This window comes from Streptomyces sp. NPDC051051 (assembly GCF_040682975.1).
Lineage (GTDB): Bacteria > Actinomycetota > Actinomycetes > Streptomycetales > Streptomycetaceae > Streptomyces.
The window spans coordinates 1-56,884 of the sequence record NZ_JBFBCB010000008.1; the positions used below are offsets into that span (position 1 = coordinate 1).

A 56,884-nucleotide genomic window follows, 5' to 3' on the forward strand; every position below is an offset into this window, starting at 1 on the left:
TGCCCGGTCGGCCGGCCCCCCCGGGCCCCCCCCGCTCGCGGGGTGGGGGGGGACCCCCCGATACGCCCTGTATCGGGGCGACCCTCCGCCTTGCGATCGCACGCACCAGACGCCGCCGGGCCTGCCCTTCGGGCAGACGACGCTACTTTCGAAACATCCCCTGGGCGTCCGCCGCGCCGGCCTGTTCGTATGCTCGGGGCATGACCGACATCAACGCGCTTGGTCCCGAGGACCGCAAGATCGTCACCCTGGCCCGTTCGGCGCGGGCCCGCAACGGTGTGGCCGAGGGGGCCGCCGTACGGGACGAGACGGGACGCACCTACGTCGCCGGGACGGTGGACCTGCCGTCGCTGAAGCTGAGCGCGGTGCAGACGGCGGTGGCGATGGCGGTGGCGTCGGGGGCCGAGTCGCTGGAGGCGGCGGCGGTGGTGACGTCCGCGGAGGGCGCCGCCGAGGCGGACCTGGCCGCGGTGGGGGACCTGGGCGGACCGGGGACGCCGTTGCTGGTGGCCGCGCCCGACGGGACGGTGCGACTCAGCGTCTCCGCCGGCTGAGGCACACGTCCGCGGCGGTTCCGGGCCGCCGCCCGGATGCCGCGTCCGGCTCGCCGGCCCCCGGCGGGCGCACCCCGACCGGACCGGGGCCGGTCAGAGCGCGTCGGGGCCGCGCTCGCCGGTCCGGACCCGGACGACCGTCTCGACCGGCACGGCCCACACCTTTCCGTCGCCGATCTTCCCCGTCTGCGCGGCCCTGACGATCGCGTCGATGACGGCCTCGGAGTCCGCGTCCTCGACGACGACCTCGATCCGGACCTTCGGGACGAGGTCGACCTGGTACTCGGCCCCGCGGTACACCTCGGTGTGGCCGCGCTGCCGGCCGTAGCCGCTCGCCTCGGTGACGGTCAGACCGTGCACGCCCAGTTCCTGGAGGGCGGTCTTGACCTCGTCGAGGCGGTACGGCTTCACGATCGCGGTGATGAGCTTCATGCCTGGGGCTTGACCTTCTGAGCGGAGGGGACGGAGGACGCGCCGACCGGGGCGCCGTGGCCGAGGACGCCGTGATCGTATGCGGTCTCGGCGTGCACCGTAAGGTCCAGGCCGGTGTGCTCGTGCTCCTCGTCGGCCCGCAGCCCCAGCGTCCCGTGGAGCACCCGGGCGATGCCGTACGTCACGAGGAAGGCGTACCCGCCGACGGCGAGGACGGCCACGAGCTGCTTGCCGAGCTGGGCGAGGCCGCCGCCGTAGAGCAGGCCCTGGGTGCCGCCGGTCATCGACTCGACGGCGAAGACGCCGATGAGGAGGGTGCCGATGACCCCGCCGACCAGGTGGACGCCGACCACGTCGAGGGAGTCGTCGTAGTCGAACCGGAACTTCCAGCTCACGGCGTAGGAGCAGACGACGCCGGCGGCGAGGCCGACGGCCAGGGCGCCGAGCAGGGAGACCGAGCCGCAGGACGGCGTGATGGCGACCAGGCCCGCGACGGCGCCGGAGGCCGCGCCGAGGGTCGTGGGGTGCCCGTCGCGCTTCTGCTCGACGAAGAGCCAGCCCAGCAGGCCGGTGCAGCCGGCGGTCAGGGTGTTGAGGAAGGCGGCGGCCGCGAGGCCGTTCGCGCCGAGGGCCGAGCCCGCGTTGAAGCCGAACCAGCCGAACCAGAGCAGGCCCGCGCCCAGGACGACCATGGGGAGGTTGTGCGGACGCATGGCGTCCTTCTTGAAGCCGAGGCGCGGGCCGAGGACCAGGCACAGGGCCAGACCGGAGGCGCCCGAGGTGATCTCCACGGGGAGGCCGCCGGCGAAGTCGAGCGCTCCGAGACCGTTCAGGATCCAGCCGTCCGGGCCCCACACCCAGTGCGCGACGGGAACGTATACGAGGAGTGCCCAGAGGGGTACGAAGACCAGCCAGGCCCCGAACTTCGCGCGGTCCGCGATCGCACCGCTGATCAGGGCCGCCGTGATGATCGCGAACGTGAGCTGGAAGGTGGCGAACAGCAGGGTCGGCACGGTGCCCTGCACGCTGTCCGGGCCGAGACCGGCCATCCCGGCGTGCTCCAGGGTGCCGATGAGGCCGCCGCCGGCGTCGGGGCCGAAGGCGAGGGAGTATCCGACGGCCAGCCACACCACGGTGACCAGCGCGATCGACACGAAGCTCATCATCAGCATGTTGAGGACGCTCTTCGTGCGGACCATGCCGCCGTAGAACAGGGCGAGGCCCGGTGTCATCAGCAGGACGAGGGCGGTGGCGGCGAGCAGCCAGGCGGTGTCGCCGGTGTCGATCCGGGCGGCGGCTAGGGTCACGGTCGTCTCCAACGGTGCGGGGGCTCGTCAGAGGGTCACGGGCACGCGTTTCCGGGCGCGTACGGGTGTGTTTCCGCGAGGTTTCATTGCCTGCGGGTTTCCGGACGCTCACGTCCGGGGGCGCTCTCGGGCGGTTGTACGGCAGGGCTTCGTGGATCAGGGAGAATGGGCGGCATGAGCGTTCGTACCCAGTCATCCGAACAGCCGGCCGAGGCCGCCCACCGGGCCGGTTTCGCCTGTTTCGTCGGCCGCCCCAACGCGGGCAAGTCCACCCTCACGAACGCTCTGGTCGGGAAGAAGGTGGCGATCACCTCGAACCGTCCGCAGACCACCCGGCACACGGTGCGGGGCATCGTGCACCGGCCGGACGCGCAGCTGATCCTCGTGGACACCCCGGGGCTCCACAAGCCGCGCACCCTGCTGGGCGAGCGGCTCAACGACGTCGTGCGCACCACCTGGGCCGAGGTCGACGTCATCGGCTTCTGCCTGCCGGCCAACGAGAAGCTGGGCCCCGGCGACCGGTTCATCGCCAAGGAGCTGGCCGGGATCAAGCGGACGCCGAAGGTCGCGGTCGTGACGAAGACCGACCTCGTCGACTCCAAGGCGCTCGCCGAACAGCTGATCGCGATCGACCAGCTCGGCAGGGAACTGGGCATCGAGTGGGCCGAGATCGTGCCCGTCTCCGCCGTCGGCGACCAGCAGGTCGAGCTGCTCGCCGACCTGCTGATCCCGATGATGCCCGAGAGCCCGCCGCTCTACCCCGAGGGCGACCTGACGGACGAGCCCGAGCAGGTGATGGTCGCCGAGCTGATCCGCGAGGCGGCCCTGGAGGGCGTCCGCGACGAGCTGCCGCACTCCATCGCGGTGGTCGTGGAGGAGATGCTCCCGCGCGAGGACCGCCCCGCGGACAAGCCGCTCCTCGACATCCACGCGAACATCTACATCGAGCGCCCCAGCCAGAAGGGCATCATCATCGGCCCGAAGGGCAAGCGCCTGAAGGACGTCGGCATCAAGTCCCGCAAGCAGATCGAGGCGCTCCTCGGGACGGCCGTCTTCCTGGACCTGCACGTGAAGGTCGCCAAGGACTGGCAGCGGGATCCGAAGCAGCTGCGGAAGCTGGGGTTCTAGGGGTTCCGGGGCGTCCGGGGCGTCCGGGGCTTCCGGGACGTTCGGGCGCCGCCGGGGCGGACCCCCGTCACCGCTGGGCCCGCAGGACGTCCCGCAGCCAGTGGTAGGAGGCCTTGGGGGTGCGCTTCAGCGCGCCGGAGTCGGAGAAGTCCACGTGGACCAGGCCGAAGCGGCGTTCGTAGCCCTGTGCCCACTCGAAGTTGTCCAGCAGCGACCACACGAAGTAGCCGCGCACGTCCACGCCCGCCGCCATCGCCCGGTGCAGGGCGCGCAGGTGACCGTCGAGGTAGGCGATGCGGTCCTGGTCGTCGATGCCGGGGCAACTGCACCCGTTCTCGGTGATGACGACCGGCGGGAGGCGGTCGCCGTAGCGTTCGGCGAAGCCGGTCAGGAGTTCGGTCAGGCCCTCGGGCACCACGGGCCAGCCGAAGTCGGTGACCGGGACACCCTCGATCTGCCGCACGGTGAAGGGGAGTTCGGCCGGGATGCGGACGCCGCCGAACTCGATCTCGGCGCCCTGCGGGGCGCCGACGCGGGTGGGGGCGTAGTAGTTGACGCCGTAGAAGTCGAGGGGTTCGGCGATGACCTTCAGGTCGGCCGCCACGTCACCCGGCATCGACTCGCCCAGCCCCTCGGGGTATTCGCCGAGCAGGAGGGGGTCCGCGAAGAGCCGGTTCAGCAGGACGTCGTAGAAGGCGGCGGCCTCCTGGTCGGCGGGTTCCCGGGAGGCGGGCCACGTGGGGCCGTGGGAGTTGGCGATGCCGACGTCCCGGGCGCCCGCCGCCCGCAGTGCCCGGACGGCCAGGCCGTGGGCGAGGAGCTGGTGGTGGGCGACCGGCAGCGCGTCGAACATCAGCTGCCGGCCGGGGGCGTGGGTGCCCAGGGCATGGCCCAGCAGGGTGTGTTCGGCGGGCTCGTTGAGGGTGATCCACCGGTGCACGCGGTCACCGAGGCGGTCCGCGACCACGGAGACGTACGCGGCGAACCGGTGCGCGGTGTCCCGTTCCAGCCAGTCCAGCCGGGCCGGCAGGTCCCAGTGGAAGAGGGTCGGCACCGGGCGCACGCCGGCCGCCAGCAGTTCGTCCACCAGCCGGTCGTAGAAGTCGAGGCCGCCGGGGGAGTTCACCCGCGGCCAGGAGATCGAGAAGCGGTACGCGTTCACGCCCAGGCCGGACAGGAGCGCCACGTCCTCGGTGTGGCGGTGGTAGTGGTCGCAGGCCACCGCGGCCGTGGAGCCGTCCGCGACCCGTCCCGGTCCGGCCGTGAAGACGTCCCACACGGACGCCTCGCGCGTGTTTGCCGCGCCCTCGATCTGGTGGGCGGAGGTCGAGACACCCCACAGGAAGCCGGCCGGGAACCGGGGTATCGGGTTCGTCGTCCCGTGCGCGTCGGTCGCCATGGGCGCGATCATCCGTACCGTCGGTGACGGAAGTCAACGCCCGCGCGTGAAACGGCTGTCACGCACCTTCCTTCAGCACGCGCGAGATCAGCTCGCGCTGCTCCGGGGTGAGCCGGGGGTCGGCCGCGTACACCGTCGCGCCGTCCACCGTGATCTCGTAGCCGAACCCGTCGGGGACCCCGGCCGGGCGGGACCGGTGGCCGTCCGCCAGCGCCTGCCCGGCCAGGGCCTCCCAGGCGCGGGCGTCGGGCCGTCCCGAGGTGTCCACCTCGGCGGCGCGCTCGATGCCCGCGAAGCCGCCCGTGCGTCGTACGTGAATCCGCATGGGACGTGTCTAGTACGGATCTACAGGATCCGCACCCCCACCCGCTCCCACGCCTTCTCCACGGCCTGGAACTCCTCGCCGCCGTCGCCGAAGCGCTCACGCGCGGCCTTCACGGTGAGCTTCGCGAAGTCGGTGAAGAACGCCCTCTCCGCCAGCTCGCCGCCGGTGAGCACGTCGTACCAGATCTGGCCGGCCTTCTCCCAGGCGAAGCCGCCGAGGGCGGTGGCGGCCAGGTAGAACGCGTGGTTGGGGATGCCCGAGTTGATGTGGACGCCGCCGTTGTCCCGGCCGGTGCGCACGTAGTCGTCCATGGTCGCGGGCTGCGGGTCCTTGCCGAGCACGTCGTCGTCGTACGCGGTGCCGGGCGCCTTCATGGAGCGCAGGGCCTGACCGCTCACGTTCGGGGCGAGCAGCTCGGCGCCGATCAGCCAGTCGGCCTCGGCGGCGGTCTGGCCCAGCGCGTACTGCTTGACGAGCACGCCGAAGACGTCGGACATCGACTCGTTGAGGGCGCCCGGCTGGCCGTAGTAGGTGAGGTTCGCCGTGTACTGGGTGACGCCGTGGGTGAGTTCGTGGCCGATCACGTCGAGGGAGCCGGTGAAGTCGACGAAGATCTCGCCGTCGCCGTCGCCGAACACCATCTGCTCGCCGTTCCAGAAGGCGTTGTTGTAGTCCTCGTCGTAGTGGACGGTGGCGTCCAGGGGCAGGCCGTCGCCGTCGATCGAGTGGCGGCCGTACACCGTGAGGAAGTGCTCGAAGGTGGCGCCGAGACCGGCGTAGGCGCGGTTCACCGTGGCGTCCCGGCCCGGTTCCTCGCCCTCGCCGCGGACCTTGGTGCCGGGCAGCGCGGTGCCGTGCCCGGCGTCGTAGACCGTACGCAGCGGCTGGTCCGAGGGTGCCTTGGCGGCCGGGGCGGTCGCGAGGCGGAACTCGCTGGTCACGCGGCGCCGCGAGCGCAGTTCGCTGTCGCGCAGCAGGGTGCGCCGCGCGGGTCCGGACCGTGCCGGGTCGTCGCTGCGCGCCAGGCGGTCGAGGACGTGGGGCGGTACGACGGTGCAGAAGACGGGCTCGAAGCCCCCGTGAGTCGTCATGTCCGGCACCTTCGCACCGGGTGACCGGGCTGTCACCACCTGCAACCATGATTGGTGAAATACGGTGACAAACGACCTCGATCCGCTCCCGTAAGTGGTATACGGCACTTTTTGCCCGATTGGTCCGCCCGGTCCCGCATACTGGAACGGCCCCACGCGTCCCGTGAGGCTCGGCTAAAGTGCGGAGCACTATGCGTTTCGGGCTGCTTCTCCTTAGCTGCCGCGGCGAGGGCCTGTAGTCGAGGCCGACTCCCTCCCCGCGGAGCTTCGCGTTGCGTCGTCGGCCGTCCTTCCGGACATCCTGAGGAGCCCCGCAGAGATGGCGAACCGCCAGCAGCCCAGCACCATGCCGATCCACAAGTACGGACAGTACGAGCAGGTCGACATCCCCGACCGCACCTGGCCCGACCAGCGGATCACCGTCGCCCCCCGCTGGCTCTCCACGGACCTGCGCGACGGCAACCAGGCCCTGATCGACCCGATGTCGCCCGAACGCAAGCGCCGGATGTTCGACCAGCTGGTCAAGATGGGCTACAAGGAGATCGAGGTCGGCTTCCCCGCCTCCGGCCAGACCGACTTCGACTTCGTGCGCTCGATCATCGAGGAAGAGGGCGCGATCCCGGACGACGTCACGATCTCCGTGCTGACCCAGGCCCGCGAGGACCTGATCGAGCGGACCGTGGAGTCCCTGAAGGGCGCCCGGCGCGCCACCGTCCACCTGTACAACGCGACCGCGCCGGTCTTCCGGCGGGTGGTGTTCCGCGGCTCCAAGGACGACATCAAGCAGATCGCCGTCGACGGCACCCGCCTGGTGATGGAGTACGCGGAGAAACTGCTGGGCCCCGAGACCGAGTTCGGGTACCAGTACAGCCCCGAGATCTTCACCGACACCGAGCTGGACTTCGCGCTGGAGGTCTGCGAGGCGGTGATGGACGTCTACCAGCCCGGCCCCGGCCGCGAGATCATCCTCAACCTGCCCGCCACCGTGGAGCGTTCGACCCCCTCCACGCACGCGGACCGCTTCGAGTGGATGAGCCGCAACATCTCCCGCCGCGAGCACGTCTGCATCTCGGTCCACCCGCACAACGACCGCGGCACCGCCGTCGCCGCCGCCGAGCTGGCGCTGATGGCCGGCGCCGACCGCGTCGAGGGCTGCCTGTTCGGCCAGGGCGAGCGCACCGGCAACGTCGACCTGGTCACCCTGGGCATGAACCTGTTCTCGCAGGGCGTCGACCCGCAGATCGACTTCTCCGACATCGACGAGATCCGTCGTACGTGGGAGTACTGCAACCAGATGGAGGTCCACCCGCGCCACCCGTACGTGGGCGACCTGGTCTACACGTCCTTCTCCGGCTCCCACCAGGACGCCATCAAGAAGGGCTTCGACGCCATGGAGGCCGACGCGGCCGCCAAGGGCGTCACCGTGGACGACATCGAGTGGGCGGTCCCGTACCTGCCGATCGACCCGAAGGACGTCGGCCGCTCCTACGAGGCCGTCATCCGCGTCAACTCGCAGTCCGGCAAGGGCGGCATCGCCTACGTCCTGAAGAACGACCACAAGCTGGACCTGCCGCGCCGGATGCAGATCGAGTTCTCGAAGATCATCCAGGCCAAGACGGACGCCGAGGGCGGCGAGGTCACCGGCGGCGACATCTGGGCCACCTTCCAGGACGAGTACCTGCCCAACCCCGAGAACCCGTGGGGCCGCATCCAGGTGCGCAACGGCCAGTCGACCACCGACACCGACGGCGTGGACACCCTCACCGTGGACGCGGTCGTCGACGGCGAGGAGACCGTCCTGTCCGGCTCGGGCAACGGTCCGATCTCGGCCTTCTTCGACGCCCTGGAATCCATCGGCGTCGACGTACGCCTGCTGGACTACCAGGAGCACACGATGAGCGAGGGCGCCTCCGCACAGGCCGCCTCGTACATCGAGTGCGCGATCGGCGACAAGGTCCTGTGGGGCATCGGCATCGACGCCAACACCACGCGTGCCTCGCTGAAGGCGGTCGTCTCCGCCGTCAACCGCGCGACGCGCTGATCATCCGGACGGGGAGTTCCGCGGCCCCGGCCGCCGGAAACGGCGGCCGGGGCCGCGTCGCATATCGGCCATCCGCCCGTGGAGGTCACGGAAAGGTCTCGTCCTGGGTGCTGACTCCGCCTCGACGATGTGGCTAACATCACGAAAGCGCGTGGCGATGTTGCCACGCGGTTACGGAGGTGCGACGTGCTGCCAGAACGGGGACGAGACGGCCGTGCCACCGGGTTTGCCCGCGTGCTGGGCCATCGCACCGCCTGGACCCCCGTCGGGGACGGCGAGTTCTTCTGCCCCGGCTGCGGCGGCGACCGCAACTACCGGCGGCTCACCGGCCGGCGTCGCTTCACCCTGCTGGGCGTACCGGTGCTGCCGCGCGGCGCGACCGGCCCCGTCGTCGAATGCGCCGCCTGCCGCCGCCACTTCGGCACCGACACCCTCGACCACCCCACCACCACCCGCTTCTCCGCGATGCTCCGCGACGCCGTCCACACCGTCGCCCTCGCGGTCCTCTCGGCCGGCGGCCCCTGCGCCCGTACGTCCCTGGAGACGGCGGCGGTCGCGGTGCGCGCGGCCGGCTTCCCGGACTGCACCCGCGAGCAGCTCGCCGCCCTCGTCGACGCCCTCGCCGCCGACACCGGCCGCGTCCACGGCGAACCCTGCACCCCCGGCCTGGCCATAGAGCTCCACGAGGCCCTCGACCCGCTCACCCCGCACCTCGCCCCCGTCGGCCGTGAGTCCCTCCTGCTCCAGGGCGCCCGCATCGCCCTCGCCGACGGCCCCTACACCCCCGCCGAACGCGAGGTCCTCGCCACCGTCGGCACGGCTCTCGCCCTCCGCGCGGACGACGTCACCCGGCTGCTGGCGGCGGCCCGGACGCCGTCCTGACGCTCCCGCGGGAGTGACGCGGCCCCGTCTGCCGCCCGCCCGGCGCGCCGGGCGGCCTCCGACGCACCACGCCGGGTGACCCGGCGCCACTCGACACCATGGCGTACGGGTCGGCGCCGGTGACGCGGGGCGACCACGAGCCGGACCGGTTGCCCGACCGGCGGGAGCCGGGTTCGAATGGGGCCGTGGAGACGCGACAGGAGCCCTGGCCCGCGGGGCTGCCCGGGGTGCTCCGGCTGCCGTCCGGCCGGTTGGTGCGCGGCCGCGGACTGCGCCGCCCCCTCGACCCGGCGGCGCCGGTCCCGACGTACGGCCTCTATCTGCTCGGCGGCGCGCCGCCGGCGGTGCCGTGGGAGGCGCGCTGGATCCGCTGGCCCGACTTCCGGCTGCCCGCCGACCGTGCCGACGCCCGTACGGCGCTCACCGAGGCGTGGCGGCGGGCGACCGACGGGAGGCTGGAGGTCGCCTGCGGCGGCGGGCGCGGCCGCACGGGGACGGCGCTGGCCTGTCTGGCGGTGCTGGACGGCGTACCGGCCGCCGGAGCGGTGGAGTTCGTGCGCCGGCACTACGACCGGCGCGCCGTGGAGACGCCCTGGCAGCGTCGCTACGTGCGGCGGTTCGAAGGGCTCGAAGGGCTCGAAGGGCTCACAGGGCGAGCGTCATGAGGAGTCGGTCCTCGCCGGGGCCGAAGTAGTCCGCTCGGGGTCCGCCGGGGTCCGGGGCGAAGCCCAGGGACCGGTACAGCGCGATCGCCGTGTCGTTGCGCGGCTCCACCGAGAGCGTGACGCCGTGCACGCCCCGGGTGCGGAGATGACCGAGGATCTGCGTCATCAACTGCCGTCCGAGGCCCTGGCGTTGCAGTGGCGGGGAGATGCCGAGGCTGAGGATCCAGCTCCGCGCCGCGTCCGGCGGCGTCGACAGCACGTATCCGCCCAGGTCCTCGCCCATGTCCACGACGAACACGAAGTCCGGGAACGAGGCCAGCAGCTGGCGCAGCACGAAGTAGGGGTACGGGGCGGTCGGGAAGGCCTCCTCGTCGAGCCGGACGATACGGGGGAGATCCTCCTCCGTGGCCGCTCTGATCCGTAGGCGCCTTTCCCGGGACGCCTGGCTCACTGTCGAACCGGCGACCGACCGAGAACGATCTCGGGGAACACGGGGAAGAGGAGTCATGCAGTCCCCTTGTGAAGGATCGACGAAATGAATGGCGCACGTGCTCGCTCTTGTCCGATATGCATACCCGGCCGTCCATCATTGCCTGATGCATGCACTCCTTCAAGAGCGCGTCGTCCTGCTAGGCTGAACCAATGACCTCGGGACCGTCCACCGCCACCGAAAAGCTGAATGCCGATGTGCCCTGGGACGCCTTCGATCCCAACGAGTACATCAAGCGCAATTACCTGGAGATCCAGCCCGTGGACAGGGCGATCCTCACCCGGGTCCGAGATCACTTCACTGATCACTTCGAGAAGCACGGCGGCCGCGGCGGCGCCGGTATCGACGTGGGTGCGGGGCCCAATCTCTATCCGGCCCTGGCGATGCTCCCCTGGTGTGGCCGGATCACGCTCCTCGAGCGGTCCGAGCGGAACCTCGACTACCTCCGCGGCCAGCTCTCCGGCTACGACGCCAACTGGGACCAGTTCTGGGAGGTCCTCACGAGCGGCGCGCACGGCGAGGGCGCGGCCTATGCGGGCCTCGGCGCCGACCCCAGGGCGCGCTTCGGGAAAGCGGTCCGCGCCCCCAGGCCCGGCAGTCTCTTCGACCTCTGCGGCGAAAAACCCGCCTGGGACATCGGCACCATGTTCTTCGTCGCGGAATCCATCACCACCTCGCTCGAAGAATTCCGGCGGGGCGTGGGATGTTTCATGAAGTCCCTGAAACCCGGCGCGCCTTTCGCCGCCGCTTTCATGGAGCATTCCGAGGGGTATCGCGTGGGCGCGCAAGAATTTCCCGCCCGCGATATCGACGAGGTGGAGGTGCGCACCGTTCTCGCCCCGTTCGCCGAAGCGGACATGAAGATCTTCTGCCTGGACAACCCGAAGCAACTGGTGCGCCACGGATACACCGGAATGATTCTGGCCTGCGGCCGGCGAAGGAAAAAGTGACGTCCCGCGGTTCCACGACGGGGTGGATATGTGGATCGTGTGGTGACGGGCCTGTGCGAGGGGAATGGGCATGCAGATCAAGCCGAGACAGAACCTGCTCGAGGTGTGGCAGGCCGTCGCCCGCCACTCCTTCGACGACGGTGAGTGGGAGTGGGGGGAGTCGGGCGGCCTGAGCAGCGTCGCCGACGCCGAGCGGCTGCTCTGCCTGCTGTACCCGGCCACCGAGATCACCGCCTTCCGCCTCGACGACCCCGACACCACCCAGCGGGACGTGGAGCGGTCGCTGAGGACCGCGGGCGACTCCAGCGAGATCCCCGGGAACCTGGTCAAGGTCCTCGCCGACTTCATGGAGAAGCACCGCGGCGAGGAGAGCCCCACCTTCTCCGGCGGCCACTACTTCGCCGCCGAGGACCCGCAGCAGGAACTCACCAAGGAACAGCGGGCCCTGGGGGTGGTCGACAGCTACTCCATGTCCGTCACCCTCTGCCTCGCCACCCTCGGCTTCCTCAAGGTCTACCGGGGCAAGACCCAGCGGGCGAGCACCCTGAAGCAGATCGACCGGCTCTGGGACGCCACCAGCGCCCGGCTCACCGCCGCCATGGTGAGCCTGCTGCGCTCCTTCACCGTCAACGTCGTCGACGTCGCCTCCGACCAGGGGCAGTCCCTGACCCGCCTCCTCGGCCAGGGCCGGCTCTCCGAACGGCAGGTTCTCCAGCGCTTCCAGGAGCGCTTCAAGGCCCTGCGCGCCGTCATCAGCGAGAGCGTCACCCTCGGTCTCGACTCCGACGTCACCGACGCGCTGCGCAACGAGAACCGCCTCTTCGAGTGCGGCTGGGCATGGAGCCTGGTGAAGGGCGCGCCCGACGTCGAGGTGGAACCGGCGACCGCCGAGGCGATCGGCAAACAGCCCGCCGGCGTCGCCCACCCCACGCCCTACCTGTACTTCACCGTCGTCGCCCTCGACGGCATCCCCGACCTGTTCTCCGAGCGCACCCTCGTCCTCGGTCTGCTCACCGCCGAACAGCAGAAACTCGCCGACGCGCTGCGACTGCGCTGGGAGATCACCCAGCAGTACTGGTCGGCCATCGCCCGCTTCGGCGACGGCACCTGGCCGCTGGAGCAGATCCCCTGGCGCACCACGCTCCAGCAACTGGAGTCGGAGTACTTCTCCCTCTCCGTCGCCTCCATCCTCGTCCACGACCTGGTACGCCGCCGCGCCACCGACGACGACCTCACCCGCACCGTCGCCGTCATGGAACGCCTCGCCGAACGCGGCCGGATCACCAGCGGCATGACCCGCGACGACCCCGCGGTCGGCCTGCACAACCCCGGCGTCACCCTGCCCCTGCTGGGCAGCGGGGCCGTCGGCCCGCCCATGAAGTGGACGATGACCGACTTCTCCGCCCAGTTGCTCAAACGGACCGTCCAGCTCTGCTCGCTGTCCCGCAACATCGCCTCCCAGGACCGCCTGCTGCGGCTCGCCGAGGACATCCTCGACCACCTCTGGCAGCGCCGCATCAGCGAGGGGCGGGGCGTCGGCCTCTGGGACAACGTGCACGCCGTCTACCCGGAGTCCCCCGAACGCCAGGGCCCGGTGTCCTGGAGCATGACCGAGCGGGTCACCGAGTGCATGGTCGCCGCGCACGGCCTCTACGACCAGCCGCCCATCCGCAGCGCCGAACTGTCCCTGCTGGCGAGGGCGTTGATCAGCGAGTCGGCGCATCTCTTCGGCAAGGAGCAGATGCAGCAGCCCGCGCCCGCGCCCAAGAGCCCCCAGGGCGAGGAGATCAAGGGCATCGAGGCCGACCTGCGCCGGGCCCGTCTGCTCGTCGACGAACAGCCCGGCACCGCCTACGCGCTGGCCCTCGGCGTCCTCGGCCGGCTGGACACCCTCTCCCGGGCCCGCGGCGACTCCGGCCACCAGGGGGTGTGAGCGTGCTCGTGTTCGCCGCCTCCGACAAGGGGGGCACCGGCCGGTCCGTGACCAGCGCCAACCTCGCCTACCACCGCGCGCTGGACGGGGACGACGTCTGCTACCTGGACTTCGACTTCGGCTCGCCCACCGCGGCCGCCGTGTTCGACCTGCCCGACGTCCTCTCCGAGGCCGAGGACCGCGGCCTGCACTCCTACCTCAAGGGCAAGACCGCCGAACCCCTGCGCGTCGACGTCTGGTCGCGCACCGAGCACCCCGTGCTGCGCAGCCGGCCCGGCGGCTCGGGACGGCTCGTCCTGCTGCCCGGCGACCGCACCGGCGGCGAATTCGTCACCGACGAGGAGAACCTGCACCGCTGCGTCGATCTCGTCCTGCGGCTGAAACGCGAATTCGACGTCATCATCGTGGACTTGAGCGCCGGACGCAGTTATGCGATGGACCTCGCTCTCGCCGCCACCTCACCCCGCGGCGGACTCGGCCGCCTGAAAACGCGCTGGCTCGTCTATCACCGCTGGACCCGCCAGCACGTCATGGCCGCCGCCGAACTCGTGTACGGAAAACAGGGCATTGTGAAGGCCGGCGTCGCCATGGGCCACGACACCGACGCGCTTTCCGCCTCGATCCGCTTCGTCCGCGCCGCCGTACCCGATCTCGACTCGCCGATGTGGTCGCAGGCCTCGCCCGCGCAGTACGCGTGGATGCGGCAGTGCGACACCCAACTGGAGGAAACCGCGGCCGGTCTCGGTATCGGCAGGACCCGCGTCCTGTCGTCCATTCCGCTGGAACCCGTCCTTCAGTGGCAGGAGCGGCTCATCACCGACGAGGACGTGCACGACCGGCGCATCGCCAACGTGGAGACCTGGCAGAAGATGGGCGAACTCGCCCAGCGCCTGACCGAGGACAAGCACTGGGGGCAACTGTGACCGGACCGGGAACCGTCTTCCGGGAGACCAGCGCACAGCCGCGCACCGAATCCGTGCCGTTCTCCCACCTCTCCCTCGAACTCGGCCACCTGTACATGGAGGACTTCGCCGAGGGCCCCGCCCGGCTGCGCCGCCACTTCGCCGCCGTACGGCCCTGGGTGGACGCCGCCCGCGCCTGCATCGGCCCCCTGCCGGCCGGCGCACGGCCGCGGATCAGCACCTGCTTCCTCATCGACGACTACTTCAGCCGGCTGTCCACCCCCGCCGAACTCGTACCGCCCCTGCTGGCGGCCGCCGCCGAGGCCGGCCTGAGCATCGACTACCTGGCCCGCGAGTCCGGCTGCGCCGCCGCCGAACCCGGCCACCGCGACCGCGCCGGACTCGCCGAGTCCGTCCTGCACCGGCTGGTGGAGTCCCCGCCGCCCGGCAGCAACGGCTTCCGTCCGCCGGTCAGCCGCTCCGGCTGGCTCACCAACGGCCGGCGCACCCCCTCGCACCGCACCTCCGCCGCCCTCGACGCCACCGGCACCGTCTGGGAGCCGCCAAGCGAGACCGGTGCCCGCGGCCACTCCGTCTTCGTCGACGTCGAACTGTGGAGCGGACCCGAGGACGAACGCCTCTGGTCCTGCGCCTTCCTCGCCTCTGTCTGGCAACTCGTCCGGCTCGGCCTGCTGCGCCACGACGGCCGGGCCGTGCTGACCCCCGAGCTCTGGGACGACAAGGAGTTCCCCGCCGACTGGGACGCCCTGCCGCCGGTGGTACGCCTCAACCCCCGGGCCGCGCCCTTCACCGCCTACGCCACCTGCAGCATCCTCCCGGCCCGCTTCCTGCCAGTCGAACACGCCGTCCGCGTCGTCCTCGACCAGGTCCACGTCGAGTCCGAGGCGTTACGGCAGGTCGCCGAGCGGTCCGCCGCGGAGGGCCGGCCCGTCCCGGCGGGCATAGTGGACCGCACCTCCTACGTCTTCCCGCCGGGGCTGTGACATGAGCGGCCCGCAGGAGTCCACGGAGCCGGTCCTCGCCTGCGGGGAGGTCCGCACCTGTCTGCTGCCCACCCGGGACGCGGTCGACGAGCAGGCCGCCGAACAACTGCTGCGGCTGCGCGCCGACGAACGCGTCCGGCTCTCCCGCCGCCCCAACCGGCACGCCGTCTCCCCGGACGTCCTCACCGGCGTCGACTGCCGGCTGCCCACCGCCGGCGGCGCCAGGGTCCGGGCCGTCGGCACGGTGACCGCCCGAGCCGCCCTCGTCGAGGGCCGCGTCCTCCAGGCCACCGCCCACTTCTGCGTCCCGGCCGGCGGCCCCGACCGGCGGCAGCCCTGGGGCTACTACCTGGTCCGCCCCGGCGTCCTCGTACCCGTCGGCAAGCTCTCCGCGCCGGCCGTGGTCAAGGGCTTCCTGACCGGACACCAGCAGGACGAACCGGACGTCGGCTCGGTCGCCGAGAGCCTCCTCGCCCGGATCTCCCGCCAGCACCGGCTGCTCGACTACGACACCCCGCTCAACACCACCGACACCAGCCTGCGCTGGGCCGCCCTGCCGGCCGCCGACGGCGAGGCGGCCGCCCCGCACTTCACCGTCGCCGACGACGGCCGGCGGGTCGTCGAACTGCGGCTGCCCCGCGGGACCGCACCCGCCGCGGCGGCCGCGCTCTGCGAGGACCTCGCCCTGCACGACTGGCTGCTCACCACGGTCGCCGACAAGCTCGACGGCCTGCGGCTCGGCTCCGACGACGGCCGGGCCGCACTGAAGGTGCTGCGCCCGCTCGTCGACCACCTGCTGCACCTGTGGATGCCGCAGGCCCGCGTCGACCGCAGCCTGCACACCCTGTGGCGGGAACTGGAGGAGACACCGGGATTCAGCAGACAGTGGACGAGCCTGGCCCAGCGCATCCGGGACCAGCTCGCCGTACGTCTCCTCACCCGGAGCGACGCGCTGACCCCGTCCTGACGGCGGCACCGCGCGGCACCACGTCCCACGGCACCGGATTCCACGGGGCCGCGTCCCACGACACGACACCTGTCCGAGCACCATCCGACGCACAACTCGACGCACGATCCCAACGGGGGGAGAAAGAGAGATGAGCGCACCGACGAACTCGTACTTCCGAAGCGGCCAGCAGCGGCGGTCCGACAACGACAGCGCACGTCAGCTCACGCTGAAACTCCTGGTCACCGTAGTGGTGGGCGGAGTGGTCTATGTCCTCACCAACGTCCTGCTGCCGAAGGAGGAGGGTCCCTGGCAGCTCGTCCTGTCCGTGCTGTGCGGCGGCACGGTCCTGATCGTGCAGTTCATGGCGTCCTTCGTGAACCAGCTCAGCGAACTGAAGGACGTCGTGGAGAAGCGCTTCGCCGACATAGGCGAGGCCACCAAACTCTTCAACGAGGTGGAGAAGCTGCGCGGCGACGGGGTGCCCCGGCTCGCCGAACACGCCACCAAGGTCGTCTCCATGGGACCCGACATCCTGCACGAGTTCGCGCACGAGGAGATCAACCGCCTCGCCGCGCAGATGGAGGACCTCACCAACCTCACCGCCGAGACGCCGGGCGAGAACCACGACTGGCTGATGACGCTGACCAAGTGCACCAGAAGCAGCATCGACGCCATCAGCACCAGCGTCGTCGACGACGGCTTCTGGTCCAGCGAACCCGCGAGCCGCTATCTCACCGCACAGCGCGAGGCGATCACCGAGCGGGGAGTCACCGTGCGGCGGCTGTTCATCGTCAAGGAACCCCAGGAGCGCTCCGCGCTGGCCCCCATCTGCGAGGAGCAGCGCCAGATCGGCATCCAGGTCCGGGTGGTGGTGCTGGAACAGCTCCCCGCCCATCTGCGGCGCGGCAAGATGATCGACTGGATCGTCTTCGACGGGGCGCTGTCGTACGAGATCCACGCCGACCAGCTCAGCGTGAACTCCTCGACCACGGTGAACGCCCGCGCGGACGAGGTGCAGCCGCTGATCCGGCGCTTCGACCAGCTGTGGGACGCCTCCGCGGAGATCTCCCCGAACGGCACCCCCGACACCGTGCCCGTGCTGACCCCGGGGGCCGACCCGGACGGTGACTGACGCGCCGTCCGGGCCCGCCCCGGGGCGGTGTCTCAGCCGAGCGTCGCCGCCAGCAGCCTCGCCGTCTCGACGATCAGGCCGTGGTCGTAGGCGGCCTCCCGGTCCGGCATCGTGACCTGCACGACCAGCACCACGGGGGCGCCGTCGGGCGTCCAGGCGATCCCGGCGTCGTTGTTGGCGCCGTACCAGCCGCCGCCGGTCTTGTCCGCGAGCGTCCAGGTGGGCGGCAGGCCGGCCCGGAAGCGGTTGTCGCTGGTGCGGTTGGCGAGCATCCAGTCCGTCAGCCGCCGCCGGTCGCCGGGCGCCAGCGCGTCGCCCAGCACCAGCCGGGCGTAGGAGCGGCCGATCGCGTACGGGGTCGTGGTGTCCGTCACCCGCCACGGCTCGGCCGAGTTCAGTTCCGGCTCCCACCGGTCGAGCCGGGTGACCCGGTCCCCGATCGACCGGGCGAAGCGGGTGACGGCGGCCGGGCCGCCCAGCTCGCGCAGCAGCAGGTTGGCGGCCGTGTTGTCGCTGCGGCGGATCGCCGCGTCGCACAGCTCGGCCACGGTCATGCCGTCGGCCACGTGGTCCTCGGTGACGGGCGAGTTCTCCACCACGTCGTCGTCGGTGAAGTGGATGCGGCGGGCCAGGACCTCGCCGTCCCGGTCCAGGTCGCGGAGCACGGCGGCGACCGCGAGGACCTTGAACAGGGAGCAGACGGGGAAGCGTTCGCCGGCGCGGTGGCGCACGGAACGCCCGGTGCGCACGTGGTGCGCGAAGACGCCGAGGCGGGCGCCGTGCGTCTCCTCCAGGGCGCGCAGGCGGGCGGTCACGGGTCCGGCGCCGTCGGCGGCCCGCGCCGGACCGGCGCTCAGCAGGGAGGCCGCGGTGAGGGCGCCCGCGGTGGTGAGCAGAGTGCGGCGGTTCGTCGAGCCTGAGATCGTTCTCTCCGTCCGTCGGTGACTGAGCCGGGGAACCCCGGTGGTCTCCGGGGCCCCCTCAGTCACGGACGCCCCCTCCCGCCACACGGTTGCGGGAGCGGTGGACCGCCGACGGCACACCGCTCCCGCCGCGTAGGCGAGAATGGCGGCATGAGTCTGTTCCGCGACGACGGCATCGTGCTGCGCACCCAGAAGCTGGGCGAGGCGGACCGGATCATGCTGCGATCCCGTGGGGGACACCCCCCACACCCCCGGCCGTCCCGGGGTGATGCGCGATGAGTCTCTTCAGGGACGACGGCATCGTGCTGCGCACCCAGAAGCTGGGCGAGGCGGACCGGATCATCACCCTGCTCACCCGCGGTCACGGCCGGGTGCGGGCCGTCGCCCGTGGGGTGCGGCGGACCAAGTCGAAGTTCGGGGCCCGGCTGGAGCCGTTCTCGCACGTGGACGTGCAGTTCTTCGCGCGGGGCAGTGAGCTGATCGGGCGCGGGCTGCCGCTCTGCACGCAGAGCGAGACCATCGCGCCGTACGGCGGCGGCATCGTCACCGACTACGCCCGCTACACCGCCGGCACGGCCATGCTGGAGACCGCCGAGCGGTTCACCGACCACGAGGGCGAACCGGCCGTGCAGCAGTACCTGCTGCTCGTCGGCGCCCTGCGCACCCTCGCCCGCGGCGAGCACGCCCCGCACCTCGTCCTGGACGCCTTCCTGCTGCGCTCCCTCGCCGTCAACGGCTACGCGCCCAGCTTCGGCGACTGCGCGAAGTGCGGCATGCCCGGCCCCAACCGGTTCTTCTCCGTCGCCTCCGGCGGCTCCGTCTGCGTCGACTGCCGGGTGCCCGGCAGCGTCGTACCCTCGCCGCAGGCCCTGGCGCTGCTGGCGGCGCTGCTCACGGGAGACTGGGAGACCGCGGACGCCTGCGAGGCACGGTACGTCCGGGAGGGCAGCGGGCTGGTGTCCGCGTACCTGCACTGGCACCTGGAGCGCGGTCTGCGCTCCCTGCGGTACGTCGAGAAGTAGAAGCAAGCCGAAACGCAAGAGGAGACGAGAAGCACATGGTCGTACGCGGGTTCCTGGGGCGGCAGCGTCGGGAGTACAAGGCGCCGGAGCCGCACCCGTCCGGCGCCCGCGCGCCGAAGCTCCCCGGCGAGCTGGTCCCCGAGCACGTGGCGATCGTCATGGACGGCAACGGCCGCTGGGCGAAGGAGCGGGGCCTGCCCCGCACCGAGGGCCACAAGGTGGGCGCCGAGCGGGTGCTGGACGTCCTCCAGGGCGGCGTCGAGATCGGTGTGCGCAACATCTCCCTGTACGCCTTCTCCACCGAGAACTGGAAGCGCTCGCCCGACGAGGTGCGCTTCCTGATGAACTTCAACCGCGACTTCATCCGCAGGACCCGCGACCAGCTCGACGAGCTGGGCATCCGGGTGCGCTGGGTGGGCCGGATGCCCAAGCTGTGGAAGTCGGTCGCCAAGGAGCTCCAGATCGCGCAGGAGCAGACGAAGGACAACGACCGCCTCACGCTGTACTTCTGCATGAACTACGGGGGACGCGCGGAGATCGCCGACGCGGCGCAGGCCCTCGCGGAGGACGTGAAGGCGGGTCGTCTCGATCCGTCGAAGGTCAACGAGAAGACCCTGCAGAAGTACATGTACTACCCGGACATGCCGGACGTGGACCTGTTCCTGCGCCCGAGCGGCGAGCAGCGCACGTCCAACTACCTGCTGTGGCAGAGCGCCTACGCGGAGATGGTCTTCCAGGACGTCCTGTGGCCCGACTTCGACCGCCGCGACCTGTGGCGGGCCTGCCTGGAGTTCGCCTCCCGGGACCGCCGCTTCGGCGGCGCGATCCCCAACGAGGAACTCCTGGCCATGGAGGGCCGACAGGAGGAAGACAACCCGTCCGGCGTCTGAGGACGAGGCCGTTCAGGCCGAAAAGGGGGTCCGGGGGCGAAGCCCCCGGGCGGTCCCGCGACCCACCGGCACGAAGATCCCGCTCACCCCGCGGAGCACTCCGCGCAGGTGCCGAAGATCTCCACCGTGTGGGCCACGTTCACGAACCCGTGTTCCGCTGCGATGGCCTCCGCCCACTTCTCGACCGCGGGCCCCTCGACCTCGACCGCCTTGCCGCAGGCGCGGCAGACGAGGTGGTGGTGGTGTTCGCCGGTGGAGCAGCGCCGGTAGACGGACTCGCCGTCGGAGGTGCGCAGCACGTCGACCTCGCCGGCGTCGGCGAGGGTCTGCAGGGTGCGGTAGACCGTGGTCAGCCCGACGGAGTCGCCCTTGTGCTTGAGCATGTCGTGGAGTTCCTGAGCGCTGCGGAACTCCTCGACCTCGTCGAGCGCCGCCGCCACGGCGGCGCGCTGCCGGGTGGCTCGGCCCTTCACGGGCGATCCAGCGGTCGTCACCGTTGCCTCCTCACGTCTGCGCTGTGCCGGGCCATTGTGCCAGTCCGGACCGTGCGTGGTCAGACGCCGACTCCGTCGCCGCCCGCGCGGCTGGCCGGAATCGCGCACTCCGCCGGGTCCCCGGCGGGTTGCGCGGCGGCGGCCGCGCGGGCGCGGCGCCGGGCCAGCGGGGCGGCCAGGGCGGTCAGCACGAGGAACGCGCCGATGGTCAGCAGCACGATCGTCGCGCCGGGCGGGACGTCCTGGTAGTACGAGGTGACCGTGCCGCCGGTCGTCACGCCGACGCCGATCGCGACGGCGATCGCGAAGGTCGCCGCGAAACTGCGGCTGAGCTGCTGGGCCGCCGCCACCGGCACCACCATCAGCGCCGACACCAGCAGCAGGCCGACGACCCGCATGGCGACGGTGACGGTGACCGCCGCGGTGACGGCCGTCAGCAGGTTCAGGGCGCGCACCGGCAGTCCGGTGACCCGCGCGAACTCCTCGTCCTGGCTGACCGCGAACAGCTGCCGGCGCAGTCCGACGGTGACGAGGACCACGAAGGCCGCGAGGACGCAGATCGCGGTCACGTCCGACTCCGACACCGTGGACAGCGAGCCGAAGAGGTACGACGTCAGGTTGGCGTTGGAGCCGGTCGGCGCGAGGTTGATGAACATCACGCCGCCGGCCATGCCGCCGTAGAAGAGCATGGCGAGGGCGATGTCGCCGCGGGTCCTGCCGTACCAGCGGATCAGCTCCATGAGGACCGCGCCGAGGACGGAGACGGCGGTCGCCATCCAGACCGGGGACCACGACAGCAGGAAGCCGAGGCCGACGCCGGTCATCGCGACGTGGCCGATGCCGTCGCCCATGAGGGCCTGGCGGCGCTGGACGAGGTAGATGCCGACGGCGGGGGCGGTGATGCCGACCAGGACGGCGGCGAGCAGCGCCCGCTGCATGAAGGCGTAGTCGAGGAAGTCCATCAGCTCAGCAGTCCCGTGCGGATCGGTTCGGTGCCCGCCGGAGCGTGCGGGTGTACGTGGTCGTGGCCGGGCAGCGCGTGCTGGCCGAGCGCCCTGGGCGGCGGCCCGTCGTGCGTGACGCAGCCGTCGCGCAGGACGACGGCCCGGTCGATGAGGGGCTCCAGGGGGCCCAGTTCGTGCAGGACGAGCAGCACGGTGGTGCCCTGGGCGACCTGCTCGCGCAGGGTCTCGGCCAGGACCTCCTGGCTGGCCAGGTCGACGCCCGCCATCGGCTCGTCCATGATCAGCAGTTCGGGTTCGGCGGCGAGCGCGCGGGCGATCAGCACCCGCTGGTGCTGGCCGCCGGAGAGCGCGTCGACGGAGTCCTTGGCCCGGTCGGCCATGCCGACGAGGTCCAACGCGCGGCGCACGGCCTCGTGGTCGGCCTTGCGCAGGACGCCGAAGCGGGCCCGGGACAGCCGCCCGGAGGAGACGACCTCGGTGACGGTCGCCGGGACGCCGCCCGCGGCCGTGGTGCGCTGCGGTACGTAGCCGAGGCGCGGCCAGTCCCGGAACCGGCGCCGGTCGGTGCCGAACAGCTCGATGCGTCCGGCGCTGAGCGGCACCTGGCCGATGACGCTGCGGACGGCGGTCGACTTGCCGGAGCCGTTGGCCCCGAGCAGGGCGACGACCTCACCGCGGTGCACGGTGAGGTCGATGCCGCGCAGGACCGGGCGCGAGCCCAGTTCGGCGCGGACACCGCGCAGCGATATGACGGGCTCGCTCTTGGTGTCCATCACGCCCTCCGTGAAGATCATGCGGTTCCCAGGGCCGTCTGCAGGGCCTTGAGGTTCGCCCTCTGGACCGCGAAGTAGTCGGTGCCGCGGGACTTGTCGGTGATGCCTTCGACGGGGTCGAGGACGTCCGTTTCGAGGTTCGCGTCCCGGGCGACGGTCCTGGCGGTCTTGTCGCTGACGAGCGTCTCGTAGAACACGGTGGTGACGCCGTCGGCCTTCGCCATCTTCTCAAGCTCCTTGACGCGCGCGGCGCTGGGCTCCGACTCGGGGTCGAGGCCGCTGATGGCCTCCTCGGTCAGGCCGTAGCGCTCGGCGAGGTAGCCGAAGGCGGCGTGCGTGGTGATGAAGACCTTGGTCTTCGTGGCGGCCAGGCCGTTCTTGAACTCGGTGTCCAGCGCGCCGAGCTCGGTCACCAGGTCGGCGGTGTTCTTCCGGTAGTCGGCCGCGTGGTCCGGGTCGGCCTTCTCGAAGGCCTTGCCGACGCCCTCGGCGACCTCGGCGTACTTCACCGGGTCGAGCCAGATGTGGGGGTCCTTGCCGCCGGTCTCCTCGTGCTCGTGCTCGTCCTCGGCGGCGTGCTCGTCCTCGTGCTCGGCGGCGTGGCCGCCGACCTCGCTGCCGTGCTCCTCCAGCGTGGTGAGGGTGGTGGCGTCGATCTTCGTCCTGATCCCGGACTGGGTGACTGCCTCGTCGACCGAGGGCTGGAGGCCCTTGAGGAAGAGGGCCGCGTCGGACTTCTCCAGCTGGGTGCGCTGCCGCGCGCTGATCTCCAGGTCGTGCGGTTCCTGGCCGGGCTCGGTCAGGCTGGTGACGTTCACGTGGTCGCCGCCGATCCGCTCGGCGAGGAAGGCCATCGGGTAGAACGACGCGACGACATCGAACTTCCCGGTGCCGCCGGCGGCCGCGCTGTCGGTCGAGCAGGCGGAGAGGGTGCCGAGGCCGAGGGCGGTGACGGCCGCGAGGGCCATCCCGGATATGTGGTGTCGTCGTACGTTCATGACAGTCATTTTCAACAAATATGGAAACCGTTGTCAACAAAGTCGTGGGTGGCGACCGGGGAGAGGGCCCGGCGAGGATTCCCCCGGCGGGTCCCCCGTCCTCCGTGAAACCTTGGGCGGGTACCGATTTGGTCGAGGGGGAGCCCCCGCCGGTACCCTGGGGCAATTCTCTGGAAGCATCTCGCTTCGTCGCCCGTCGTCGTTATGAAGAGAGCACCGTGGCCGCCGACAAGATCGACACCATCGTCAGCCTGAGCAAGCGCCGTGGCTTCGTATTCCCCTGTAGTGAGATCTACGGTGGCCAGCGCGCCGCCTGGGACTACGGACCGCTGGGTGTCGAGCTCAAGGAGAACCTGAAGCGCCAGTGGTGGCGCTACATGGTGACGTCGCGCGAGGACGTGGTCGGCATCGACTCGTCCGTCATCCTGGCCCCCGAGGTCTGGGTCGCCTCCGGTCACGTCGCCACCTTCTCCGACCCGCTCACCGAGTGCACCTCCTGCCACAAGCGGTTCCGCGCGGACCACCTGGAGGAGGCCTACGAGGCCAAGCACAAGCGCCTGCCGGAGAACGGCCTGGCGGACGTGAACTGCCCGAACTGCGGCAACAAGGGCCAGTTCACCGAACCCAAGCAGTTCTCGGGTCTGCTCTCCACCCACCTCGGCCCCACGCAGGACACCGGCTCCATCGCCTACCTGCGCCCCGAGACCGCCCAGGGCATCTTCACCAACTTCGCCCAGGTGCAGACCACTTCGCGCCGCAAGCCGCCGTTCGGAATCGCCCAGATGGGCAAGTCCTTCCGCAACGAGATCACGCCCGGCAACTTCATCTTCCGCACGCGCGAGTTCGAGCAGATGGAGATGGAGTTCTTCGTCAAGCCGGGCGAGGACGAGCAGTGGCAGGAGTACTGGATGGAGCAGCGCTGGAACTGGTACACCGGTCTCGGCCTGCGCGAAGAGAACATGCGGTGGTACGAGCACCCGAAGGAGAAGCTCTCCCACTACTCCAAGCGCACCGCCGACATCGAGTACCGCTTCCAGTTCGGCGGCAACGAGTGGGGTGAGCTGGAGGGCGTCGCCAACCGCACCGACTACGACCTCGGTGCCCACGCCAAGGCCTCCGGCCAGGACCTCTCCTACTTCGACCAGGAGGCCGGCGAGCGCTGGACGCCGTACGTCATCGAGCCCGCGGCCGGTGTCGGCCGCGCGATGCTGGCGTTCCTGCTCGACGCCTACGTCGAGGACGAGGCGCCCAACGCCAAGGGCAAGCTGGAGAAGCGCACGGTGCTGCGTCTCGACCACCGCCTCGCCCCGGTGAAGGTCGCCGTGCTGCCGCTGTCGCGCAACCCGGAGCTGTCGCCCAAGGCCAAGGGCCTCGCCCAGGCGCTGCGGCAGAACTGGAACATCGACTTCGACGACGCCGGCGCGATCGGCCGCCGCTACCGCCGTCAGGACGAGATCGGTACGCCGTACTGCGTCACCGTCGACTTCGACACGCTCGAGGACAACGCGGTGACCGTGCGCGAGCGCGACTCGATGAAGCAGGAGCGCGTGTCCCTCGACCAGATCGAGGGCTACCTGGCCGCCCGCCTGATCGGCGCCTGACCCCCCACCACCGACCGAAGCCCCCGGCTCCCTTCCCGGAGCCGGGGGCTTCGTGGTGCCGCCGTGGAGTCCCAGGACCTCGCGGCCGGGGCTACGCCCCCGCGGGGTCCACCGTCGCCTGATGGGCCTGCGCCAGGTGCTCCTCCGCCTTCAGCCGGGGCAGGAACTGGGCGCCCTGGCGCCAGCCGCACGTGTCGCACCGGATCGTGCGCTGGATCCCCGCCCGCCGGACCCGGACGACGTGCTCGCGCCCGTGCTGGTCCCAGCGGCTCACCTTGCTCGTGTTGATCTCCGACATGCTGCCTCCAGAGGCGGGCCCGGCTGAGAGTGTGCACCAAGTCCAACATCAACGGGGCCTTCCGCGGGGCGAGTTGGCCGGGCCGGGGGCTCGCGGGCCGGGGGCGCACGGGAACGGCGCACCGGGGCCGGGCCCGGCCGGAGCGGCCGCACGCGGACCCGCCGGAGCGGGAGCGGACCCCGACCGGGAGGAACCGGGGACGGCTGCCCCGTTCCATGGGTGAGGGTCCGCGGTGCGGGAACTCGGGCGGTCGGGGGAAACAGGGGGGCCACCCGAGGAGTGAGAGCCATGACCGAGCAGAACTCGACACGGGAACTCCCCCAGCCGCTGCGGGCGGCCGCCTCGGTGCTGAACAGGGTGCCCGGCGCCGGCCTGGTGGGCCGGGCCGCCGGGGGCGCACTCGACAAGGTCGGCGCGGTGTCCCCGCGCGGGCGCCGACTCGCCGTCTACACCGGCGCGGGCGTGCTCGGCGTCGCCGGGGTCGTGGAGTGGCCCGTCGCGGTGACCGGGGCGGCGGTGGCCTGGCTGACCCAGCCGCGACCGCGGCAGCGGACGGACGGCGACGCGGCGGGCACGGACGCGGACGCGGGTGGGACCGGGAGGCGCAGCGCGGGCGACGCGTCCGGCACACCGCCCACGCCCAAGGTGCTCGCCGGGCACTCGGCGGCGGAGCGTACGACGGCACCCGCGACCCCCTCCGACAAGCTGCCCTCGCACCACGCGACGCCGTCGCGTGCCGCACGGGATGCCGAGGGCGAGTGATGGCCACGGGAATCCTCACCCGCCCCGCGGCGGCTGCCGCCGGGCTGGCCCTGGCCGGCCCGCGCCTGCTCGCCCGCGGCACGGCCCCGGCCGTGGGCGCCGCCGCCGGCGCGGTCGCGGGCACGGCCAGGGCAGGAGTACGGGCCGCGGACTCCGCACTGCGGCTGGCCCGAGTCGCCCGCGCCGCCCTCCCGGGCACCTCCCCCCACTGGCGCGCCGGCACCCGCACCCACCTGTCCCTGCGCGAGGCCGCCCCCGAGGAGAGCACGCTCGCGGAGACCGCCCCCGGGGAGCCGTCCCGCCCGGCGGACGCCGAGGCCCCCGCCGGCGTCACCTCCCGCGCCCGTTCCCTCGAACACCGGGCCCGTCGGGTGGCGGCCGTGCTCGCCGGGCATCCGGACGTCGCCCTCGCCTACTGGGACAGCGGGCTGGCACGGCTGGTGGTGGTGGCGGTCGAGGAGGCCGTGGGCGACAGCGTCGCGGAGCGGGCGGAGGCGCTCGCGGAGCGGCACGGGCTGGTCCCCGCCGGCGACGACGTGGAGGAGCTGGGGCACCCCGGTGATCCGGCCTCCGTGCGGACCGCCGCCGAGATCCTCGCGGCCGACGCGGCAGGTGCCGCGGCCGCGCTGGCGGGATCCGCCATGCGGCTGCCGGCGTCGCCGCGGCTGGTGACCGCCGCGGTCACGCTGCTGCGCGAGAACCCCCGCTTCCGCTCCTGGCTGCGGGCCCGCCTGGGCGACACCCGCATGGAGATCGCCCTCGCCGTCGTGAACGCGGCCGTGCACGGCGCCGGGCACACCCCGACCTCGCTGGTGCTGGACGGTGCGCTGCGCGCCGCCCAGCTGGCGGAGGCGGTGGTGCGGACGGCCGCCTTCGAGACCGTCCACGACCACCTGTGCGTCCCGGACCGGCACAGCGTGCCCGCCGACCCGTCCGTCCGGCCGCCGCTGCGCACCTCCCCGGCCCAGGAGTACGCCGCCCACGCCTCGGCGGGCAGCGTCCTGGGCGCGGTGGCGGCGCTGCTCGTCAAGCACGACCTCGCCGAGTCGGCGGAGGCGGTCCTGGCCGGTTCCCCGAAGGCGGCGCGGTACGGGCCCGCCGTCTTCCACGCCGCCCTCGGCTGCGCCCTCTCCCGCGAGGGCGTGCTGGTGCGCGACCCGGACCGGCTGCGGCAGCTGGAGATGGCCCGGACGGTCGTCCTGCACCCCGGTGCGCTCCGGAAGCCCGGCGCGGGCGCCGACCCGTGGACCGAGCCCGTCCTGGACGCCGCCCGCCGGGCCGGCCTGCGCGTCGTGGTCGTCGACGACCCGGCACTGGCCGACTTCACCGGCCTCGCCGACCAGGTCGTGGGCGCGGACCGTCCGTTGGGCGAGGTGGTCGACGGCCTGCGCGGCGAGGGCGGTGTCGTCGTGGTCGCCCGCCCCCGCCCCCACGACGACGCGGACGTCACCGCCGGTCTCCTGCGCGGCGACGTGGCCGTCGCCCTCACCGACGAGGACGGTCAGGTGGTGTGGGGCGCGGACGTCCTCGCCCCGCACGGCCTGGCGGACGTGTGGCGGCTGCTGACCGCCGTACCGGCGGCCCGCCGGGTCGGCGGCCGGTCGCAGACCCTGGCCCGGTCCGGCGCCGCGCTGTCCGGTCTGCTCGTGGCCGTCGGCGAGTCCCGCGGGAGGAGTCCCGGTTCCCCGCTGCCGGGCCTGCGGCACGCGCCCGTCGACGCGGGCGCCGCGCTGGCCCTGCTGACCGGAGCGCGCGCCGCCCTCGGCGTCGCCCTGGCCCGCCCGCCCCACCCCCGGCCCCGGGTCGCCTGGCACGCCCTGCACCCGGACGACGTACGGGACCGGCTGGAGCGCGAGGCGCCCCCGGAACCGGGCCCCGCCGAACACGCGGCGGCCCGGGTGCGCACGGCCGCCGACACGGTCGTACGCCTTCCCGTGCTGGCCCCGGCGCGCTGGTCGGGGCAGCTCGCCCGGGCCGTGCGGAACGAACTGGACGACCCGCTCACCCCGGTCCTGGTCGTCGGCTCGGCCGCGTCCGCGATCCTCGGCTCGGTCGTGGACGCCCTGCTGGTCCTCGGCGCCCTCGACCTGAACGCCCTGGTCGGCGGCTTCCAGCGGCTGCGGGCCGAGCGCGCCCTGTCCGGGCTGGTCGCGGGACAGCAACAGAAGGCGCGGGTCGCCGACGACGGGACGGCCGCGCACGTGGTCGACGCCGCCGAGCTCGCTCCCGGCCACGTCATCGACCTCAAGGCCGACGACGTCGTGCCCGCCGACGCCCGCCTGCTGTGGGAGGACGGGCTGGAGGTCGACGAGTCGGCGCTGACCGGCGAGTCCCTGCCGGTCGACAAGGCCGTGGACCCCACCCCGAAGGCCCCCGTCGCGGAACGGCGGTGCATGGTCTTCGAGGGGACGACCGTGGTGGCGGGGCACGCCCAGGCCCTCGTCGTGGACACCGGCGACCGCACCGAGGCCGCCCGCGCCGTCTCCCTCGCCGCGCGCGTCCCGCCGGCCGCCGGAGTGCAGGCCCGCCTCCAGGAGATCACCCGCAAGGCCATGCCGTTGACCCTGGCGGGCGGCGCCGCGGTGACCGGCCTGGCGCTGCTGCGGGGCACCCCGATCCGCCGGGCCGTGAGCGGCGGGGTCGCCGTCGCCGTGGCCGCCGTACCCGAGGGGCTGCCCCTGGTCGCCACGGTCGCGCAGCTCGCCGCCGCCCGCCGGCTCAGCGGCCGCGGCCTCCTCGTCCGCACCCCGCGCACGCTGGAGGCGCTGGGCCGGATGGACACCGTCTGCTTCGACAAGACCGGCACCCTCACCGAGAACCGGCTGCGCCTGGTCCGGGTGGCCGGTCCGGACGGCACGGTCCACCCCCTCGACGACCCGGCCGCCGCCGCCCCCCTGCGCGCCGCGGCCCGGGCCTGCCCCCGCCTCGACGGCGACCCGCACCGCCCGGCGCACGCCACCGACGAGGCCGTCCTGGACGCCGCCGGGCCGGACCCCGACTGGCGGCAGGCCGAGGGGCTGCCCTTCGAGGCCGCCCGCGGCTACGCGGCCGCGGTCGGGCAGGCGGCCGGCGGTCCGCCCGTGCTGGTCGTCAAGGGCGCCCCGGAGACCGTCCTGTCCACCTGCGCCGGCCTGCCCTCCCGGCTGCACGACCGGTCCCAGTCCCTCGCCGCCGACGGCCTGCGGGTCCTGGCGGTGGCCCAGCGCCCGCTGGCGGACGGCGAGAGGGCGGCGGACGTCCTCGAAGCGCCTCTGGAGGGGCTGGAGTTCACCGGACTCGTGGCCTTCGCCGACGTGCCGCGCGAGACCTCGCCGGCCCTGGTCCACGGGCTGCGCGAGGCGGGCGTACGGCCCGTCGTGCTGACCGGCGACCATCCGCGGACCGCTCACGCCATCGCCGTCGGGCTGGGCTGGCCGGACGACGCGAACGTGGTCACCGGTGACGAACTCGCCGCCGCCGACCGCTCCGTGCGCTCCCGGATGCTCCGGGACGCCGACGTCGTCGCCCGGGTCGCGCCCGAGCAGAAGCTCCAGGTCGTCGAGGCCCTCAGGGACGCGGGCCGGGTCGTCGGCATGGTCGGCGACGGCGCCAACGACGCCGCCGCGATCCGCGCCGCCGACATCGGCGTCGGCATCAGCGCCCGCGGTTCGGCCGCCGCCCGCAACGCCGCCGACCTCGTCGTCACCGGCGACGACCTCTCGGTCCTCATCGAGGCCGTCCAGGAAGGCCGTTCGCTCTGGCACAGCGTGGCCGACGCCATCGCCATCCTCATCGGCGGCAATGCGGGCGAGGTCGGTTTCGGCGTCCTCGGCACCCTGCTGTCGGGTTCCGCGCCCCTGTCCACCCGCCAGATGCTGCTGGTCAACCTGTTCACGGACCTGTTCCCGGCGATGGCGGTGGCGGTGACCCCCAAGGAGGAGGCCGACGCCCCGGAGACCGGCGCACCCCTGGGCACGGCCCTCCTCGGCGCCCCGCTCGTCCGGCAGATCCGCCACCGGGCCCTCACCACCTGCCTGGGCGCCACCGTCGCCTGGCTCATCGGCCGCTTCACCCCGGGCACGACCCGGCGCTCGACCACGATGGCCCTGTGCGCGGTGGTGGGCACGCAACTGGCCCAGACCCTGGCCGACCGCCGCGACAGCCCCCTGGTGCGCCTCACGTCCCTGGGTTCGGCGGTGGTCCTGTGCGCGCTGGTGGAGACGCCGGGCGCCAGTCAGTTCTTCGGCTGCACGCCACTGGGCCCGCTGGCCTGGGCGGGAGTCCTGGCGGCGATAGCGCTGGCCCTGGCGGGCCAGAAGGCACTGCCGGGGGCGGAGGAGCTGCTGCTGAGGCGCCTGCCCGACCTGGCCTCACGACTGGCGTGAGCGCGGTTCCCGAGGGACGCGGTGCCGTGCCGCCCCGCGGCTCCGCGGCGCGGGCCCGCCTGGCCCGGGACGACGCGCCTGGCCCGGGACGATCCGAGCCCGCCATCCCCGAACAGGCCGCAGGGCGCTACGCGCTCAGCCCCGCATGCTCGCGGATCTCGGGGGAGGCCAGCCGTTCGGCCGCCCGCGCGGCCGTTCCCCGTGCCCACGGGCCGCTGCTCACCAGGCCCACCACCAGCACCAGCGCCCCGCACCCGGCGAGGATCCACCATCCCGGCACCGCCGCCGCCACGAACGTCTCGCGGTACGCCGATGCCCCGATGCCCGCCGCGAGCACCGCCCCGACCACCGCGACCCCGAGGGTCTGGCCGAGCTGCCGGCTGGTGGAGGCGACGGCGGCGGCGACCCCGGCCTGGGCGCGGGGCATCCCCGAGACCGCGGTGTTGGTGATGGGGGCGTTCACGAAGCCGAAGCCGATGCCGAACAGCACGTATCCGAGGAACAGCGTGGTGTCGGAGGTCTCCGCGTCGAACGCGGCGAACAGCACGCCGCTCGCGGTCATCGCGAGGCCGGCGACCAGCAGGGGCACCCGTGGCCCCCGGCTGCCGACGAGCCGCCCGGACAGGGGGGCGCACAGGAAGGTCGGGAGGGCCATCGGCAGCATCCACAGACCGGCGTGCAGGGCGTCGAGGCCGCGGACGTTCTGGAGGTACAGCGTGGACAGGAACAGGAACCCGCCGAGCGCCGCGAAGGCGCTGATCGCGATCACGGTCGCCCCGCTGAACGGCGCCGACCGGAAGAACCGCAGGTCGATGAGGGGTTCGTGGCGGCGCGGCTCGTAGCGCAGGAGGCCGAGCAGGGCGGCGAGGGCGACTGCGGCGAAGGGCAGGCTGGTGCCGAGCCCGGCCTCGGGCGCCTCGATGATCGCGTACGTCAGGCAGCCGAAGAGGACGATGACCAGGAGCTGGCCGACCGGGTCGGGGCGGCGGGCCTTCGGGGCGCGGGACTCGGGGACGTACCGCAGGGTCAGCAGGAGGGCGGCGAGGCCGACCGGCAGGTTGACCCAGAAGATGGAGCGCCAGCCGACGGACTCCACCAGCAGGCCGCCGATCAGGGGTCCGGCGGCCATGGAGATGCCGACCACCCCACCCCACGCGCCGATGGCGCGGGCGCGCTCGCGCGGGTCCGTGAACGTGTTGGTGATGATCGACATGGCGACCGGGTTGAGCATCGAGCCGCCGACCGCCTGCACCATGCGGGCCGCGACCAGCAGGTCGAGGTCGGGGGCGAGGGAGCAGAGCAGGGAGCCGAGCGAGAACACGACCAGGCCCGCGAGGAAGACCTTTCTGCGGCCGATCCGGTCGGCGGTGGACCCGGCGAGCATCAGCAGGGACGCGAGGACGAGGGTGTAGGCGTCGATCGTCCACTGGAGGCCGGAGGTTCCGGCGTGCAGGTCGCGCTGCATCGCGGGCAGGGCGACGTTGAGGATCGTGTTGTCGAGGCTCACGATCAGCAGGCTCATGCAGCAGATCGCGAGGACGAGCAGACGTCGTCGCTGGCTCGGCTCGGGCATGCGGTCATGGTACGCCGGGTTCGATAGTGCGGCTAACTAATGACCGTTACATGAGGGTCGTCGATGGGCGACAATGGGCGGATGTCCACGCCCGTCACCCCCCTGCAGATCGGCCCGCACACCGTTCGGCCGCCGGTCGTCCTCGCTCCCATGGCCGGTATCACCAACGCGCCCTTCCGCACCCTGTGCAGGGAGTTCAGCGGGGGCAAGGGCCTGTTCGTGAGCGAGATGATCACGACCCGGGCGCTGGTCGAGCGCAACGAGAAGACCATGCAGCTGATCCACTTCGACGCGAGCGAGAAGCCGCGTTCGATCCAGCTGTACGGCGTGGACCCGGCGACCGTCGGCAAGGCCGTCCGGATGATCGCCGACGAGGGCCTGGCCGACCACATCGACCTGAACTTCGGCTGCCCGGTCCCGAAGGTCACCCGCAAGGGCGGCGGCTCCGCCCTCCCCTACAAGCGCAACCTGCTCCGCGCCATCCTCCGCGAGGCCGTCGGCGGCGCCGGGGACCTCCCCGTCACCATGAAGATGCGCAAGGGCATCGACGACGACCACATCACCTACCTCGACGCCGGCCGCATCGCCGTCGAGGAGGGCGTCACCGCCATCGCGCTGCACGGCCGTACCGCCGCCCAGCACTACGGCGGCACCGCCGACTGGGAGGCGATCGCCCGCCTGAAGGAGCACGTCCCGGAGATCCCCGTCCTCGGCAACGGCGACATCTGGTCGGCCGGGGACGCGCTGCGGATGGTGCGCGAGACGGGGTGCGACGGAGTGGTCGTCGGCCGCGGCTGCCTGGGCCGGCCGTGGCTGTTCGCGGACCTGGTCGCCGCCTTCGAGGGCCGTCCCCAGGACGTCTCGCGCCCGTCCCTGCGCGAGGTCGCCGACGTCATGGTCCGGCACGCCACCCTCCTCGGCGAATGGATCGGCGACGAGGCCAAGGGCGTCGTCGACTTCCGCAAGCACGTCGCCTGGTACCTGAAGGGCTTCGCCGTCGGCTCCGAGATGCGCAAGCGTCTCGCGATCACCTCCTCCCTGGCGGAACTCCGCGCCGGACTCGACGAACTGGACCTCGACCAGCCCTGGCCCGCCGGTGCCGACGGCCCCCGCGGGCGCACCTCCGGCAACAACCGGGTCGTCCTCCCGGACGGCTGGCTGAAGGACCCCTACGACTGTGCGGGCGTCGGCGAGGAAGCGGAACTGGACACCTCCGGCGGCTGAGGCGACCGAGGGGGTGTCCTCCCACGCCCCGCCGGGTCCGGGTCCTGGTCCTGGTCCGGGTCAGTCCTTCGTCGGGTGCGGGGTCGACCCGTACGCGGTCAGGAAGCGGTCCCGGAAGAGGTCCATCTTCCAGACCGGGGCGTCGTGGGCCGGCCTGAGGCCGTCGGTCCACTTCCAGGCCGCGATCCTGTCGAGGACCGCCGGGTCCTTGGCGACGATCGAGACCGGTACGTCACGGCTGGCGTTCTCGCCGCTGACCCGGGTGATGGGCTGGTGGTCGCCGAGGAAGACCAGGACGGTGTCCTCGGTGCCGTAGCGCTCCAGCCACTGGGTGAGGGCGGTCACCGAGTACTCGATCGACCTGCCGTACGCCTCGCGGGACCTGGTCGAGTCGGCGATGACGTCGGACGCCTTCTCGCCGGCCTGCTGGATGCCGTCGAAGACCGAGCCGTCGCCCACCTCGTCCCAGCCGACCATCTCCGGGAGCGGGGCCCACGGCTGGTGACTGGAGGTCAGGATGATCTCCGACATCAGCGGCCTGTCGCGTTCCCTGCCGTGCTCCAGCCGCTGGAACGCCTCCAGCGCGTACTGGTCGGGCATCGTCGACCAGCTGAACTTCGGGCCCTGGTAGCCCATCTGGAAGGCGTTGTAGACCTTGTCGAGGCCGTAGTGCTTCTGCTCGGGCCACGCCTTCTGGATTCCGGGCATCACGCCCACCGTGTCCCAGGCCCCGGTCTTCTGGAAGATCTTCGGCAGGCTGAGGCGGTCGCTGTTCATGACCGTGCGGTAGCGCTGCTGGTTGTCGATCCACAGCCCGGACAGCGTGCTGGAGTGGCCGAGCCAGCTGCTGCCGCCGAAGGTCGCCGAGGTCAGCCAGCCGCTCTTGGCGCGGTAGCCGGCCTTCGCCAGCGCGGCGGTGCTCGCGGTGAGCGTCCGGTCGACGCCGGGGGACATGATCGGGTCCTCGATCGCGCTGCGGCCGTAGCTCTCGATGAAGGTGAAGATCACGTCCTTGCCGCGCAGGTCGGGCACGAGCTGGTCGGGCGGGGTGTCGCCGAAGGCGTCCGCGCGGGCCTCCTTCGCGAACGCGGCCTCGTCCTCAAGGGTCTGCCGTACGTCCTTGGCCTTGACGGTGACGGCGCTGACCGCGCGGTGGTAGGCGAGCGGCAGTCCGGCGTACTGGACCGACAGGACGGAGCAGGTGATCCAGACCGTGCCGGCGATCAGCGTGCCGCGGGTCGCCGCGGGGACGTTCCGCACCAGCACCTCGCTCAGCCGGACCGCCGCCAGCGCCATCACGACGAAGAGCACGGCTATCAGCAGGAGCAGGCCGATCACGGCGCCGAGGGCCGTCGCCCCGCCCATCGAGTCCGCGACGTAGGACTGCGCGTCGTCCAGCAGGCCCCAGTCCAGGACCAGGTTGAAGCCGCGGCCCAGGTACTCGGAGTACGCCATGTCCAGGACGTTGACCACGGTCAGCGCCGCGAGGCCGGCCCCGAGCGCCGCCGCGGCCACCACCCGGGGGCGGCGCGGCAGCGACAGCAGCACGGCCGCCGAGACGACCGCCTCGCCGGGCAGCCGCAGAAGCCGGTCGGCCCGCAGGAGGCCCAGCTGGTTCGGCAGCACCATCGCCCCGAGCACGAGCACGAGGGCCAGCACGGTCGTCGTCCACCACAGCACGCGCGCCGCCCGCGGATGGCGGCTCCGCCAGGCCCACCCGTACGCGATGCGGGAGGCGAGGGTGCGCGGCGGCGCGGTTCCGCTCTCCGGCGCCTCGGGCTCCCCGGCCGCCTCGGTGCCGTCGGCGCCCTCGGGCGAGCCGTCGCGGGAGTCGGGCAGGTCACGAGACCGTGTGAAGACAGGCACCCGAGGGGTCCTTCCGTACGAAGCCGGGCGGATCGGCGGATCCGGTGGTGGGACCGGATCCGCCACCGTTTCGTACGGCGTGCCCGAGCCCGGCGTTCACCGGTCCCGGCGAGCGGTCGGCAAACACCGGGCAAACGTCCGGCCACGTGTGACGCTACGCTCCGCCCACCGCCGTGAGCAGGGCCAGCGGGGCCGCCGCCGAGCGGGACTCCCGCACGCACGCGTGCGGGTACGGCACCGGTTCCGCGTGCGTGTCGCGGCCGTAGCCCGCGAGCACCTCGGGCAGGCGGTGGCCGGTCGCGGTGGCCGCGTCGACCAGCCCGTGCGCGACGGTGCGGGCCTCGTCGTGCAGGCCGTAGCGGGCCAGCCCCAGGGCGATCAGCGCGTTGTCGTGCGGCCACACCGAACCGCGGTGGTACGACAGCGGGTGGTACGCCGGCTGCCCGGCCGCCAGCGTGCGGACGCCCCAGCCGGAGAAGAAGTCCGGCTCCAGCAGCCGCCGGCCGACCAGCTCGCCGTACTCCTTGTCCAGCAGCCCCGACCACAGCAGGTGGCCGGCGTCCGAGGCGAGCGCGTCGACGTGGCGGCCCTCGCCGTCCAGCGCCAGCGCCGGGAAGGAGCGCTCGCGCATCCAGAAGTCCCGCTGGAAGCGGTCGCGCAGATCGGCGGCGGCCTGTTCGAGCAGGGCCGCGTAGGTGTCGTCCTGCCACGCCGCGCGCGCCACGAACGCGGTCCGGCGCAGCGCGTCGTACGCGTAGCCCTGGGCCCCGGCCGCCGTCACCGGGCCCGAGGGGCGGGTGCCGTCGGCCGAACAGATGGCGCCGGGGGAGTCCTTCCAGTTCTGGTTGGCGAGGCCGCCCCGGTCGGCGCGGTAGACCAGGTAGCCGCGCGAGGTGAGGCCGCCGTGGTCGAGCATCCAGCCGACGGCCGCGCGGGCGTGCGGCTCCAGCCGGCGGGCGAGGGCCGCGTCGCCGGTCCGTTCGACGTAGGCGCCGAGCAGGACGAGGAAGAGCGGGGTGGCGTCCACCAAGCCGTAGTAGCGGCCGTAGGGGACCTGGTGGAAGTGGGCGAGTTCGCCGTGCCGCACCTCGTGGACGATCTTGCCGGGCTGGGCGACCGACTCCGGGCCGGTCTCTGTGGCCTGGGCCGCGGCCAGCGCGAGGAGCGTGGCGGCGGCCGGGGCGGGCCGGTAGGGCAGCGCGAAGAGCGAGGTGAGCAGGGCGTCGCGGCCCAGCAGGGTCAGGAACCAGGGGGCGCCGGCGGCCGGGACGCGCAGTTCCTCCCCGTCCGGCCCGGTCGCGGGGACCTGGAGCGCGGCCAGGTCGGCGAGGCCCCGCGCGCAGGCGGCCGCCAGTTCGGGCCAGCCGGTGGGGAAGGCCACGCCCTCCATGAACTCCCCCTCCCGCGCGAGCAGCTGCGCGGTCAGCGCGGCGGGGGAGCTGGGGACGCGCAGGGCGCGCTTCTCGCCGTGCGGGCGGGCCATCACCCGCAGCGTCAGTTCGGCCGAGCCGTGCGGCTCCAGTTCCAGGGTCCACACCAGGCGGCGGGCGCCGGTGCCGGTCTCCTCCACGCCGTCCGGCGCGGGGTCGGCGGTCACCGTCGTGAGGGACCGCCACTCGCCGCGCCGGTAGCTGAACTCCACCCCGTCGTCGAGGACCTGGCGGCGGCGGACCGCGCCGGTCTTGGCGTAGGTGCGGTGGTCGGAGCGGAGTTCGAACTGGTCGGTGAAGTCGGCGTCGACGGTGAGCGCCAGCCGGACCGTCAGCGGTGCCGGACGGTTGCCGACCACCCGCAGCGACTCGACGAACGAGCCGTCGCCCACCGCCTGTTCGCGGAAGAGGGTGCACGACGGCGGCTCCGTGCGGCCGCCGCGCGGTACGAGCACACAGCGCGCCGCGTCCCCGTCCGCGACGGGCACGAGCACCTCGGGCACCGCCCCGTCCACGGTGAGCTGCCAGCGGCTGAGGTGGCGCGCGTCCCTGACGAACAACCCGTCGGGGGATCCGGCGCCGCGCACGCCGCTGATGTCCCCGCGGTCACCGACGGCGGCGAACGTCCCGCCGTGCACGAGCAGATGATGCCGGTCCGTCATCCCCGGTCCCCTCCCTCGAAAGAGCTGTCGTCCCTGACGATGTCCGTGCCGCACGGCACGCCTTCCGTGTCGTGCAGCAGGTCGAGCATGAGCGCGGCGGTCCAGCTGAAGCCGGTCGCCCCGCAGGCCTCGCCGGTGTACGGGTCGACGTACTCGGCGAAGTCCGAGGAGTCCGCGAGGTCCAGCACGGCCTCGCGCAGCGCGTCCGCGTCCGCGCGCTCGCCGTGCAGCCGCAGACCCCGCTCGACGAGCCAGCCGGTGTTGAACCAGGCCGGCCCCCGCCAGTAGCGGTGCGGGTCGAAGGCCTCGCCGAGCAGGTCGTAGCTGGGGGCGAGACGGGTGGTGACACCCACCCCGAAGTGCGGGCCGCGCAGGGTGCGGACGAGAGCGGAGACGATCTCGCGGGGCAGTGCGGGCAGCAGCAGCGGGACCAGGCCGGCGACCCCGCGCTCCCGGATCAGGCCGCCGCCGCGCAGGTCCCGGCAGAGGAACAGGCCCTCGGCGGGGTCCCACAGCCGGTCCACGAGCGCCGCCGTCAGCCGCTCCGCGCGCGCGTGCCGGGCGGTGCCGGTGGCCCCCAGCTCCCGCGCGATCCGGGCCAGCGCGTGCTCGGAGGCGATGAGCAGGGCGTTGAACGCGGGGTCCTCGACGGCGAAGGCGGCCGTGCCGGCCCCCCTTCCCCCGCCCGGCCCGTCCCCCCTTCCCCCGCCCGGCCCGTCCCCCCTTCCCCCGCCCGGCCCGTCCCGGTACCCCCCGTCCCGGTAGTCCGTCGCCAGCCGCACGTACCGTCCGTAGTCCAGGTCCGTCGGCCGGTCCTGCGGCGCCCCGTGGGCGAGGTCGGCGCGCCGGAAGGAGCGGGCCGGGGCCGGGGTGATCCGGGCGAGCGGCACGTCCCACGAGGGGGCGTTGTCCATGCCCTGCTCCCAGGGGTGCACGACCGACGCCAGACCGCCGCCGCCCAGGTCCCGCCGGTGCAGCAGATAGCGGTGCCAGGCGGCCAGCCGGGGGTACACCCGGGCGAGGAAGCCGCGCGCCCGGGACAGCCCGGGGTCGGCGCGGTGCACCAGCCAGGCCGCCAGCGCGTGCACCGGTGGCTGCACGATGCCGGAGGTCTGTACGGTGCGCGGGGCGCCCGCAGCGCGCCCCGCGGTCGAGGAGCGCCAGAAGTCGGGGCTCGGGAAGTACGCGTCGAGCGGTACGGAGGGGTTGAAGACGATGTGCGGGACACGCCCGTCGCCCCACTGGGCGCCCAGCAGCGTCTCCAGCTCGGTCTGCGCCCGGCGCGGGGAGACGTGCCGCAGCCCGATCGCGACGAACGCCGAGTCCCAGGACCACTGGTGCGGGTACAGGCCGCGCGAGGGCACCGTCGAGGTTCCCGTCCAGTTGCCGTCCAGCACCTCGACGGCCCTGAGGTGCGGCGACCCGGCCGGAGTGGCCGGATCGTATACGGAGGGGTACCCCGCGGGACGGGCGACGAGCTGGGCAGTGCGATCCACTCGGGCTCCCCGAAGAACGACGATGAGGCCACCGTCGACCGGTTCGGCAGTGGCTACCGTGGGGTTACGTCTATTTAACACGCAGAACTCAATATGTAATGCAGGATCGATAAACACAAGGGGGTGCGCATGACCGGACAGCCCGGACGGACGGGCAGGGGCGGCGGTCAGGCCGGTGCCGGAGACCTGCTCGCACTGGTACGCACCGGCCGGGCCACCACGCGCGGTGCCCTCCAGCAGGTCACCGGGCTCTCCCGGGCCACGGTCGGACAACGCCTGGACCGCCTCTTCCGCGCGGGCTGGCTGCGCGAGGGCGCGGGCGGCCCCGTCGACTCCCCGCTGGGCGGCCGCCCCTCCATCACGCTCGAGTTCGACGACGCGCACGCCGTCGTCCTCGCCGCCGACCTCGACACCCGGCACGCGCGCGCGGCCGTGCTGTCCCTGACCGGCGAGGTCCTCGCCGAGCACTCGGGCACGCTGGCCGTCGAGGACGGCCCGGACGCCGTGCTCGGCGAACTGGGCGGCTGGTTCGCGGAACTGCTGGAGAAGGCCGGCCACCGCGCGGACGAGGTGTGCGGCATCGGCCTCGCCGTGCCCGGCCCGGTCGACAGCGAGACCGGCCTGGTGGTCCAGCCGCCGATCATGCCCGGCTGGGACGGCTACGACATCCGCGGCCGGCTCGCCAGGGCGTTCACGGAACGCGCGGGCACCGCACCCGTCCCCGTCCTCGTCGACAACGACGCCAACCTCATGGCCTACGGCGAGCAGCGCACCGGATACCCCGACTGCTCGGCGTTCGTGCTGGTCAAGGTGTCCACCGGGATCGGCGCCGGGGTCGTGGTGGGCGGCGAGATCTTCCGGGGCGTCGACGGCGGCGCCGGCGACATCGGGCACATCCGGGTGGGCTCCGAGGCGCTGTGCCGCTGCGGCTCCCACGGCTGTCTCGCGGCCGTCGCCAGCGGCGGCGCGGTGGCCCGCAGGCTGGCCGAGACCGGGGTGCCCGCGGCCTCCGGCTCGGACGTGCGGGACCTGCTCGCCGCCGGGCATCCGGGCGCGGCCGCGCTGGCCCGCGAGGCCGGGCGCCGGGTCGGCGACGTGCTGGCGACCGTCGTGACACTGCTCAACCCGGGCGTGCTGATGATCGCCGGGGACCTCGCCGGCACCTCCTTCGTCACCGGCGTGCGCGAGCTGCTGTACCAGCGGGCGCTGCCCCGCTCCACGGCCCGGCTGGAGGTGGTGACCTCACGGCTGGGGGAGCGGGCGGGGCTGGTGGGGGCCGGCGCGCTGGTGGTGGAACACCTGTACGCGCCCGGGCGGGTGGAGGAGCGGCTGCTGGCTCTGGGGATGTGAAGGGGGCGGACGCCGGGCGTGCGGACGGGGGGCGGGCGCCCGGCGTGCGGACGCCGACGGGCGGACGGCAGTGCGCGCCGGGCGTACGACCGCGGCCGGGGCCGGGTGGAGGGCGTGTGACGAGCGCGTTTCCGTTCCGGGGCGGGTCCGGGCCGCGTCCGGGGGAGCGTCCGGATGGTGAAATCCGACGGCCTGTGGAAGCGTGATTCTCGCCACCCTTGATACCGGTAGTGCTCAGATGAGCGGCATGCGCTCGTTTGCACTTCCTCAAGGGGTGGCACTCAGTGCCACCCCTTGATCGTTCATCGATCGAAATCAGGCGTGGCGATGGGTGCTCAGATGAGCGTCAAATGGGGTGTGTGGAGAGGGGTGCGTTCAAGAAGTGAAAACACCGGCTGCTCCGCGCTTGCCAAGCTTTGACTTTCGATCCGGTGGCGGACGACTGGTTACAGGCGTATGACGCACAAGTGGACGTACCCAGGTGCCTTCGATCTGGGTATGTTCCTGGCCGTCAGGGCAGCCACCGCGTCCTCGAGGAGTCGAGACCCGTGTCGGAAAACAAAGATCTCCCGGTAGCCGGAACGGCCACGAGTGTTGAGGCCGTGAAGTTCGTTTACGACTTCACCGAGGGCAACAAGAACCTCAAGGACCTCCTCGGGGGCAAGGGCGCCAACCTCGCCGAGATGACCAACCTCGGCCTGCCGGTGCCCCCCGGCTTCACCATCACCACCGAGGCCTGCAAGGTCTACCTCGACAGCGGTGAGGAACCCGCGGCACTGCGTGACGAGGTGAGTGCGCACCTCGACGCCCTCGAGGAGAGGATGGGCAAGAAGCTCGGCCAGGCCGACGACCCCCTGCTCGTCTCCGTCCGCTCCGGCGCCAAGTTCTCGATGCCCGGCATGATGGACACCGTCCTCAACATCGGCCTCTCCGACAAGTCGGTCCAGGGCCTGGCCAAGCAGGCCGGCGACGACCGCTTCGCCTGGGACTCCTACCGGCGCCTCATCCAGATGTTCGGCAAGACCGTCCTCGGCGTCGACGGCGACCTCTTCGAGGAGGCGCTGGAGGCCGCCAAGGCGGCCAAGAAGGTCACGGTCGACACCGAGCTGGAGGCCGCCGACCTCAAGAAGCTCGTCACCAGGTTCAAGAAGATCGTCAAGACCGAGGCCGGCCGGGACTTCCCGCAGGATCCGCGCGAGCAGATGGACCTCGCCATCCACGCGGTCTTCGACTCCTGGAACACCGACCGCGCCAAGCTCTACCGCCGCCAGGAGCGCATCCCGCACGACCTGGGCACCGCCGTCAACGTCTGCTCGATGGTCTTCGGCAACCTCGGCCCCGACTCCGGCACCGGCGTCGCCTTCACCCGCGACCCCGCCTCCGGCCACCAGGGCGTCTACGGCGACTACCTCCAGAACGCCCAGGGCGAGGACGTCGTCGCCGGCATCCGCAACACGGTCCCGCTCGCCGAGCTGGAGTCCATCGACAAGAAGTCGTACGACCAGCTGATGCGGATCATGGAGACGCTGGAGAACCACTACAAGGACCTCTGCGACATCGAGTTCACCATCGAGCGCGGTCAGCTGTGGATGCTCCAGACCCGGGTCGGCAAGCGCACGGCCGGCGCGGCCTTCCGCATCGCCACCCAGCTCGTCGACCAGGGCCTCATCGACGAGACCGAGGCCCTCCAGCGGGTCAACGGCGCCCAGCTCGCCCAGCTGATGTTCCCCCGCTTCGACGAGCACGCCAAGACCGCGCAGGTCGGCCGCGGCATCGCCGCCTCCCCGGGCGCCGCGGTCGGCAAGGCGGTCTTCGACTCCTACACCGCCGTCAAGTGGTCCCGCTCGGGCGAGAAGGTCATCCTGGTCCGCCGCGAGACCAACCCCGACGACCTCGACGGCATGATCGCGGCGGAGGGCATCCTCACCTCGCGCGGCGGCAAGACCTCGCACGCGGCGGTCGTCGCCCGCGGCATGGGCAAGACCTGTGTCTGCGGCGCGGAGGAACTGGAGGTCGACACCAAGCGCCGCCGGATGACGGTGCCCGGCGGGCACGTCGTCGAGGAGGGCGACCTGATCTCGATCGACGGCTCGTCCGGGAAGGTCTACCTCGGCGAGGTCCCGGTGGTCCCGTCCCCCGTCGTGGAGTACTTCGAGGGCCGCATGCACGCGGGCGCCAACGACGCCGACGAACTGGTCGAGGCCGTGCACCGGATCATGGCGTTCGCCGACCGCAAGCGCCGCCTGCGGGTCCGCGCCAACGCCGACAACGCCGAGGACGCGCTGCGCGCCCGCCGCTTCGGCGCCCAGGGCATCGGCCTGTGCCGCACCGAGCACATGTTCCTCGGCGACCGCCGCGAGCTGGTCGAGCGCCTGATCCTGGCGGACACGGAGGCCGAGCGCGAGGACTCGCTGAAGGCGCTCCTGCCGCTCCAGAGGAAGGACTTCGTGGAGCTGTTCTCGGCGATGGACGGCCTGCCCGTCACCATCCGCCTCCTCGACCCGCCGCTGCACGAGTTCCTGCCCGACATCACCGAGTTGTCGGTGCGCGTGGCGCTCGCGGAGTCCCGCCAGGAGCCCCACGAGAACGAGCTGCGCCTGCTCCAGGCGGTCCACCGCCTCCACGAGCAGAACCCGATGCTGGGCCTGCGCGGCGTACGCCTCGGCCTGGTCATCCCCGGCCTGTTCACCATGCAGGTCCGCGCCATCGCCGAGGCCGCGGCCGAGCGCAAGAACGCCAAGGGCGACCCGCGCGCCGAGATCATGATCCCGCTCGTCGGCACCGTCCAGGAGCTGGAGATCGTCCGCGAGGAGGCCGACCAGGTCGTCGCCGAGGTCGAGGCGGCGACGGGGGTGTCGCTGAAGCTGTCGATCGGCACGATGATCGAGCTGCCGCGCGCCGCGCTGACCGCCGGTCAGATCGCGGAGGCGGCGGAGTTCTTCTCCTTCGGCACCAACGACCTCACCCAGACCGTGTGGGGCTTCAGCCGCGACGACGTCGAGGCCTCCTTCTTCACCGCCTACCTGGAGAAGGGCATCTTCGGGGTCTCCCCCTTCGAGACCATCGACAAGGACGGCGTCGGCTCCCTCGTGAAGGCCGCCGTCGAGGCCGGCCGCGCGACCCGCCCCGACCTGAAGCTCGGCGTCTGCGGCGAGCACGGCGGCGACCCGGAGTCCGTGCACTTCTTCCACGAGGTCGGCCTCGACTACGTGTCCTGCTCCCCCTTCCGCATCCCGGTCGCCCGCCTCGAGGCGGGCCGGGCGGCCACCCAGTCGGAGGGCAGCGACCACCGCTGAGCCGGGGGGTGGGGGACGGTCCCCTGACGGTCCGTCCCCCACCCCTCTCCACACCCGGAGCCGCTGCGGTCCCCGACCCTCAGCACCGATCGCGGCGGCTCCGGCGCACCGAGAGAGGGCGGCACCCTGTGCGGGGGTGCCGCCCTCTCGCGCTGCTCTCCCGCGCTGCTCCCGGATCGCGCCGCCCCTTCGCGGTCCCCTACTCGCAGCCCGTCCCGTCGCCGTCCCGGTCCAGGTGTCGGCCGTAGCCCGGGTCGCCCGCGTGGACGGGGGCCGCGCCCGCGGCCCGGGCCTCGGTGCAGTTGGCGTAGTAGGCGCTGTCGGAACCCCCCGACTCGCCGGAGCCCCCCGAACTGCTGCCGTACGAGCCGCTGTCGTCGTTCGCCGCCGCCTCGGCCGTGACCGTCTCGGTCACCTTCACCTTCACCTTCACCGTCTCCGTCGCGGTCACCGTCTGCGCCGGCTTCGGGGCGGCGGTGGCGGTGGCGGTCGCCGTCGTCGTCACCGTGACCGTCGGCCGGGGCTTGGCGGAGAGGGGTTCCGCGTCCTTCGCGGAGTCCTCGGCACTCCCGCCCATGCCGACCCCGACGAACAGGGCGAGGGCGAGCGCGGGCAGGGCATAGCGCTTGCGGGCCCATCTCGGTGCGGGGCGGGTGGTGGTGTACGGGTTGCTCATGTCGTCCCCCTGAGACGGTGGTGTCAGAGGGACGACCGTAGGGCGCCGGGACGGAGAGTGAAGGCTTCGTGGCTGATCCGTGATGAAGATGTGTGCGGCACCCGTCCGGGTGGGCGTGGTCCGCGGGCTCGTGAAGCGGGCACCGGGCAGGTGGAGACGGTGCCCCTGACGGGCTCAGACCCGGAACGGGCCCTTCACCTCGTACGTGATGCCGCCGGAGGAGCTGCCCGACGTGCCGCGCTGGCTGGAGAAGTACAGGCGGGTGCCGTCGGGGGAGAAGGCCGGGCCGGTGATCTCCGAGCCCGACTGGCCGTCGACGCGCAGGAACGGGGCGACCACGTCGGCCGGGGTGATCACGCAGATCTCCATGGTGCCGCCGTCCTCCGCGACGAACAGGTCGCCGGAGGCGGAGCCGGTGATGTTGTCGACCCCGGTGAGGGGGGCCGTGCCGGAGACCAGGGAGTCGTCGTAGGCCAGCTGGTAGGTGTTGTTCGTGAGGTCCAGCTGCCAGACCCGGTTGTCGCCCTTCGTGGTGAACCAGACGGTGTCGTCCGCGTAGTGGCAGCCCTCGCCGCCGTTGAAGGACTTGGCGCCGGACACCTGGGTGCGGGTGGTGGTGGGGGAGCCGTCCGGGTCGGGGACGTTCGCCCAGGTGAAGGAGCCGGACGTGGCGCTGCCGGCGACCATCACCTGGAGCGTGCCGGAGGTCAGGCTGCCCCAGGTCGTCGGCACGAAGCGGTAGAAGCGGCCGTCCGTCTCGTCCTCGGTCAGGTAGACCACCTTGCGCACCGGGTCGGCGGCGGCCGCCTCGTGCTTGAAGCGGCCCATCGCCGGCCGCTGCACGGCCGCGTTCACGCCCCACGGGTCCGTCTCGTAGACGTAGCCCAGCGACACCTCCTCGCACGACAGCCAGGTGTTCCACGGGGTCTTCCCGCCCGCGCAGTTCTGCCGCGTGCCGGACAGGATGCGGTACGCGCCGGTCACCGTGCCCGTCGACGAGAACCTCACCGCGCTCGCCCCGCCGGACGGGTTGATCTCCGAGTTGGAGACGTAGATCCAGCCCGTGCCGTCCGCGTAACAGGCTCCTCCGTCAGGAGCGTTGTGCCACGTGTACGACGTGCCGGGCACGGTCTGCCCGGAGCGGGCGATCACCCGGCTGGTGAAGCCGCTCGGAAGCCTGATGCCGTTGGCGTCCGGCGAGCCGAGCGCCCCGTACGGGCTCGTGCCGGGCTGTGCCGGCGCGGCGTACGCGGCGCCGCGCCACAGGGTTCCGCCGAGCACGGCGGAGGACCCGCCGAGGACGGCCGCACGCAGGACAGTACGACGTTCCACGCTCACTCCCAAGGGGTGTCGTGACACCCCGCGGCCGGTCGGCCGCGGGGGTCGTGCGGTCAGGGAGGCTACGAGCCCAGGGTGACCGTGTCGTGGACAAGCCGTGACGGGGAAATGCCTACGCTGGGGACAGCAGCGGAGGGAGCGCGGCCATGACCGGCTGGAACACGCACGACATCCCCGACCAGAGCGGCCGCACCGCCGTCGTCACCGGCGCCAACGGCGGGCTCGGCCACGTCATCGCGCGGGAGCTGGCCCGGAGAGGGGCGCGGGTCGTCCTCGCCTGCCGCAGCGAGACCCGGGGGCGGGAGGCCGTGGCCCGGCTGACCGGTGAAGTACCCGGAGCGGAAGTGGAGTTGGGGCGGCTGGACCTCGGGGACCTCGCCTCCGTCCGGGAGTTCGCCCGGCCGTACGCCCGGCTCGACCTGCTGGTCAACAACGCGGGTGTGATGGCGATGCCGTACGGCACGACCGCCGACGGGTTCGAGACGCAGTTCGGCGTGAACCACCTCGGCCACTTCGCCCTCACCGGACTGCTCATGCCCGCGCTGCTCGCCGCACCCCGGGCCCGCGTGGTGACCGTCTCCAGCATGGCCCACCTGCTCGGCACCATCGATCCCGGCGACCTCAACAGCGAACGCGTATACCGGCGTTGGATCGCCTACGGCCGTTCCAAGACCGCCAACCTGCTGTTCACGCACGAGCTGGCGCGCCGGCTGGAGGCGTCCGGCGCGGAGGTGATCGCGGCGGCCGCGCACCCCGGATACGCGGCGACCGGCCTTCAGACGGCCGGACCGCGCGCGCAGGGCCGCCGGACCGTCGAGCGGCTCATGTCCGCGGGCAACCGCGTCCTCGCCCAGTCCGCCGAGGCGGGCGCCCTGCCCGTCCTGTACGCCGCGACCGCGCCGGACGTACGCCCCGACTCCTTCACCGGCCCGTCCCTCGCGATGTGGCGAGGGGCGCCCGCGCCCTCGTGGCGGGCGCCCTGGACCCTCGACGACCGGGCGGGCCGCCGCCTGTGGACGGAGTCGGAACGGCTGACCGGGGTGTCGTACACCGGTCTCGACGGCTGACCGGGCGCCCGCGCCGACTTCCGCGCGGGCGCCCGGCCGGCCGGACGTCAGCCCGCCGCCCGCACCCCGTACGTCGTGATGCGGACCGCGTCGTCGTCCAGGCACTGCCCGCTGCGCAGGTCGAAGCGCTGCTTGAGCAGGGGCGAGGCGACGAACGGCCGCCCCTGCACCGAGCCGGTCAGGCCGCGGGAGAGGACCGCCGCGCCGCTGAACGGGTCGCGGTTGTCCACCGCGTACAGTTCCCCCGCCCGGTCCCGGAACAGGGCCGCCTGGCGGCCGTCCGGCAGGAGCGCCGCCACGCCGCGGCCGGGGACCAGCAGGCTCAGGTCGCAGACCGTGAACCAGTCCTCGCCGAGCTGGAGCTGCACCTTCAGGTCGGTCGTCTCGAGTGCCAGGGTCATCGCTGGGCGCTCCCTTCCAGGGGACGGTGGCCGATGGAGAGCAGCGGCAGATCGGGCTTGATCTGGTCGCGCTCGGGGACGAAGCCGACGACCGGGTCGGGGGTGTCCGGCGCGTTGACGAAGGACACGAACCGGGCCAGCTTCTCGGGGTCGTTGATGGTGGTCGCCCACTCGTCGGCGTAGCTGGCCACGTGCGCGGCCATCAGGGACTCCAGCTCCTCGCAGATGCCGAGGGAGTCCTCCACGACCACGTCCCGCACGTGGTCCAGGCCGCCGGGGATGCGCTCCAGCCAGGTCGAGGTGCGCTCCAGCCGGTCGGCGGTGCGGATGTAGAACATCAGGAACCGGTCGATCAGACGGATCAGTTCCGCGTCGGTGAGGTCCTGGGCGAGGAGGTCGGCGTGGCGCGGGGTGGCGCCGCCGTTGCCGCCGACGTACAGGTTCCAGCCGTTGGAGGTGGCGATGATGCCGAAGTCCTTCGACTGGGCCTCGGCGCACTCGCGGGCGCAGCCGGAGACGGCGGACTTCAGCTTGTGCGGGGAGCGCAGGCCCCGGTAGCGCAGCTCCAGGTCGATCGCCATGCGGACGGAGTCCTGGACGCCGTAGCGGCACCAGGTCTGCCCGACGCAGGACTTCACGGTGCGCAGGGACTTGCCGTAGGCGTGGCCCGACTCGAAGCCGGCGTCGACCAGGCGGGCCCAGATCAGGGGGAGCTGTTCGACGCGGGCGCCGAACATGTCGATCCGCTGGCCGCCGGTGATCTTCGTGTAGAGACCGAAGTCGCGGGCGATCTCGCCGATGACGATCAGGCCCTCGGGGGTCACCTCGCCGCCGGGGATGCGCGGCACCACCGAGTAGGAGCCGTTCTTCTGGAGGTTGGCGAGGAAGTGGTCGTTGGTCTCCTGCAGCGCGGCCTGCTCGCCGTCCAGGACGTAGCCGCTCGCGCCGATCACGGGGGCGAGGGAGGCGATGATCGAGCCGATCGCGGGCTTGCAGACGTCGCAGCCGTCGCCGCCCCGCGCGCCGTCGCGGCCGTAGCGGTCGAGCAGGTCCTGGTAGGTGTTGACGCGCAGGGCGAGGACGATCTCGTACAGCTCCTCGCGGGTCTGCGCGAAGCAGCCGCACAGGCCCTTGTCGACCTCGACGCCGCTCGCCTCCAGCTCGGCGGTGACGAGCTGGCCGAGAACCTTGACGCAACTGCCGCAGCCGGTGCCGGCCTTGGTGCACTTCTTCACCTCGGGCACGGTGGTGCAGGAGTGCTCGGTGACCGCGCCGCGGATGGTGCCCTTGGTGACGTTGTGGCAGGAGCAGATCACCGCGTCGTCGGGGAGCGCGGACGGGCCGAGCCGGTCGCCGCCGCCGGCCCCGGCGGGCAGGACCAGCGACTCGGGGGAGATCGGCGGGACGGAGCCGGTGAGGGCGCGCAGGGTGCCGTAGGCGTCGGCGTCGCCGATCAGGATGCCGCCCAGCAGGGTGCCGTCGCGGCCGATGACCAGCTTCTTGTACAGGCCCGAGCGGGAGTCGGAGTACACGACGTCCAGGCAGTCCTCGGCGGTGCCGTGCGCGTCGCCGAAGGAGGCCACGTCGACGCCGAGCAGCTTCAGCTTGGTGGAGAGGTCGGCGCCGGTGAACGACTTCTGCTCGTCCTCGTCGGCGGCGATGGCCGCGGCCGCCGTCTCGGCCTGCTCGTAACCGGGGGCGACCAGGCCGTACACCCGGCCGTCGGCGGCCAGCGCGCACTCGCCGATCGCGAAGACGTGCGGGTCGGCGACCGTGCGGCACCGCTCGTCGACGGCGATGCCGCCGCGCTCGCCGACCGTCAGTCCGCAGTCGCGGGCCAGCTGGTCGCGCGGGCGGACACCGGCGCTGAACACCACCAGGTCGGTGGCCAGTTCGGAGCCGTCGGACAGCTTCATGCCGGTGACGGCACCGGAGGCGTCCGTCACGATCTCCTGGGTGCCGACGCCCGTGTGGACGCTCAGGCCCATCTCCTCGATGGTGCGCAGCAGCGCCGCGCCACCGCCCTCGTCGACCTGCACCGGCATCAGGCGCGGCGCGAACTCCACGATGTGGGAGGTGAGCCCGAGGCCCTGCAGCGCGCCCGCGGCCTCCAGGCCGAGCAGACCGCCGCCGACGACCGCGCCCGTCGTGGCCCGCGACTTCGCGTACTCCTCGATGGCGAGGAGGTCCTCGATCGTGCGGTAGACGAAGCAGCCCTCGGCGTCCTTGTTCGGGACCGGCGGCACGAACGGGTAGGAGCCGGTGGCCAGCACCAGCACGTCGTAGTCGACGACCAGGCCCGAACGGGCGGTCACCCTGCGGGCGTCACGGTCGACGGTCTCCGCCGGGTCGCCGACGTGCAGCTCGATGCCGTGGTCCTCGATGAACCCCATGTCGGTCAGGGAGAGGTCCTCGGGCGTCTTCCCCGAGAAGTACGAGGTGAGCTGGACGCGGTCGTACGCGGGACGCGGCTCCTCGCACAGCACGACCACGCGGTGCGTGGCGGTCAGGCCGCGGTCGGCGAGTGCCTCGAGGAAGCGCTGGCCGACCATGCCGTGGCCGACGAGGACGATCGTGGGGGTGGCCCCCGGGGCGGCGGTCATTCAGGAGCCTCCATCGTTGGTGAGCAGGTGGAGCAGGGGGCCGTCGTCGGGGAGCGGCTCTGCTCCCTCCCAGGCGCGGGCGAGCGCGCCGACGGTGCCGAGTTCGCCGACCAGCACGCCGCCGACCAGACGGTCGTCGCGGACGACGACCTTGCGGTAGGTGCCGCGGGTGGCGTCGGCGAGCCGGACGACGTCGTCGCCGGGGCGCGCCTCGGTCTCGCCGAACGCGGCGAGGTCGAACGCGGAGTGCCCGTGGAGCGTGAGGCGGGTGAGGGAACGCGTCCCCGAGTAGCGGGCGCCGGCCGACCCGGTGAGCAGCTCGGCCAGTACGTCCGCCTGTTCCAGCGCGGGCGCGGCGAGCCCGTAGACCTCGCCCCCGTGCTGGACGCAGTCCCCGATCGCGCGGATGTGCGGGTCGGAGGTGCGCAGTTCGTCGTCGACGAGGACGCCCTTGTGGACGGCGAGTCCGGCCTCCTTCGCGAGGCCGGTGCGCGGGTGGACGCCGCAGGCCAGGACCACCAGGTCGGCGTCGAGGGCGTATCCGTCGGCCAGCTCCACCGAGCGGACGGCGCCGCCGACGCAAGCCACGTCACGGACCCGGCACTCGGTGTGCACCTCGACGCCGAGGTCCCGCAGGTGCCGCAGCACCAGCGCCGAGGCGTCGGGGTCGAGCTGGCGTTCCATGAGCCGCTCGGACTGCTGGGCGAGGACCACCTGCGCGCCGCGGACGGCGAGCGCGCGGGCGGCGGAGACCCCGAGGAGCCCGCCGCCGATGACGACGGCCCGCACGCCCGGCCGGACCGCCTTCGACAGCCCCAGGCAGTCGTCCATGGTGCGGAAGGCGTGGACGCCCTCGGGCAGTTCGTGGTCCGGCGTGAACAGTCCGCGCAGCGGCGGCAGCACCGGGTTGGAGCCGGTGGCCAGCACCAGCGTGCCGTACGCGATCTCCGAGCCGTCCGCGCAGGCCAGGCTGCGCCGCTCGCGGTCGATGCCGGTCACCCGGGTCCGGACCAGGTCGGCGGGCGCGGGCAGCGCGATCACCTCGGGGGCGTACCGGCCGGCCAGCACCTCGGCGAGCAGGACCCGGTTGTAGGGCCGGTGCTCCTCCTCGCCGATCAGCAGGGCGGGCGTGCCCAGCTCACCGAGCCGGCGGGCCAGGCGTACACCCGCCAGGCCGGCTCCGATCACCACCACACGCTCGTTCGAGGTCATGACACCGAGCGTGCGGTGCGGAGGTTACCCGGCCGCATCACCGTTGTTTCCCGAGGGGAACACTGCCCTCAGCGGGGCCGGGGCGGGGGTGTGAGGGTTCCCGGGGCCGCGCGGGGTCCTGTGTGAGCTTCCCCCTGCCCGGCGCGGGTGCGTGTGACCGGCCCCATCCTCAGAAGTGCCTCAGTTCGATGGACGGGCCATGTATCCGGTCCCTAGGGTCGCGATCATGCCCGACATATCACTGACCATGGTCGCCCTCCTCTGTCTCGCCGCGCTCGCGGCCGGCTGGATCGACGCCGTGGTCGGCGGGGGCGGGCTCCTGCTGCTGCCGGTCCTGCTGCTGGGGCTGCCGGCCGGCACCCCGGCCGCGCACGCGCTCGGCACCAACAAGGCGGTCGCGATCGTCGGCACCTCCGGCGCGGCGGTGACGTACGCCCGCAAGGCGCCGGTCGACGTGGGGGTGGCCGTACGGATCGGGCTCGCCGCGCTCGCCGGGTCCTCCGCGGGCGCCTTCCTCGCGGCCGGGATGAGCACGGAGGTCCTCAAGCCGGTGATCATGGTGGTGCTGCTCGGCGTCGCCGCCTTCGTGATCCTGCGCCCGGCCTTCGGCACCGCCCCCGCCACCGGCCCGGCCGGCCCGCGCCGCGTCCTCGCCGCGATCGGCCTCGCGGGTCTCGGCATCGGTTTCTACGACGGACTCGTCGGCCCCGGCACGGGCACCTTCCTCGTCCTCGCCCTGACCGCCGTCCTCCACCTCGACCTGGTCACCGCCTCCGCCACCGCCAAGATCGTCAACTGCTGCACCAACGCGGGCGCCCTGGCCACGTTCGCCTGGCAGGGCGCGGTCCTGTGGCAACTGGCGCTCCCGATGGCCGCCTTCAACCTCGTGGGCGGCATGCTCGGCGCCCACACCGCCCTGAAGAAGGGCAGCGGCTTCGTCCGGATCGTGCTGTTGACGGTGGTCTTCGCGCTGGTGGCGAACCTGGCGTACGAGCAGTGGGTGGCGTAGGGGTCTGCGCGACCTCGTGGTCCTTCACCGGCTCCCCGTCAGGTGCGCGAACACCACCACGTTCCCCCGGTAGCCGGTCGCCCGCGAGTATCCGCCCCCGCAGGTGATCACCCGCAACTCGGGCCGGGCCGCCGCCCCGTAGACCTTCTCGTCGGGGAAGCCGCGGGCGTCGTACACCTCGACCGCGTCGACGGTGAACACCGCGACCCCGCCGTCGCGCCGGTCCACCTCGATCGTGGCGCCCCTGCGCAGGGCGCCGAGGTCGTAGAAGACGGCCGGGCCGTCCGCGTTGTCGACGTGCCCGGCGACGATCGCGGTGCCGGTCTCGCCGGGGGTGGTGCCGGACTCGTACCAGCCGGCGAGGTTCTTCCTCGCGGCCGGCGGCACGTCGAGGCTGCCGGACTTCGTCAGGCCGAGGCCCATGAGGGGGGCGTCGACCCGGATCGACGGGATGCGGACCCGGTCGGGCGGGGACGGCGGCAGCGCGGGCGCGGACCGCGGGTCGACGCCGCCCGGACGGGCCTCGGCGGCCGACGGCTGCGGCGGGGCGGGTGTCCCGGCGCCGCCGTGCAGCAGCCACACACCCGAGCAGAGGGCGACCGCGGTCACGGCGGCTATGACGGTGTCGCCGACGACTCTGCGCATGCGTGGGCACCCCTCTCCCTGACGGAACCCCGTGCCCCCTCCGGGCCGCGAGGGGCGTCGGACCCGGAGGGGGAGGGGACATGCGGTACCGGCGGACGGACAGCGGAGGGTGCCCGTCAGATCCCGTCGCCTCTCGCCCGGCGATGCAGGAGCCAGGTACCGCCCGCGGCGGCGACGGCGAGAGCCGTCACCCCGGCCGCGGTCTGCACGGGATCGGGGCCCAGAGCGCCGCCGACCCCCGTCTTCACACTTCCCCGCGGATACACCTGCTCCCGCGCGGAACTCAGGACGACCACCAGGTCCCCGGCGACCCTGCGCCCGTCCGCGGCGCACTGCGCGACGATCTCGTACGTCCCCGGCTGCGCGCTCGGCGGCACCTGGAACTGCCCGATCGCCTGACCGTCGTGGCTGCTCGGCGCGAGCGTGAAGGGGCCGGCGCCGACCGCGCCGGCGTCGCCCGCGGCCGCCCCGGGGTCGCCGCAGGCGGCCGTGTTCACGGTGACCCGGCCGCCCGGCACGGCGGTGGAGGGGTACACGTCCAGGCCGCCGTTTCCGGAGGCGGCGGCCTGGACGGGCGCGGCGAGCCCGGCCGCGGTGGCCGCGGCGAACGCGGCACCGGTCAGCAGTCGGGCGGCGGTACGTCGCATCGGTGCTCCTCCGAGCTTTCGCTGGGGCGGCCCGCGACATCCCCATGTGTCGCTGCGTCAGTCGCGCCCCTGCTCCTCCGAGGTAAGTGGCAGCGACGCGAGCCCGCTTCCCGAGAGGGCGTCGGGAACGTGGTGAACGGGTGTCGGACGGCTCGTCCGCGAGGGTGCATCCCCGGTCGTTCCCGCAGGTCATCGCGGTGCGCGGAGCGGCCCGCGGAAAAGCGGCCGAAGGGTGCGGGAAGGGGGTGTGAACGGGTGACCCCGGGTGGGCCGGGTGGGTCCGGCTGGGCTGGAGCGGGCCCGGCTGGAGCGGCGACCCGGGTTCGCCCCGACGGCGAATCGGCCGCGACTCGGCGACGGCCCCGCCGCGGCCGTCCGCGACGCGTTCCCGGTTCGTGCCGGTCCCGCCACGGCGTCCGGCCCCGTTCGTGCCGGTCCCGCCACGGCGTCCGGCCCCGTTCGTGCCGGTCCCGATTCGGCGTCCGGTCCCCTTCGCGCCCGCCCGGCCCTGGCACTCGGCCCGTTCGTGCCGGTCCGGCCCTCGTGTTCAGTTCCTGTCCCGCCAGTCCCCGCTCGGGATCAGCCTCCCCCGCGCCCGCAGCCGGACCGCCACCGCCGGTGCGGCCAGATACACCCACGCCCGCACGAACCCGCCCTCCTCTTCCCGGCCGGTCCCGCCGGCTCCGTCCCCGGCCACGGTCCTGTACTCCTGCCCGGCGGCGGCAGCGGCAGCGGCGGGACGGGCACCAGTACCGGCACCGGTCCGCACCCGGTCGCCGCTCCCGACCCGGCCCCCACCCCGCCCGTCCGGCAGGACACCCCGCACCACCCGCTCGTACAAGCTGCTCGGGTCGCCCGCCCGGTACTCCTCCAGCCGGTCCAGTTCCGCCAGCAGCGGTCCGTACGCCTCCGGGGCCGGGACGACCAGTTCCCCGGTGACGGTCCCGTCCGGTTCCGCCACGGCGTACGGATGGCCGGGGCCCTCGTACAGGACCGCGCCGGGCAGGCGGGCCTGGGTCTCGGTGAGGCTGCGGCCGCGCAGGAGGAGGGCGTGGTTGGGCTCGCCGGGACGGAGGGTGCCGTAGACGAAGAAGGGGAGTTGCGGGGTGATCACGGAAACGATTCTCCTCCCTCACGTCGCTCGCACCGCTCCCGCACGCATGCGCTATGGACATGACATGTCATGTCCACTTAAATCTCAGGACGACCTCAGCGCCACCCCCACGCGCCCCCCACGGCGCCTTCCCGAGGATCCCGAGGAGACCGATGAGCCGGATACGGCCGCACGTCCGAGGTTCCCGTCTCGCCACCGCCGGCATCGCCGCCACCACGGCCACCCTTCTGGCCGCCGTACTCACCCCCGCCGCCGACGCCGCCGACAGGCCGAACCGGGCCACCACACTCGACAACGCCGCCGCCGTGCTGGCCGAGCGCGCCACCAGCCTGGGCCTGACCGCCGCCCAGAGCACCGCCGTCCGGGACGTGATCGTCGACCAGGACGGCACCCAGCACGTCCGCTACGACCGCACCTACCGGCAACTCCCGGTACTGGGCGGCGACTTCGTGGTCCACCTGGCACCCGACGGCAGCTACCGCAGCGCCGACCGCGCGACCGGGAGCGAGATCTCCCTCCCCACCGTCGTCCCCGCCCTCTCCGCGCCCAGGGCCGCCGACACCGCCGCGAACGCCCTGCGCGCCGCGCACCCCGGCGAGGCGCTGAAGAAGCTCACCGCCAAGCCGCGGCTGGTCGTCGACGCCCTGCACGGTGCCCCCAGACTCGCCTGGCAGACGAACGTCGTCGCGCTGGACGCGCGGGGCAACCCGGTCGCCCGCGCCGTCCTGACCGACGCCCGCACCGGCGCCCGGATCGACGCCTGGGACACCCTGGAGACCGCGACCGGCGACGGCGCGTCGCTGTACGGCGGCACGGTCCCGCTGGAGACGACCCTCTCCGGGGCGACGTACCAGCTCAAGGACCCCACCCGCGGGAACACGTACACCGGCGACGCGGCCAACAAGACCGACCTGTGCATCTTCGGCATCTGCATCAGCCGCGCCCCCTCGACCGTGTTCACGGACGCCGACAACCACTGGGGGACCGGCGCGACCGCCGACCGCGCCACGGTCGCGGCGGACGCGCAGTACGGCACCGACGTGACCTGGGACTACTACAAGAACGTCCACGGCCGCAACGGCATCGGCAACGACGGAAAGGGCTCCTACAACCGCGTCCACTACGGCAACGCCTACAACAACGCCTTCTGGGACGACAGCTGCTTCTGCATGACCTACGGCGACGGTGACGGCACCCAGCTCGGCCCGCTGGTGTCGCTGGACGTGGCCGGGCACGAGATGAGCCACGGCGTGACCTCGAAGACCGCCAAGCTGACCTACTCGGGCGAGTCCGGCGGCCTGAACGAGGCGACCTCCGACATCTTTGGCACCCTCGTGGAGTTCCACGCCGGCAACACCTCCGACGTCGGCGACTACCTCATCGGCGAGAAGATCGTCCGCTCGGGCTTCGGCCGGGACGCCCTGCGCTACATGGACAAGCCCTCCAAGGACGGCAGCTCCGCCGACTACTGGAGCAGTTCGGTCGGCGGTCTCGACGTCCACTACTCCTCGGGCGTCGCCAACCACTTCGCCTTCCTCCTCGCGGAGGGCAGCGGCACCCGGACCGTCAACGGCGTCACCTACAACTCCCCGACGTCCAACGGCTCCACGCTGACGGGCATCGGCCGGGACAAGCTCGGCAAGATCTGGTACCGGGCGCTGACCGTGTACATGACGTCCTCCACGAACTACGCGGGCGCCCGCACGGCCACCCTCAACGCGGCCCGCGATCTCTACGGCGCCGGCAGCGCGGAACAGAACGCGGTGGCGGCGGCCTGGAGCGCGGTCAACGTCAACTGACCGCTCCCGCTCCCGTTCCCGGGAACACCGACGGGCGGCACCTCGCGGTGGGTGCCGCCCGTCGGTCCTGCGAAGGCACGCCCTAGCTCCCGGCGATCTCCACCCGCACCGCGCACACCTTGAACTCGGGCATCCGTGAGGTCGGGTCCAGGGCCGGGTTCGTCAGCGTGTTGGCGCGGCCCTCGCCCGGCCAGTGGAAGGGCATGAAGACGGTGTCGGGGCGGATGCCGCTGGTGATCCGGGCCGGTGCCACCGCCCGGCCCCGCCGCGACACCACGGCCAGCGGATCGCCCTCGGCCGCGCCGAGCCGCGCCGCGAGGCGGGGGTGCAGCTCCACGAACGGGCCGGGCGCGGCGGCGTTCAGCTCCGCCACGCGCCGGGTCTGGGCGCCGGACTGGTACTGGGCGACCACCCGCCCGGTGGTGAGCAGGACCGGGTACTCCGCGTCCGGTTCCTCCGCGGCGGGCCGGTGCGAGACCGGCACGAAACGCGCCCGGCCGTCGTCCGTGGCGAACCGGTCGAGGAAGAGACGGGGCGTGCCGGGGTGGACGGCGCCGGCGCCGTCGTGCGCGGGACCCTCCGGGAACACGTCGAAACCGGTGTCCTCCCCGTCGTCGGCCCCGGCCGGCACCGCCGCTCCGGCCGGCACCGCCGCCCCGGCCGTCGTCGGCGTTCCGGCCGCCCCCTCCGCAGCCGCCGCTTCCGCCGGCGCCGGGCAGGGCCAGAAGACCCCGTTCTCCTCCGCCAGGCGCCGGTAGGTGATCCCGGAGTAGTCCGCGGGCCCGCCCGCGCTGGCCCGGCGCAGTTCGTCGAAGACCTCCTCGGGATCGGTGGGGAAACCCTTCTCCACCCCGAGCCGCGCGGCCAGTTCGTGCAGCACCTCCAGGTCGCTGCGGACCCCCTCGGGCGGAGTGATCGCCCGCTGCCGCAGCAGCACCCTGCCCTCGAGGCTGGTCGTCGTCCCGGTCTCCTCGGCCCACTGGGTGACGGGCAGCACGACGTCCGCGAGCGCGGCCGTCTCCGACAGCACCACGTCGCAGACGGCCAGGAAGTCCAGGGACCCGAGACGGTCCTCGATGTGTGCGGCACGCGGCGCGGACACCACCGGGTTGGACGCCATCAGCAGCAGCGAGCGGATGTCGGTGCCCATCGCGTCCAGCAGTTCGTAGGCGCTGCGCCCCGGACCGGGCAGGCTGTCGGGG

At 72.8% G+C, this 56,884-nt stretch carries 48 protein-coding genes (1 of these 48 cut by a window edge); 23 read left to right on the forward strand and 25 right to left on the reverse strand.

The window, feature by feature from the left end; all coding sequences use genetic code 11:
- Window positions 1-200: 200 nt before the first annotated feature.
- Window positions 201-554, forward strand: coding sequence for a cytidine deaminase (locus tag AB0N31_RS08480; RefSeq protein WP_366057620.1), 354 nt, complete (start codon window positions 201-203; stop codon window positions 552-554).
- A gap of 93 nt (window positions 555-647) precedes the next feature.
- Here AB0N31_RS08480 and AB0N31_RS08485 read toward each other — a convergent pair whose 3' ends face one another.
- Together AB0N31_RS08485 and AB0N31_RS08490 are read right to left on the reverse strand one after the other, a co-directional pair.
- Window positions 648-986 (reverse strand): P-II family nitrogen regulator, encoded by a 339-nt coding sequence (locus AB0N31_RS08485; protein WP_366057621.1) that lies wholly within the window; start codon window positions 984-986, stop codon window positions 648-650.
- Window positions 983-2,293: an ammonium transporter gene (locus AB0N31_RS08490; RefSeq protein ID WP_366057622.1), complete on the reverse strand. Its 1,311-nt coding sequence runs from the start codon at window positions 2,291-2,293 to the stop codon at window positions 983-985. The genes AB0N31_RS08485 and AB0N31_RS08490 overlap by 4 nt, the downstream gene beginning before the upstream one ends.
- A gap of 174 nt (window positions 2,294-2,467) precedes the next feature.
- Between AB0N31_RS08490 and era the strand changes: the two genes are divergently transcribed.
- Window positions 2,468-3,421 carry a GTPase Era gene (gene era / locus AB0N31_RS08495; protein WP_366057623.1) on the forward strand — a complete coding sequence of 318 codons (954 nt, stop codon included), beginning with the start codon at window positions 2,468-2,470 and terminating at the stop codon, window positions 3,419-3,421.
- A 67-nt stretch (window positions 3,422-3,488) separates the two neighbouring features.
- Here the strand turns inward: era and AB0N31_RS08500 are convergent, their stop codons facing one another.
- From AB0N31_RS08500 to AB0N31_RS08510, 3 genes are read right to left on the reverse strand one after another with little or no spacing between them, the layout of a single operon-like run.
- Window positions 3,489-4,820, reverse strand: a complete 1,332-nt coding sequence (locus tag AB0N31_RS08500; protein WP_366057624.1) for a GH1 family beta-glucosidase — start codon at window positions 4,818-4,820, stop codon at window positions 3,489-3,491.
- A 58-nt stretch (window positions 4,821-4,878) separates the two neighbouring features.
- Window positions 4,879-5,145 (reverse strand): protealysin inhibitor emfourin, encoded by a 267-nt coding sequence (locus tag AB0N31_RS08505; protein ID WP_366057625.1) that lies wholly within the window; start codon window positions 5,143-5,145, stop codon window positions 4,879-4,881.
- A 20-nt stretch (window positions 5,146-5,165) separates the two neighbouring features.
- Window positions 5,166-6,236: a M4 family metallopeptidase gene (locus AB0N31_RS08510; RefSeq protein ID WP_366057626.1), complete on the reverse strand. Its 1,071-nt coding sequence runs from the start codon at window positions 6,234-6,236 to the stop codon at window positions 5,166-5,168.
- Between the two features lie 319 nt (window positions 6,237-6,555).
- Here AB0N31_RS08510 and leuA point away from each other — a divergent pair, with 319 nt between their 5' ends.
- The 3 genes from leuA (at window position 6,556) to AB0N31_RS08525 (ending at window position 9,824) form a co-directional block, all read left to right on the forward strand.
- A complete protein-coding gene (gene leuA, locus AB0N31_RS08515; protein ID WP_366057627.1) occupies window positions 6,556-8,277 on the forward strand; it encodes a 2-isopropylmalate synthase in 1,722 nt (573 codons plus the stop codon).
- Window positions 8,278-8,463: 186 nt separating this feature from the next.
- Window positions 8,464-9,159 (forward strand): TerB family tellurite resistance protein, encoded by a 696-nt coding sequence (locus AB0N31_RS08520; RefSeq protein ID WP_366057628.1) that lies wholly within the window; start codon window positions 8,464-8,466, stop codon window positions 9,157-9,159.
- A 185-nt stretch (window positions 9,160-9,344) separates the two neighbouring features.
- Complete coding sequence (locus tag AB0N31_RS08525) at window positions 9,345-9,824, forward strand: protein phosphatase (RefSeq protein WP_366057629.1); 480 nt, start codon at window positions 9,345-9,347, stop codon at window positions 9,822-9,824.
- Here the strand turns inward: AB0N31_RS08525 and AB0N31_RS08530 are convergent.
- Window positions 9,805-10,275: an N-acetyltransferase gene (locus tag AB0N31_RS08530; protein WP_366057630.1), complete on the reverse strand. Its 471-nt coding sequence runs from the start codon at window positions 10,273-10,275 to the stop codon at window positions 9,805-9,807. The two genes, AB0N31_RS08525 and AB0N31_RS08530, sit on opposite strands and share 20 nt — an antisense overlap.
- A 191-nt stretch (window positions 10,276-10,466) precedes the next feature.
- Between AB0N31_RS08530 and AB0N31_RS08535 the strand changes: the two genes are divergently transcribed.
- From AB0N31_RS08535 to AB0N31_RS08560, 6 genes are all read left to right on the forward strand, one after another.
- Window positions 10,467-11,264 carry an SCO2525 family SAM-dependent methyltransferase gene (locus AB0N31_RS08535; protein WP_366057631.1) on the forward strand — a complete coding sequence of 266 codons (798 nt, stop codon included), beginning with the start codon at window positions 10,467-10,469 and terminating at the stop codon, window positions 11,262-11,264.
- A 70-nt stretch (window positions 11,265-11,334) separates the two neighbouring features.
- The gene (locus AB0N31_RS08540; RefSeq protein WP_366057632.1) at window positions 11,335-13,197 is read left to right on the forward strand and encodes an SCO2524 family protein; all 1,863 of its coding nucleotides are present in this window, start codon (window positions 11,335-11,337) and stop codon (window positions 13,195-13,197) included.
- Between the two features lie 2 nt (window positions 13,198-13,199).
- On the forward strand, window positions 13,200-14,120 hold the full coding sequence (locus tag AB0N31_RS08545; RefSeq protein WP_366057633.1) for an SCO2523 family variant P-loop protein: 921 nt from the start codon (window positions 13,200-13,202) through the stop codon (window positions 14,118-14,120).
- Complete coding sequence (locus AB0N31_RS08550) at window positions 14,117-15,103, forward strand: SCO2522 family protein (protein ID WP_366057634.1); 987 nt, start codon at window positions 14,117-14,119, stop codon at window positions 15,101-15,103. The genes AB0N31_RS08545 and AB0N31_RS08550 overlap by 4 nt, the downstream gene beginning before the upstream one ends.
- A gap of 1 nt (window position 15,104) precedes the next feature.
- Window positions 15,105-16,070, forward strand: coding sequence for an SCO2521 family protein (locus AB0N31_RS08555; protein ID WP_366057635.1), 966 nt, complete (start codon window positions 15,105-15,107; stop codon window positions 16,068-16,070).
- A 130-nt stretch (window positions 16,071-16,200) separates the two neighbouring features.
- On the forward strand, window positions 16,201-17,184 hold the full coding sequence (locus AB0N31_RS08560) for a DUF6879 family protein (RefSeq protein ID WP_366057636.1): 984 nt from the start codon (window positions 16,201-16,203) through the stop codon (window positions 17,182-17,184).
- A 32-nt stretch (window positions 17,185-17,216) separates the two neighbouring features.
- On the opposite strand, the gene bla is transcribed toward AB0N31_RS08560, so the two are convergent.
- Window positions 17,217-18,107, reverse strand: coding sequence for a class A beta-lactamase (bla, locus tag AB0N31_RS08565; RefSeq protein WP_366057782.1), 891 nt, complete (start codon window positions 18,105-18,107; stop codon window positions 17,217-17,219).
- Window positions 18,108-18,257: 150 nt separating this feature from the next.
- Here bla and AB0N31_RS08570 point away from each other — a divergent pair, with 150 nt between their 5' ends.
- From AB0N31_RS08570 to AB0N31_RS08580, 3 genes are read left to right on the forward strand one after another with little or no spacing between them, the layout of a single operon-like run.
- Window positions 18,258-18,386: a hypothetical protein gene (locus AB0N31_RS08570; protein ID WP_366057637.1), complete on the forward strand. Its 129-nt coding sequence runs from the start codon at window positions 18,258-18,260 to the stop codon at window positions 18,384-18,386.
- On the forward strand, window positions 18,383-19,129 hold the full coding sequence (gene recO / locus AB0N31_RS08575) for a DNA repair protein RecO (RefSeq protein ID WP_366057638.1): 747 nt from the start codon (window positions 18,383-18,385) through the stop codon (window positions 19,127-19,129). The genes AB0N31_RS08570 and recO overlap by 4 nt, the downstream gene beginning before the upstream one ends.
- Before the next feature lie 35 nt (window positions 19,130-19,164).
- The gene (locus AB0N31_RS08580; RefSeq protein ID WP_366057639.1) at window positions 19,165-20,019 is read left to right on the forward strand and encodes an isoprenyl transferase; all 855 of its coding nucleotides are present in this window, start codon (window positions 19,165-19,167) and stop codon (window positions 20,017-20,019) included.
- Between the two features lie 83 nt (window positions 20,020-20,102).
- Here AB0N31_RS08580 and AB0N31_RS08585 read toward each other — a convergent pair whose 3' ends face one another.
- The 4 genes from AB0N31_RS08585 to AB0N31_RS08600 are packed head-to-tail and all read right to left on the reverse strand — an operon-like array spanning window position 20,103 to window position 23,249.
- The gene (locus AB0N31_RS08585) at window positions 20,103-20,513 is read right to left on the reverse strand and encodes a transcriptional repressor (protein WP_366057640.1); all 411 of its coding nucleotides are present in this window, start codon (window positions 20,511-20,513) and stop codon (window positions 20,103-20,105) included.
- A gap of 59 nt (window positions 20,514-20,572) precedes the next feature.
- On the reverse strand, window positions 20,573-21,475 hold the full coding sequence (locus tag AB0N31_RS08590) for a metal ABC transporter permease (protein WP_363088158.1): 903 nt from the start codon (window positions 21,473-21,475) through the stop codon (window positions 20,573-20,575).
- Window positions 21,475-22,272: a metal ABC transporter ATP-binding protein gene (locus AB0N31_RS08595; RefSeq protein WP_366057641.1), complete on the reverse strand. Its 798-nt coding sequence runs from the start codon at window positions 22,270-22,272 to the stop codon at window positions 21,475-21,477. Before AB0N31_RS08595 ends, AB0N31_RS08590 begins: the two co-directional genes overlap by 1 nt.
- Window positions 22,269-23,249, reverse strand: a complete 981-nt coding sequence (locus AB0N31_RS08600; protein ID WP_366057643.1) for a metal ABC transporter substrate-binding protein — start codon at window positions 23,247-23,249, stop codon at window positions 22,269-22,271. The genes AB0N31_RS08595 and AB0N31_RS08600 overlap by 4 nt, the downstream gene beginning before the upstream one ends.
- Before the next feature lie 218 nt (window positions 23,250-23,467).
- Here AB0N31_RS08600 and AB0N31_RS08605 point away from each other — a divergent pair, with 218 nt between their 5' ends.
- Window positions 23,468-24,850 carry a glycine--tRNA ligase gene (locus AB0N31_RS08605; RefSeq protein WP_363088155.1) on the forward strand — a complete coding sequence of 461 codons (1,383 nt, stop codon included), beginning with the start codon at window positions 23,468-23,470 and terminating at the stop codon, window positions 24,848-24,850.
- A 91-nt stretch (window positions 24,851-24,941) separates the two neighbouring features.
- Here the strand turns inward: AB0N31_RS08605 and AB0N31_RS08610 are convergent, their stop codons facing one another.
- Window positions 24,942-25,148, reverse strand: a complete 207-nt coding sequence (locus tag AB0N31_RS08610) for a hypothetical protein (RefSeq protein WP_366057644.1) — start codon at window positions 25,146-25,148, stop codon at window positions 24,942-24,944.
- 288 nt (window positions 25,149-25,436) lie between these two features.
- Here AB0N31_RS08610 and AB0N31_RS08615 point away from each other — a divergent pair, with 288 nt between their 5' ends.
- Together AB0N31_RS08615 and AB0N31_RS08620 are read left to right on the forward strand one after the other, a co-directional pair.
- The gene (locus AB0N31_RS08615; protein WP_366057645.1) at window positions 25,437-25,910 is read left to right on the forward strand and encodes a hypothetical protein; all 474 of its coding nucleotides are present in this window, start codon (window positions 25,437-25,439) and stop codon (window positions 25,908-25,910) included.
- On the forward strand, window positions 25,910-30,274 hold the full coding sequence (locus tag AB0N31_RS08620; RefSeq protein ID WP_366057646.1) for a cation-translocating P-type ATPase: 4,365 nt from the start codon (window positions 25,910-25,912) through the stop codon (window positions 30,272-30,274). Before AB0N31_RS08615 ends, AB0N31_RS08620 begins: the two co-directional genes overlap by 1 nt.
- Before the next feature lie 127 nt (window positions 30,275-30,401).
- On the opposite strand, the gene AB0N31_RS08625 is transcribed toward AB0N31_RS08620, so the two are convergent.
- A complete protein-coding gene (locus tag AB0N31_RS08625; RefSeq protein WP_366057647.1) occupies window positions 30,402-31,847 on the reverse strand; it encodes an MFS transporter in 1,446 nt (481 codons plus the stop codon).
- Window positions 31,848-31,928: 81 nt separating this feature from the next.
- On the opposite strand from AB0N31_RS08625, the gene dusB reads away from it, so the two are divergent.
- The gene (gene dusB / locus AB0N31_RS08630) at window positions 31,929-33,071 is read left to right on the forward strand and encodes a tRNA dihydrouridine synthase DusB (RefSeq protein WP_366057648.1); all 1,143 of its coding nucleotides are present in this window, start codon (window positions 31,929-31,931) and stop codon (window positions 33,069-33,071) included.
- 60 nt (window positions 33,072-33,131) lie between these two features.
- Here the strand turns inward: dusB and AB0N31_RS08635 are convergent, their stop codons facing one another.
- The 3 genes from AB0N31_RS08635 to AB0N31_RS08645 all read right to left on the reverse strand — a co-directional run bounded on the left by AB0N31_RS08635 (window position 33,132) and on the right by AB0N31_RS08645 (window position 38,525).
- Complete coding sequence (locus AB0N31_RS08635) at window positions 33,132-34,799, reverse strand: CDP-alcohol phosphatidyltransferase (RefSeq protein WP_366057783.1); 1,668 nt, start codon at window positions 34,797-34,799, stop codon at window positions 33,132-33,134.
- A 292-nt stretch (window positions 34,800-35,091) separates the two neighbouring features.
- Window positions 35,092-37,029 (reverse strand): glycogen debranching N-terminal domain-containing protein, encoded by a 1,938-nt coding sequence (locus tag AB0N31_RS08640; protein ID WP_366057649.1) that lies wholly within the window; start codon window positions 37,027-37,029, stop codon window positions 35,092-35,094.
- Window positions 37,026-38,525, reverse strand: coding sequence for a hypothetical protein (locus AB0N31_RS08645; RefSeq protein ID WP_366057650.1), 1,500 nt, complete (start codon window positions 38,523-38,525; stop codon window positions 37,026-37,028). The genes AB0N31_RS08640 and AB0N31_RS08645 overlap by 4 nt, the downstream gene beginning before the upstream one ends.
- A gap of 129 nt (window positions 38,526-38,654) precedes the next feature.
- On the opposite strand from AB0N31_RS08645, the gene AB0N31_RS08650 reads away from it, so the two are divergent.
- Complete coding sequence (locus AB0N31_RS08650; RefSeq protein WP_366057651.1) at window positions 38,655-39,875, forward strand: ROK family protein; 1,221 nt, start codon at window positions 38,655-38,657, stop codon at window positions 39,873-39,875.
- Window positions 39,876-40,477: 602 nt separating this feature from the next.
- A complete protein-coding gene (gene ppdK, locus AB0N31_RS08655; RefSeq protein ID WP_366057652.1) occupies window positions 40,478-43,171 on the forward strand; it encodes a pyruvate, phosphate dikinase in 2,694 nt (897 codons plus the stop codon).
- A 199-nt stretch (window positions 43,172-43,370) separates the two neighbouring features.
- Here ppdK and AB0N31_RS08660 read toward each other — a convergent pair whose 3' ends face one another.
- Window positions 43,371-43,847, reverse strand: a complete 477-nt coding sequence (locus AB0N31_RS08660) for an excalibur calcium-binding domain-containing protein (RefSeq protein WP_366057653.1) — start codon at window positions 43,845-43,847, stop codon at window positions 43,371-43,373.
- A gap of 174 nt (window positions 43,848-44,021) precedes the next feature.
- Entirely contained in the window at window positions 44,022-45,179 is a 1,158-nt protein-coding gene (locus AB0N31_RS08665; RefSeq protein ID WP_366057654.1) for an alkaline phosphatase PhoX, read from the reverse strand.
- Window positions 45,180-45,331: 152 nt separating this feature from the next.
- Between AB0N31_RS08665 and AB0N31_RS08670 the strand changes: the two genes are divergently transcribed.
- Complete coding sequence (locus AB0N31_RS08670; RefSeq protein WP_366057655.1) at window positions 45,332-46,252, forward strand: oxidoreductase; 921 nt, start codon at window positions 45,332-45,334, stop codon at window positions 46,250-46,252.
- 47 nt (window positions 46,253-46,299) lie between these two features.
- Here the strand turns inward: AB0N31_RS08670 and nirD are convergent, their stop codons facing one another.
- The 3 genes from nirD to AB0N31_RS08685 are packed head-to-tail and all read right to left on the reverse strand — an operon-like array spanning window position 46,300 to window position 50,468.
- A complete protein-coding gene (nirD, locus tag AB0N31_RS08675) occupies window positions 46,300-46,653 on the reverse strand; it encodes a nitrite reductase small subunit NirD (RefSeq protein ID WP_366057656.1) in 354 nt (117 codons plus the stop codon).
- Complete coding sequence (gene nirB, locus AB0N31_RS08680) at window positions 46,650-49,256, reverse strand: nitrite reductase large subunit NirB (RefSeq protein WP_366057657.1); 2,607 nt, start codon at window positions 49,254-49,256, stop codon at window positions 46,650-46,652. Before nirB ends, nirD begins: the two co-directional genes overlap by 4 nt.
- On the reverse strand, window positions 49,257-50,468 hold the full coding sequence (locus tag AB0N31_RS08685) for an FAD-dependent oxidoreductase (RefSeq protein WP_366057658.1): 1,212 nt from the start codon (window positions 50,466-50,468) through the stop codon (window positions 49,257-49,259).
- 226 nt (window positions 50,469-50,694) lie between these two features.
- On the opposite strand from AB0N31_RS08685, the gene AB0N31_RS08690 reads away from it, so the two are divergent.
- Window positions 50,695-51,477: a TSUP family transporter gene (locus tag AB0N31_RS08690; protein ID WP_366057659.1), complete on the forward strand. Its 783-nt coding sequence runs from the start codon at window positions 50,695-50,697 to the stop codon at window positions 51,475-51,477.
- Window positions 51,478-51,501: 24 nt separating this feature from the next.
- Here AB0N31_RS08690 and AB0N31_RS08695 read toward each other — a convergent pair whose 3' ends face one another.
- The 3 genes from AB0N31_RS08695 to AB0N31_RS08705 all read right to left on the reverse strand — a co-directional run bounded on the left by AB0N31_RS08695 (window position 51,502) and on the right by AB0N31_RS08705 (window position 53,883).
- Window positions 51,502-52,122, reverse strand: a complete 621-nt coding sequence (locus tag AB0N31_RS08695) for a class F sortase (protein ID WP_366057660.1) — start codon at window positions 52,120-52,122, stop codon at window positions 51,502-51,504.
- 116 nt (window positions 52,123-52,238) lie between these two features.
- Entirely contained in the window at window positions 52,239-52,769 is a 531-nt protein-coding gene (locus AB0N31_RS08700) for a hypothetical protein (RefSeq protein ID WP_366057661.1), read from the reverse strand.
- Between the two features lie 547 nt (window positions 52,770-53,316).
- Window positions 53,317-53,883: a gamma-glutamylcyclotransferase family protein gene (locus AB0N31_RS08705; RefSeq protein ID WP_366057662.1), complete on the reverse strand. Its 567-nt coding sequence runs from the start codon at window positions 53,881-53,883 to the stop codon at window positions 53,317-53,319.
- Window positions 53,884-54,035: 152 nt separating this feature from the next.
- Between AB0N31_RS08705 and AB0N31_RS08710 the strand changes: the two genes are divergently transcribed.
- Complete coding sequence (locus AB0N31_RS08710) at window positions 54,036-55,682, forward strand: M4 family metallopeptidase (RefSeq protein WP_366057664.1); 1,647 nt, start codon at window positions 54,036-54,038, stop codon at window positions 55,680-55,682.
- 82 nt (window positions 55,683-55,764) lie between these two features.
- Here AB0N31_RS08710 and AB0N31_RS08715 read toward each other — a convergent pair whose 3' ends face one another.
- Window positions 55,765-56,884: the 3' portion of a molybdopterin oxidoreductase family protein gene (locus tag AB0N31_RS08715; protein ID WP_366057665.1), read on the reverse strand. Its footprint extends 1,109 nt past the window's final position; the window shows 1,120 of its 2,229 coding nt (coding positions 1,110-2,229); the start codon falls outside the window, past its right edge — the gene reads right to left on this strand; the stop codon is at window positions 55,765-55,767.

Excerpts from the sequence above, each read along its gene's own strand:
- AB0N31_RS08480 (WP_366057620.1), top strand. The coding sequence starts at position 201 with ATGACCGACATCAACGCGCTTGGTCCCGAGGACCGCAAGATCGTCACC.
- AB0N31_RS08485 (WP_366057621.1), bottom strand. The coding sequence starts at position 986 with ATGAAGCTCATCACCGCGATCGTGAAGCCGTACCGCCTCGACGAGGTC.
- era (WP_366057623.1), top strand. The coding sequence starts at position 2,468 with ATGAGCGTTCGTACCCAGTCATCCGAACAGCCGGCCGAGGCCGCCCAC.
- AB0N31_RS08500 (WP_366057624.1), bottom strand. The coding sequence starts at position 4,820 with ATGGCGACCGACGCGCACGGGACGACGAACCCGATACCCCGGTTCCCG.
- AB0N31_RS08505 (WP_366057625.1), bottom strand. The coding sequence starts at position 5,145 with ATGCGGATTCACGTACGACGCACGGGCGGCTTCGCGGGCATCGAGCGC.
- AB0N31_RS08510 (WP_366057626.1), bottom strand. The coding sequence starts at position 6,236 with ATGACGACTCACGGGGGCTTCGAGCCCGTCTTCTGCACCGTCGTACCG.
- leuA (WP_366057627.1), top strand. The coding sequence starts at position 6,556 with ATGGCGAACCGCCAGCAGCCCAGCACCATGCCGATCCACAAGTACGGA.
- AB0N31_RS08535 (WP_366057631.1), top strand. The coding sequence starts at position 10,467 with ATGACCTCGGGACCGTCCACCGCCACCGAAAAGCTGAATGCCGATGTG.
- AB0N31_RS08540 (WP_366057632.1), top strand. The coding sequence starts at position 11,335 with ATGCAGATCAAGCCGAGACAGAACCTGCTCGAGGTGTGGCAGGCCGTC.
- AB0N31_RS08555 (WP_366057635.1), top strand. The coding sequence starts at position 15,105 with ATGAGCGGCCCGCAGGAGTCCACGGAGCCGGTCCTCGCCTGCGGGGAG.
- AB0N31_RS08560 (WP_366057636.1), top strand. The coding sequence starts at position 16,201 with ATGAGCGCACCGACGAACTCGTACTTCCGAAGCGGCCAGCAGCGGCGG.
- AB0N31_RS08570 (WP_366057637.1), top strand. The coding sequence starts at position 18,258 with ATGAGTCTGTTCCGCGACGACGGCATCGTGCTGCGCACCCAGAAGCTG.
- recO (WP_366057638.1), top strand. The coding sequence starts at position 18,383 with ATGAGTCTCTTCAGGGACGACGGCATCGTGCTGCGCACCCAGAAGCTG.
- AB0N31_RS08580 (WP_366057639.1), top strand. The coding sequence starts at position 19,165 with ATGGTCGTACGCGGGTTCCTGGGGCGGCAGCGTCGGGAGTACAAGGCG.
- AB0N31_RS08590 (WP_363088158.1), bottom strand. The coding sequence starts at position 21,475 with ATGGACTTCCTCGACTACGCCTTCATGCAGCGGGCGCTGCTCGCCGCC.
- AB0N31_RS08595 (WP_366057641.1), bottom strand. The coding sequence starts at position 22,272 with ATGATCTTCACGGAGGGCGTGATGGACACCAAGAGCGAGCCCGTCATA.
- AB0N31_RS08600 (WP_366057643.1), bottom strand. The coding sequence starts at position 23,249 with ATGAACGTACGACGACACCACATATCCGGGATGGCCCTCGCGGCCGTC.
- AB0N31_RS08610 (WP_366057644.1), bottom strand. The coding sequence starts at position 25,148 with ATGTCGGAGATCAACACGAGCAAGGTGAGCCGCTGGGACCAGCACGGG.
- AB0N31_RS08615 (WP_366057645.1), top strand. The coding sequence starts at position 25,437 with ATGACCGAGCAGAACTCGACACGGGAACTCCCCCAGCCGCTGCGGGCG.
- AB0N31_RS08620 (WP_366057646.1), top strand. The coding sequence starts at position 25,910 with ATGGCCACGGGAATCCTCACCCGCCCCGCGGCGGCTGCCGCCGGGCTG.
- AB0N31_RS08625 (WP_366057647.1), bottom strand. The coding sequence starts at position 31,847 with ATGCCCGAGCCGAGCCAGCGACGACGTCTGCTCGTCCTCGCGATCTGC.
- dusB (WP_366057648.1), top strand. The coding sequence starts at position 31,929 with ATGTCCACGCCCGTCACCCCCCTGCAGATCGGCCCGCACACCGTTCGG.
- AB0N31_RS08640 (WP_366057649.1), bottom strand. The coding sequence starts at position 37,029 with ATGACGGACCGGCATCATCTGCTCGTGCACGGCGGGACGTTCGCCGCC.
- AB0N31_RS08650 (WP_366057651.1), top strand. The coding sequence starts at position 38,655 with ATGACCGGACAGCCCGGACGGACGGGCAGGGGCGGCGGTCAGGCCGGT.
- AB0N31_RS08660 (WP_366057653.1), bottom strand. The coding sequence starts at position 43,847 with ATGAGCAACCCGTACACCACCACCCGCCCCGCACCGAGATGGGCCCGC.
- AB0N31_RS08670 (WP_366057655.1), top strand. The coding sequence starts at position 45,332 with ATGACCGGCTGGAACACGCACGACATCCCCGACCAGAGCGGCCGCACC.
- nirD (WP_366057656.1), bottom strand. The coding sequence starts at position 46,653 with ATGACCCTGGCACTCGAGACGACCGACCTGAAGGTGCAGCTCCAGCTC.
- nirB (WP_366057657.1), bottom strand. The coding sequence starts at position 49,256 with ATGACCGCCGCCCCGGGGGCCACCCCCACGATCGTCCTCGTCGGCCAC.
- AB0N31_RS08685 (WP_366057658.1), bottom strand. The coding sequence starts at position 50,468 with ATGACCTCGAACGAGCGTGTGGTGGTGATCGGAGCCGGCCTGGCGGGT.
- AB0N31_RS08690 (WP_366057659.1), top strand. The coding sequence starts at position 50,695 with ATGCCCGACATATCACTGACCATGGTCGCCCTCCTCTGTCTCGCCGCG.
- AB0N31_RS08695 (WP_366057660.1), bottom strand. The coding sequence starts at position 52,122 with ATGCGCAGAGTCGTCGGCGACACCGTCATAGCCGCCGTGACCGCGGTC.
- AB0N31_RS08700 (WP_366057661.1), bottom strand. The coding sequence starts at position 52,769 with ATGCGACGTACCGCCGCCCGACTGCTGACCGGTGCCGCGTTCGCCGCG.
- AB0N31_RS08710 (WP_366057664.1), top strand. The coding sequence starts at position 54,036 with ATGAGCCGGATACGGCCGCACGTCCGAGGTTCCCGTCTCGCCACCGCC.